Origin of the sequence: Nocardioides insulae DSM 17944 (assembly GCF_000422825.1) — a bacterium.
In the GTDB taxonomy this organism is placed as follows: domain Bacteria; phylum Actinomycetota; class Actinomycetes; order Propionibacteriales; family Nocardioidaceae; genus Nocardioides; species Nocardioides insulae.
In genome coordinates this window covers 459455-516034 of the sequence record NZ_AUGU01000013.1, presented here as the reverse complement: position 1 = coordinate 516034, position 56580 = coordinate 459455, and the positions used below count along the sequence as shown (strand labels likewise).

The following is a 56580-nucleotide window of genomic DNA, read 5'->3' as shown; positions in this document are numbered from 1 at the left end:
AGCCCGGCATGACGATCGTGTGCGGCGACTCGCACACCTCCACCCACGGCGCGTTCGGTGCGATCGCGTTCGGCATCGGCACCTCCGAGGTGGAGCACGTGCTCGCCACCCAGACGCTGCCGCAGTCGCCGCTGAAGACGATGGCGGTCACGGTCAACGGCTCCCTCCCCGAAGGGGTCTCGGCCAAGGATCTCATCCTCACCATCATCGCCAAGACCGGCACCGGCGGCGGCCAGGGCTACATCGTCGAGTACCGCGGTCAGGCGATCCGCGAGCTGTCCATGGAAGCCCGGATGACCGTGTGCAACATGAGCATCGAATGGGGCGCCAAGGCCGGGATGATCGCCCCCGACCAGACCACCTTCGACTACATCCAGGGCCGGCCGAACGCGCCGCAGGGGGCCGACTGGGACGCCGCCGTCGCGCACTGGAAGACCCTGGTCACCGACGACGACGCCGTCTTCGACCGGGAGATCGAGGTGGACGCCTCGGAGATCACCCCGTTCGTCACCTGGGGCACCAACCCGGGTCAGGGTGTGCAGTTGGGTGCGTCGGTGCCCTCGCCGTCCGACTTCGCGGACGAGTCCGCGCGGGCCGCGGCCGAGAAGGCGCTCACCTACATGGGCCTCGAGGCCGGCACCCCGATGCGCGACATCAAGGTCGACACGGTCTTCCTGGGCTCGTGCACCAACGGCCGGATCGAGGACCTCCGCGCGGCGGCGGAGGTGATCCGTGGCCACCACGTCGCCGCGGACACCCGCCTGCTCGTGGTGCCCGGCTCGGCCCGGGTCAGGCTCCAGGCCGAGGACGAGGGCCTCGACGTCGTCTTCAAGGACGCCGGCGCAGAATGGCGCGGCGCCGGGTGCTCGATGTGCCTGGGCATGAACCCCGACATCCTGGGTCCGGGCGAGCGTTCGGCCTCCACCTCCAACCGGAACTTCGAGGGCCGGCAGGGCAAGGGGGCGCGCACCCATCTGGTGTCGCCCCAGGTGGCCGCCGCGACCGCCGTACGCGGCACCCTGTCCTCCCCGGCCGACCTCGTCCCCGCCGCCGTCTGACACTCCCCGGACGCGCCGGCGCGCGACCGAGCCTGCGAAAGGTTCCCTGATGGACAAGTTCACCACCCACACCGGCATCGGCGTACCGCTGAAGCGGAGCAACGTCGACACCGACCAGATCATCCCCGCCGTCTACCTCAAGCGGGTGACCCGCTCGGGGTTCGAGGACGGCCTGTTCGCCGCCTGGCGCAACGACCCGGAGTTCGTCCTCAACCAGCCTCGGTACGACGGCGGCTCGGTGCTCGTCACCGGCCCCGACTTCGGCACCGGCTCCTCCCGCGAGCACGCGGTCTGGGCACTGCAGAACTACGGGTTCAAGGTCGTCATCAGTTCCCGCTTCGGCGACATCTTCCGTGGCAACTCCGGCAAGGCCGGCCTGCTCGCGGCCCAGGTCGACGAGAAGGTCGTCCAGGCCCTGTGGACCTACCTCGAGGACAACCCGGGCGGGCGGATCACCGTCGACCTGGAACAGCGCACCATCGCCACCGACGACGGTTCGGTCGAGGACTCCTTCGACATCGACGACTACACCCGCTGGCGCCTGCTCGAGGGGCTCGACGACATCGGCATCACGCTGAGCCACGACGACGACATCGCCACCTACGAGGCGACCCGTCCGAGCTGGAAGCCCGCCACTCTCTGACGCGCTCTCGGCTGGGGTGCGGCCCACGTCGCCGCGGCCGCGTCGGCGCACCCCGGCTGACCGACCCCGACGGGTTCGGCCGACGTCACCCCAACACCAGACCGGCACGCAGCGCGGCCAGCAGGGTGCGGGGACCGAGGCCGAGTGGGGCGGCGGCGCGGAGGGCGTCCAGATCGTCGACGTCGCGGCGCAACGATGCCAGTTCGCCCGGGATGGGGCGGGCGCCGGCGCGCTGGTGAGCGGCGGCGGAGCCCGCGCCGAACCGGGGGACGAACCGGTCCAATGGCGCGGTGAAGAGCGTGGTGCCGAGCCCCTCGGCGTCGGCGACGTACGCCGCGGAGGGGCCTGCTCCGGCGAGGGCGAGGTCCAGGTCGGCGGGACGGAGCGCGGGCAGGTCGGCGCAGAGTGCGACCGGTGACCAATGTGGCCAGCGTCGGGCCGCCTCCGCGGCTCCCTGGGCCAGCGAGGCGTTGAGGTCACCGCTCACTCCGTCGGGGATCGCCGCGCACCCGAGAGCGGCGAGCTCGCCGGAGAAGAAGGCGTCGTCGGTGATCACCAGGACGGCCCCGACGTGCCGGCTCTCCAGTGCGGCCGCTGCGGTGTCCAGGGCGAACGCGGCGGCCAGGTCCCGCCTGGTCTGCTCCCCGAGCCCGCGGAGGCGGGACTTGCCGACCGCCGGGGGCTTGACCGGCAGCACCACCGCGTGGGTCGCCTCGCCATCGGTGACCATCGGGTCGCTCGCCACCCGCGGACCCGATGCGGTCTCGGCGGTGGGGGTGTGGGCCCGGTGGCTCCGGGTGGGCTGGTCGGACATCCCCGCGATCCTCTCAGGCGGAGGGGTCGCGGGACAGGTAGCCTCCTGCTCCGTGGGCAAGTACCGGAAGCTGCAGGAGCGACGGGGGTGGGCGTTCGGGCTCGCCGTGGCCATCGTGAAGCCAGTCCTGCTCGGCACCACCAAGCAGGACTGGACCGACGGGGCCAAGATCCCGGCCACCGGCGGCGGACTGCTGGTGCTCAATCACGTGTCCCACATCGACCCGCTGACCGCCGCCCACATCGTGTGGGAGCACGGTCGGATCCCGCGCTACCTCGCCAAGGCGGGACTGTTCAAGAACCGCGCGCTCGGCCGCTTCCTGCGCGCCGCCGGCCAGATCCCGGTCGAGCGCTCCTCGGCGGGCGCCCGGGCGTTCGACGACGCGGTCCGGGCGGTGCGAGCCGGCGAACTGGTCGTGGTCTACGTCGAGGGCTCGATCACCAAGGACCCCGCCGGCTGGCCGATGGTCGGCAAGTCCGGCGCGGCCCGGATCGCCCTGACCACAGGCTGCCCGGTGATCCCGATCGGACAGTGGGGCGCGCAGCAGTTGCTGCCGGCGTACACCGCCAAGCCCAAGCCGTTCCCACGCAAGACGATCCACATGAAGGTGGGAGACCCCGTCGAGCTCGAGGATCTGGTCGGCCACACCGACGTCGCCGCGGTGCGTGAGGCGACCGGCCGGATCATGCACCGGATCCTCGACCTGGTGGGCGAGGTCCGTGGGGAGCAACCTCCCGCCGAACTCTATGATCCGCGCAAGCACGGGGTGAGCTCGACCGGCAATCCCAACAAGTCCACGAAGCGGCAGCCGCCGAAGACCGGACCCGACACCGAGGAGGACCATTCGTGAGCAAGAGGATCGCGGTCTTCGGGGCAGGCTCGTGGGGTACGGCGTTCTCCATCGTGCTCGCCGACGGCGGCAACGACGTCACCATCTGGGCCAGGCGGGAGGAACTCGCCACCGCGATCACCCAGACGCACGAGAACCCCGACTATCTCCCCGGCATCGAGCTGCCGCCGGGCATCGCGGCCACGACCGACGTCGAGCGGGCGCTCGCCGGAGCCGACACGGTGGTGCTGGCCGTGCCGTCCCAGTCGCTGCGCACCAACCTCACCGAGTGGGCGCCGTACCTCCCGGCCGATGTCACCCTCGTCTCCCTGATGAAGGGCATCGAACTCGGCACGCTCGACCGGATGAGTCAGGTGATCGCCGAGGTCACCGATGCCGACCCGCGCCGGATCGCGGTGGTCAGCGGCCCCAACCTCGCCAAGGAGATCGCCCGCCGAGAGCCGGCGGCGTCGGTGGTCGCCTGTGCGGACGAGGAGGTCGCCAAGACCCTGCAGAGCCGGATCCACTCGCCCTCCTTCCGTCCCTACACCAGCACCGACGTCCTCGGCTGCGAACTCGGTGGTGCCTACAAGAACGTCGTCGCGATCAGCGTCGGCATGGCCGTCGGCCTCGGCTTCGGCGACAACTCCACCGCCTCGGTGATCACCCGCGGATTGGCCGAGACCGCCCGCCTGGCCATCGCGATGGAGGCCAACCCGATGACCCTGATGGGCCTGGCCGGGCTCGGCGACCTGGTGGCCACGTGCTCCTCGCCGCTCTCGCGCAACCGCACCTTCGGCGAGAACCTCGGCCGCGGCAAGTCCGCCGCCGATCTGTTCGCCAGTGGCCGCCAGGTGGCCGAGGGGGCCAAGTCGTGCGCCTCGATCCGCGCCCTCGCCGAGCGACACGGCGTCGACGCCCCGGTGGCGCAGTACGTCGACGACGTGATCGCCGGCCGTCGGACGGTCCAGGAGACGATGGACGACATGCTCGCGCGCGAGACCAAGGCCGAGACCGAGTGACCCGCCCCGGACCGGGTTGAACTGCGCGAGCGCGGCGTGCTCACCGGTGCGCGCGGCAGTCGGGGTGCATCGGTTGGCGCGCGCGACACGCTGCCGCGGGATTCAACCGGACAGAAGCTGACCGATGAGTGTCTCGACACGGCGCCGGATCTCGTCGCGGATGGGGCGCACCGCGTCGATGCCCCGCCCGGCAGGGTCGTCGAGGACCCAGTCCTCGTAGCGTTTGCCCGGGAAGTAGGGACACTCGTCACCGCAGCCCATCGTGATCACGACGTCTGAGTCCGCGACGGCCTCGCCGGTGAGCACGGTGGGCTGTTCGGCGGCGATGTCGATCCCTTCCTCGAGCATCGCTCGGACGGCGACCGGATTGATCCGGTCGGCGGGCTGGGAGCCGGCCGAGAGGACCCGGACACGGTCTGCGGCGAGGTACTGGAGATATCCGGCGGCCATCTGGGACCGGCCTGCGTTGTGGACGCACACGAACAGGACGGTGGGTTTGGTGCACTCGGCCGCGTCGGCGGTCATCGGTTCGCCTCGTTGAGCGGGCCCGGGGAGGTCGTGGGCGGGGAGTAGCGACGGCGCAGCCACAGCGCGACGTAGACGAGGGCGACGAGGACGGGGACCTCGATGAGCGGACCGACGACGCCCGCGAGGGCCTGTCCGGAGGTGACTCCGAAGACGCCGATCGAGACGGCGATGGCCAACTCGAAGTTGTTGCCGGCGGCGGTGAAGGCAAGGGCGGTGGTGCGCTCGTAGGTCATCCCGAGTCGCTTGCCGAGGAAGAACGAGCCGAACCACATCAAAGCGAAGTACGCCAGCAGCGGTAGCGCGATCCGGGCGACATCGAGGGGCTGGTTGGTGATCGTGTCACCCTGGAGGGCGAACAGCACCACGATGGTGAAGAGCAGTCCGTAGAGCGCGGCGGGACCGATGCGGGGAAGCACGGTGGTCTCGTACCAGTCGCGGCCCTTTGCCCGCTCGCCGAGGGTGCGGGTGAGGAACCCGGCGAGGAGAGGGATGCCGAGGAAGATCAGCACCGACTTCGCGATACCCCACACGGACACGTCCAGCCCCACCGTCCGAGGGAGACCGAGCCAACCGGGGAGCACCTGGAGATAGAAATAGCCGAGCCCGGCGAAGGCGATGATCTGGAAGACCGAGTTGATCGCCACCAGGATCGCGGCCGCCTCGCGGTCGCCGCAGGCGAGATCGTTCCAGATCAACACCATGGCGATGCAGCGCGCGAGACCGACGATGATCAACCCGGTGCGGTAGGCGGGCAGATCGGGCAGCAACAGCCAGGCGAGGGCGAACATGAGCGCCGGCCCGAGGATCCAGTTGAGCAGGACCGAGGTGATCAGCATCGGCTTGTCGGTGGTGACCTGACCGAGTTCGTCGTAACGGACCTTGGCCAGGACCGGGTACATCATCACCAGCAGGCCGATCGCGATCGGTAGGGAAACAGAGCCGACCTCGACCTTCGCCAATCCGTCGTCCAGGCCCGGGATGAGTCGGCCCAGCAGGAGGCCCAGTGCCATCGCGCCGATGATCCACACCGGCAGGAACCGGTCGAGCGTGGAGAGCCGCTGGAGGACCGGTGCGTCGGGCGAGGCGCCGTGGAGTTCGCGCACGGAGCCGCTCATTCAGCGGGCTCCGGCCGGGGCCGACGCCTCGCCGGCCGCGCGGACGACGCCGAAGAGGTTGGCGACCGCCGCGACCGCGTCGGGGTTGACGCGGTAGTACACCCAGGTGCCCCGCTTGGTGCGGTCCAGTAGTCCGACCTCGTGCAGCACCTTGAGATGGTGGCTGATGGTGGGCTGGGAGAGATCGAAGGCGTCGTTGAGGTCGCAGACGCACGCCTCCGCGTTCTCGTGGGCGGCGACGAGCGACATCAGTCGCAGCCGCACCGGGTCCGCGAGCGCCTTCAGTAGTGGCGCGATCCCTTCCGCGGCCTCCTTGGACAGCGGCGTGGACATCAGCGGTGAGCAGCAGGCGACCGCTTCGACGGGCGTGAGGTCAAGCATCGACATACCTCTATGTTGACGGATATCTATGTCCGTGGCAATGTGGCATATCGACATACATCAATGTACTGGAGGCGCATGATGTCCCGGATCCAGCTTGCTCTCAACGTCGAGGACCTCGATGAATCGATCGCGTTCTACTCGACCCTGTTCGGCACCGAGCCCGCCAAGATCAGGCCCGGGTACGCCAACTTCGCCGTGGCCGAGCCGCCGCTGAAACTGGTCCTCATCGAGAGTCCCGGGCAGGGCGGCAGCATCAACCACCTCGGGGTCGAGGTCGCCGACACGGACACCGTCGACACCGAGCAGACCCGCCTGCACGAGGCCGGGTTCGCCTCGGTCGACGAACGCGACACCGTCTGCTGCTACGCCAAGCAGGACAAGTTCTGGGTCGAGAACGCGCCCAACGGCGAGCGCTGGGAGATCTACACCGTCCTCGCCGACAGCGCCACCTTCAACGCGGTCAGCGAGACCGGCGACGGGTGTTGCGGCGCCGACGCGGAGGCCGTCCAGGAGCTCCCGCAACCGACCGCCGGAGCCTGCTGCTGAGGCCAGCTGCTGAGGCCATCTGTTGGTGGCCGCTCAGGGTGGGGTCGAGACCTCCCGCCGGAGCGGGTCAGCCGAGCCGGTCGAAGGCGGAGGACAGGTCGGCCCAGATGTCCTCGATGTCCTCGATGCCCACGCTGAGCCGGATCAGGCCCTCGGGGATCGTGGTCGGCTCGGCCTTCCAGCGCCGCCGCCGCTCGAAGGTGGACTCCACGCCGCCCAGTGAGGTGGCGTGGAGCCACAGCTGGGTCTTGTGCACCAGCAGGTCCGCAGCCAGCGCGCCACGGGTCATGACGATGGAGACCATCGCACCGAAACCGGGGTAGCGGACCTCCGCGACCTCGGGGTGCCCGTCCAGACGCCGGACGAGCTCGACGGCGTTGGCGGCCGCCCGCTCCATCCGCAGCGGCAGCGTGCGCAGACCGCGCAGCGCCAGGTAGGCCTCGAACGGGCCCGGGATGGCTCCCTGGAGGTCCCGGCGGCCCTTGAGCACGCCGTAGAGCTCGTCGGATCCGACCACCACCGCGCCCATCAGCACGTCGGAGTGTCCGGAGATGTACTTCGTCGCGGAGTGCACCACGATGTCGGCGCCCAGTTCGAGCGGCCGCTGGTAGACCGGCGTGGCGAAGGTGTTGTCGACCACCACGTAGGCCCCCGAATCGTGGGCGGCGGCGACGATCGCGGCGAGGTCGGCGATCTCCAGCGCAGGATTGGTGGGGGACTCCAGCCAGACCAGTGCGGCGTCCTCGCAGGCCGCGACGACGGCCTCGGTGTCGGTGATGTCGACCAGCTTCGAACGGAGCCGGCCGCGCGCCTCGAGATCGCCCAGGGCCAGCTGGGTGCCGGTGTAGGAGTGCTGGGGTGCCACCACGAGGGCGTCGTTGCCGACCAGGTCGAGCACCGTGGTGATCGCGGCCATGCCGGAGGCGAAGCTGAGTGCCCGGCCCCCCTCCAGCTCGCCGAGGGCCTCCTCGAAGGCGGCCCAGCTCGGGTTGCCGTAGCGGCCGTACTCGAGCTCACCTCCGGCGACGTAGGTCGAGGTCATCGTGATCGGCACGTTCACCGGCTGGTCGGCGGCCCGGTCGGGGCGACCGGCGTGGACGGCGATGGTGGCGGGCTTTCGGCTATCGACCATGGGTCACAGACTATGGTCTGGCGCATGATCGCTCTGACACTGGCCGAGGTAGCCGAGATCGTCGGAGGCGAGGTCGTGGGGGGCAGCGGCTCCGCCACCACGGTCACCGGGCCGGTCGTCATCGACGGCCGGGAATGCGGGCCCGGCGGCCTGTTCGTCGCCTTCGTGGGGGAGCACACCGACGGGCACGAGCATGTCGGCCAGGCCGCGGAGAACGGCGCCGTCGCCGTTCTCGGCTCGCGCCCCACCCCACTGCCCACGGTCGTGGTGAGCGACGTACGACGGGCGTTGCAGGAGCTCGCGTCCTACGTCGTCGGGCGGCTGCGCCGGGAGGGGGAGCTGACCGTCATCGGTATCACCGGCTCGCAGGGCAAGACCTCGACCAAGGACCTCCTCGGTGCGGTGCTCGGCCAGGTGGCCCCGACGGTCGCCACCCGCGGCTCGTTCAACAACGAGCTCGGGATGCCGCTGACCGCGCTGCGCAGCGACCGAACCACCCGCTTCCTGGTGCTGGAGCTCGGGGCCAGGGGCAAGGGGCACATCGCGGAGCTGACCGGGTTGGTCCGACCCGACATCGGCATCGTGCTCAATGTCGGGTTGGCCCACGTCGGTGAGTTCGGCTCGCAGGAGGCGATCGCCGAGGCGAAGGGGGAACTCGTGGAGTGCCTGCCGTCGAACGGCACCGCGGTGCTCAACGCCGACGACGAGCGGGTCGATGCGATGGCGACCCGCACTGGGGCGCGGATCCTCCGCTTCGGCCAGGGCCACGGCCAGGACCACGGCCAGGGGCAACAGGATCAGCGTCCCGGCCAGGGCACGGCCGCCGACGTACGCGTCGAGGGACTCAGCCTGGACCGGCTGGGCCGGCCTTCCTTCGACCTGGTCACCTCGGCGGCGCGGGTGCCGGTGACCATGCGGTTGGTGGGCGCCCACCAGGCCGGCAATGCCGCCGCGGCCGCCGCGGCGGCCCTCGCGGCCGGACTCACGCCGGCCCAGATCGGTGCTGCGCTCGCCTCGGTGACCTCGCTCTCCCCGTGGCGGATGGAACTCCACGAACTCCCCAGCGGGGTGATCGTGCTCAACGACTCCTACAACGCCAACCCCGACTCGATGCGGGCCGCGCTGGACGCGCTGGCATCGATCGGCAGCGACGCCTCGGTAGGCCGTACCGTCGCGGTGCTCGGCGAGATGCGCGAACTCGGCGCGGGGAGTGAGGGCGAGCACCTGGCGGTGGGCGCCTACGCCGCGCAGGTGGGCATCGACCGGCTGCTGGTGATCGGCGAGCCGGCCCGCGGCATCCATTCCGGGGCAGGGGAGTCACGCAGCACCTTCGTCGCCGACAACGCCGCGGCGATCGCCTGGCTGCACGAGGCGGTCGGCCCGGGTGACGCGGTTCTCTTCAAGGCCTCCCGGGGAGCGAGCCTCGACGAGGTGGCGGCGGCCCTTCAGTAGGGTCCGGTGTCATGGCTTCCCCCGACCTCACCCGATCCAGCGCGGACACCACCAAGATCCGGGTCGCCCTGCTCTTCGGGGGGCGCTCGGGTGAGCATGCGATCTCGGCGGCCACTGCGGCCGGGGTGATGAAGGCCATCGACCGCGACAAGTACGACGTGCTGCCGGTCGGCATCACCCGCGAGGGCACCTGGGTGCTCTCCTCGGCCGACGCCTCCCGGTGGGAGCTCTCCGGCGGCCACCTGCCCGAGGTGACCCACGACTCCGGCAGGGAGATCAGCAACCTCGGCGACCTCGGCGGCGTGGACGTGGTGTTCCCGCTCCTGCACGGCCCTTTCGGTGAGGACGGCACCATCCAGGGCCTCCTCGAACTCGCGGACATCCGCTACGTCGGCGCGGGCGTGCTCGCCTCCGCGGTGGGCATGGACAAGCACTACATGAAGCTGGTCTTCGCCGGGCACGGGCTACGCGTCGGCCCCTACGTCGTGGCCTCGCCGCGCGATTGGGAGCAGCGTCAGGCCGAGGTGGTCGCCAGGGTCGCCCAGGAACTGCAGTTCCCGGTCTTCGTCAAGCCCGCGCGTGCCGGCTCCTCGCTCGGGGTGACCCGCGTCGACGACCTCGCCGACCTGGTCGAAGCGGTCGAGGCCGCCCGGTTCCACGACCCCAAGGTGCTCATCGAGCAGGGTATCGAGGGTCGCGAGATCGAGTGCGCGGTGCTCGGTGGACGGGGTGGGTCCGCCCCGCGCGCGTCGGTGCCCGGTGAGATCGTCGTCGACCACGACGCGGCCGACTTCTACGACTTCGAGGCCAAGTACCTCTCCGACTCCGAGGCCCGCACCGAGGCCCCCGCCGACCTGCCCGCCGAGGTGAGCGAGACGGTGCGTGATGTGGCCGTGCGGGCCTTCGAGGCGATCGGGGCTGAGGGGATCTCCCGGGTCGACGTCTTCGTCACCCCCGAAGGCGCGGTGGTGGTCAACGAGATCAACACCATGCCCGGCTTCACGCCGATCTCGATGTACCCCAAGATGTGGGAGGCCTCCGGGCTGTCCTACCCCGACCTGATCGACGAGCTCATCCAGCTCGCCCTCGAGCGCCCCACCGGTCTCCGCTGAGCCTGCCCCCCCCGACAGCAAGACGCTCGCCCGGCTCCCGGAGGAGGGGGGCGAGCGTCCTGCTGGGTCAGCGGTCGAGGGCGCGGTGCAGCAGGCCGGCGGTGACCTCGCCCAAACTGGTGCCGGACGCCGCGCAGGCGAACGGGAACACCGAGGTCTCCGTGGTGCCCGGCGTGATCGCGGTTTCGAGTACGACGAACGAACCGTCGGCGGCGACGATGAAGTCGGAGCGTGACACGTCCCGCAGGCCCAGCACCTGGTGCGCCTCGACGGCGACCCGGCCCAGTCGCTCGATGACCTCTTCGTCCATGTCGAGGCGGCTGAGGCCGACGTACTCGGCGGTGTAGCGGGCCGAGAAGTCGAACTCGTGGCCCTTGTCGAAGTCGATCGCGACCGGCACCAGGGGGGCGGGGCCGTCCTCGCCGTCGATCACCACGACCGAGACATCGGTGCCCTCGTGATAGCGCTCGATGATCGCCTCGTCGTAGTAGGCGTAGGTGCCGACCAGCGCCGAGGGCAGTTCGACCAGGCCGTCGACGCCGGTGACGCCGAGGGCGGAGCCGCCGCGGGAGGGCTTGACCACGACCCGGGTGCCGAGCCGGTCCATCACGTGCTCCATCAGCGCGGGGGCACCGATGTCGCGGAAGGTCTGCGCGGACAGTGCGACGCTGTCGGGCACGGGGATCTGGGCGCGACGCAGGAGCTCGCGCGAGATGCTCTTGTCGTAGGCGACCCGGCAGGCCCGGCTCTCCGAGCCGACGAAGGGCAGCCCGATGAGCTCGAGGAGGGTCTGGATCTCGCCGTCCTCCCCGAACTGGCCGTGCAGCGCCGGCACGGCGGCGACGATCTTGTCCTGCTCGAGGTTGTGCAGCAGCTGTCGGTCGAAGTCGTACCCGGTGACCTCGACGCCCTGGGCCCTCAGCTCGCGCGCGATCGTGCGACCGCTGGCCAGGGAGACGTCGCGCTCATGGCTGAGGCCGCCGGCGATGACCGCGACCGGACCGTTGAATCCACTCATCGTGACCCGCGTCAGATGTGGACGACGGGGCAGGTGAGCGTGCGGGTGATGCCGTCGAGGTTCTGCACGTTGGCGACCACCAGCTTGCCGAGCTCGTCGACGTTGCGCGCCTCGGCCCGCACGATGACGTCGTAGGGACCGGTGACGTCCTCCGCAACGGTGACACCCTTGAGCTGCGCGATCGTCGCGGCGACCTCGGCGGCCTTGCCGACGTCGGTCTGGATGAGGATGTAGGCCTGAACGACCATCGTGAGCTCCTTGTGGTGCGGAGGAAACGGACCGGAGATACCTCCGTCAACCTACCGCGCGCGCCCGACTCTCTCCTAGGCCGCATCGATGGAGTGCCCGCCCGACGCCCCCGCCCTGGAGGCACGCCGATCGGCGTTGCCGTCGTCCGGAGGACGAACGGGTGGGGCCGGCGGTCCGGCGCCTGTCATCGCACGCCCATCGCGCCCCCGTCTCGGCGTTCACGCGGTCAGCACGAGCCGGGCGAATGCGGCACGAGGGCACGGTGGCGCCCGGCGTGTGCGGAGGTCGGGCCGCCGAGGACGGATACGCCGGGCCGCGGGCGACGGGGCGGGGCGCTCGGGACCCGGTGGGTGGCATCGGGTTGGATGGAGGCATGTCACTCTCCCCGCACGCGACCCTGGCCGACGTGGGCGAGTTCGGGCTCATCGACGAGCTCGTCCAGCTCTTCCCAACCCACGAGCGGGTGCTCGTCGGTCCGGGTGACGACGCGGCGCTGCTGCGGATCCGCAACGGACACGTCGTGGTCTCCACCGACCTCCTCATCGAGGGGCGGCACTTCAAGCGCGACTGGGTGGAGGCCGGCGACGTCGGCCACCGGGCCGCCGCGCAGAACCTCTCCGACATCAACGCCATGGGCGGCACCGGTCACTCGCTCACCCTCGGCTTCGCCGGTCCGCCCGACCTGCCGGTGCAGTGGGTGCGGGACTTCGCCGGTGGGTTCGCCGAGGAGTGCCAGCTCGTCGGGGCCACGGTCATCGGGGGAGACGTGAGCACCGCCTCCCAGATCGTCATCAGCGTCACCGTGATCGGGGCTCTCACCCAGGCGCCGGTGCTCCGCTCCGGCGCGCGACCCGGCGACGTGCTGGCGTTGGCGGGACGGCAGGGCTGGGCGGCCGGCGGGCTGGCCGTCCTCGGCCGCGGGTTCCGCTCGCCGCGCAAACTGGTGCAGGCCTACGCGCGCCCGGAACCGCCGTACGCCGCCGGTCCGGCCGCAGCCGAGGCGGGCGCGACCAGCATGGTGGACATCAGCGACGGGCTGCTCGCCGAGGCCGGTCACCTGGCCGTCCACTCGGGTGTCGCCATCGACGTCCGCACCGAACTGCTCGAGCTCCCCGAACCCCTGCACGCGGTCGGCGCGGCGACCAACACCGACCCGGTCCGCTACGTCCTGGGTGGCGGCGACGACCACAGCCTGCTGGCCACCTTCCCCGCCGACGTCGAACCCCCTGAGGGTTGGTCGATCATCGGGTCGGTCGGCGTGGGCAGCGGCGTCACCGTCGACGGTGAGGAGTACGACGGCCCCACCGGCTGGACCCACTTCTGACGTCGGCGGGCCCTGCTGGGTAGACATTCCGTCGTACAGCTGTGTCGACTCACCTGCCAGGACGACGTGAGTCGGCGCAGCTGTACGCACGAAGGCCGCCCTCCGAACGGGAGGGCGGCCTTCGTGAGGGAGTCTGTCAGCGCTGGGTCAGCGGGAGACCTTGCCGGCCTTGAGACAGCTGGTGCACACGTTGAGGCGCTTGGGGGTGCCGCCGACGGTGGCACGGACGCGCTGGATGTTGGGGTTGAAGCGACGCTTCGTGATCTTGCGCGACCAAGGCCGGTTGTTGCCGAAGCCGGGCTTCTTGTCGCAGATGTCGCAAACGGCAGCCACCGTGAACTCCTGAAAGAATCGAATGTAAAGGTCTTCGGCGTCCAAGCGGAACCGCGCACGAGGGGTCACACGGGGACGCAACCGAACCAGAGTATCGGACGGGCGGGCCGGCCACGAAATCGGAGGAGGCCACTACTGTGTGACCTCACCGCGTGGAGTCGCTGACGCGGAAGCCGCCTCGACACGGTACAACCGAGGTTGTGGCGGGCAGGCGCGGAGGAAGGGGCGAGATGGGGACGAGCGCCATCGACGTTCGGGTCGTGCTCCGCTTCGCCGACATCGCGACCGACGCCCTGGGTTCCGCCCGCGAGGAGATCGACGCGCTCAACGTGTTCCCGGTCCCCGACGGAGACACCGGCACCAACCTGTATCTCACCGTCAGCGGAGCCCGCGACGCGCTGCGGGAGGCGTTGGAGACCTCGCCCGGCCGGCACGAGGCACTGGTGGCCTTCGCGCGGGGCGGGCTGCTCAGCGCCCGCGGCAACTCCGGCGTGATCCTCAGCGAGATGCTCGGGATGCTGGCCCACATCATCGATACCGCGCCTCCCGACGAACCCCGGGCCAGCGTGGTCGCCCGCGGGCTGGAGGCGGCCAGCGAGGCGGCGTACGCGGCTGTGGGTACGCCGGTGGAGGGCACCATGCTCACGGTCGCGCGGGCGGCCTCGGTGGCTGCCCGGGAGCGGGCCGACCGATCCACGGCTCGCTCCGGGGACGTCTTCGAAGCGGCCGCGGAGGCCGCCCGCGAGGCCCTGGAGCGTACGCCGGAGCAGTTGCCCGCCCTGCGTGATGCCGGCGTGGTCGACGCCGGCGGTCGAGGGGTGGTGGTGCTGCTGGAGGCGGTCGACCTGCTGCTCAATGGCCGGCGCCCGGTCGCCCCGCCGGCGCACACCCCGCCGCACAACATCCCGACCCCACACCTGCATGGCGACCTGTCCGCTGACGGACCGTCGTATGAGGTGATGTACCTGCTCGATGCGCCGGACGAGGCGGTGCCGCGGCTCCGCGAGCAGTTGAGCGGGCTCGGGGACTCGCTGGTCGTGGTCGGCGGTGAAGGGCTGTGGAACGTCCACGTCCATGTCGACGACGTCGGCCGGGCGGTCGAGGCCGGGATCGAGGCCGGGCGGCCGTACCGGATCCAGGTGACTCACTTCGCCGAGCAGATCAACCGCCAGCAGGCCCGGGCGGCGGCCGGGCGGTGCGTGGTGGCGGTCTCGGCCGGTCCGGGGCTGAGCACATTGTTCCGGGAGGCCGGCGCCACCGTGATCGAGGCCGGGCCGGGCAGGCGCCCGTCGACCGGGGAGGTGCTGGGGGCGATCCGGGCCTGCGGTGCGGCCGAGGTGATCGTGCTGCCCAACGACCACGACTCGGTGCGCGTCTCCGAGGCCGCCGCTCGGACCGCCGAGCAGGACGACGACGTGCGGGTGGCGGTGATCCACACCGCCGCGCAGGTGCAGGGGCTGGCGGCGATGGCGGTGCACGAGCCAGGGCGTTCCTTCGACCGCGACGTCCTGGAGATGACCGCGACCGCGCGCCATGCCCGCCACGGTGCGGTCACCATCGCCGCCAAGCGGGCGATGACGATGGCGGGGCCGTGCGAGGTCGGCGACGTGCTGGGCGTGATCGACGGCGACTTCATCCGGGTCGGTGAAGACCTCGCCGACGTGGCGGCCGACGTCCTGGGGCGGTTGATCGGCGGTGGCGGTGAACTGGTCACCATCGTCTCGGGCCGCGAGGACGCCGACGGCGAGCTCGCCCAACGCAGCGCGATGTGGGTCGAGGAGCATCACCCGACGGTCGAGGTGCTGGTCTACGACGGCGGCCAGGAGCGCTATCCGCTGCTTGTCTCGGTCGAGTAGACCGCGGGACCGCAGGGCACCTGCCCAGACATCACCCCAAGGCACCAACGCAGCACGACCGCACCAGCACCTGAGCAGCGAGGAGGACGGAGCGAATGGCGATCACCCTCGACTCCCCGGTCGAGACCGTGCTCGGCGACACCAAGAAGAGCGCCAAGGTGGTCAAGAACCTCGGCCTGCGCACGGTCGGCGACCTGCTCCATCACTTCCCTCGGCGCTATCTGCCCACCGGTGAGCTGACCAGCCTCGAGGGCCTCCACGAGGGCGAGATGCTCACCGTGGTCGGGGATCTCGCCGACACCCAGGTGCGCAGCTACACCGATCGGCGCACCGGGCGGCCGGCGTACCGCGTCGAGACGGTGCTCCAGACCGACGGTCCCCGATTGAGGATGACCTTCTTCGCCAAGCGCCAGCACATCGCGGAGTGGAACGCCCGGCGGCTCGCGCCCGGCACACGCGGCGTCTTCCTCGGCAAGGTGGGGCGGTTCCGGCAGGAGTGGCAGCTCACCAACCCGCAGATGGTGCTCTTCGGGGACCGGGCCGAGGAGGCCGAGCACGCCGACGCGCTGATGGTCGTGGAACAACTCACCGCGCTGTTCCCGATCTACCCCCTCACCGCCGGGGTGGAGTCGTGGGACCTGATGCGGGCGGTGCGGTTCGCCCGTGCGATGGTGGAGGACCTGCACGACCCGGTGCCCGACGACCTGCGCGGACGCTACGACGTCGCCGACCTGTCCACCGCGATGGACTGGATCCACGCCCCGGAGGACTTCGAGCAGGTGCAGGGTGCGCGCCACCGGTTCCGCTTCGAGGAGGCCCTGACGCTCCAGTTGGTGCTGGCGCGACGGCGCCGGACCCTCGCCGAGCAGCAGACCCGTCGGCGCGACGGAGGCGGCGGACTGCTGGCCGCCTTCGACGCCGGGCTGCCCTTCTCCCTCACCGAGGGCCAGCAGGCAGTGGGGGAGCAGCTCTTCACCGATCTGGCCAGCTCCACGCCGATGAATCGGCTGCTCCAGGGCGAGGTCGGCTCCGGCAAGACCCTGGTCGCCCTCCGCGCGATGCTGCGGGTGGTCGATTCCGGGGGCCAGGCCGCGCTGCTCGCCCCGACCGAGGTGCTGGCCCAACAGCACTTCAGGTCGATCACCGCGCTGCTCGGCGATCTCGCCAGGGCAGGGGAGTTCGGCGCCGCCGAGGAGGCCACCCGGTTGGAACTTCTCACCGGGTCGATGACCAAGACCCAGCGCCGGGAGCCGCTGTCGCGGATCACCACCGGGGAGGCCGGACTCGTGATCGGTACACATGCGCTGCTCCAGGACCAGGTGGAGTTCTACGACCTCGGCCTGGTGGTGGTCGACGAGCAGCATCGCTTCGGGGTCGAGCAGCGGGCCGCCCTCACCGACAAGGCGGGTGCACCGCCCCATCTGTTGGTGATGACCGCGACCCCGATCCCGCGCACGGTCGCGATGACCGTCTTCGGTGATCTGGAGGTCTCCACCCTCACCGAGCTCCCCGCCGGGCGGGCGCCGATCCAGTCGACCGTCGTGCCCCTCGCGGAGCAACCGCAGTGGCTCGACCGGGCCTGGCAGCGCGTGCGTGAGGAGGTCGAGAAGGGACATCAGGCCTACGTCGTGTGCCCCCGGATCAGCGCCGACCAGCCCGAACAGGGCGAGACCGACCAGGTCGACCTGGACGAGGAGGGCAACGAACTGGCCCTCTCCGACCGGCCGCTGGCCGCGGTGGAGGACACCGCGGCGATGCTGGCCGGCGGACCGCTGGCCGGTGTCCGGGTCGGCGTCCTCCACGGACAGCTGCCAGCGGAGGAGAAGGAGCGCACCATGCGGGCCTTCGCCGCGGGTGAGGTGGACGTCCTGGTCTCGACCACCGTGATCGAGGTCGGCGTCGACGTCGCCAACGCCACCACGATGGTGCTGCTCGACGCCGACCGGTTCGGCGTCTCGCAGCTGCACCAGTTGCGCGGCCGGGTCGGCCGGGGCGGGCTGCCCGGACTGTGCCTGCTCGTGAGTGCGGCCGAGCAGGGCACGCCCGCGCGCACGCGGGTCGAGGCGGTGGCGGCCACCAGCGACGGGTTCGAGCTGTCCCGGGTCGACCTGGACCAGCGCCGCGAGGGCGACGTGCTCGGGGCCTCCCAATCGGGCCGCCGCTCCAGCCTGGAGAATCTCCGGGTGCTGCGCGACGAGGACACCATCGTGGCCGCCCGACGGGCTGCCGGCGAACTGCTCGACACCGATCCCGCCCTCGCCTCGGCGCCCCTGCTCGCCGACAGGGTCGCCGCGCTCGAGGGATCGGATCGCTCCGAATTCCTGGAGCGGTCATGATCGGCCGGCGCGCCCAGCGATGCCCGGGCCCACCACCCACCGGCCGCGAGCTGCTGCCCGGCGAGAACAGCGATGAGAGGGTGTGGAGATGACCCGGATCATCGGCGGCGAGGTGGGTGGCCGGCGGATCAGCACGCCGAAGGGTGCCCAGACCCGCCCCACGACCGACCGGGTGCGGGAGGCCCTGTTCTCCGCGATCGAGTCATGGTGCGGTTCGCTGTCCGGGCTCCGGTTCCTCGACCTGTACGCCGGGTCGGGGGCGATCGGGCTGGAGGCATGGTCGCGAGGCGCCGGCATCGTGACCATGGTCGAGTCGGACCGTCGTACCGCCGGCCTGGTCAAGGACAACGCGCGGAGCCTGGGCTTCCACCGCGCCAACGTGGTGGTGGGCACCGTCCGGAGCGTCCTGACGCACCCGCCGGCGGCGCCGTACGACGTGGCCTTCCTCGATCCGCCGTACCCGCTCGGCGAGGAGGAGGTCTCCGCCGACCTCGCCGCGCTGGCGGCCTACGGCTGGCTGGTGCCGGGGGCCCTGGTCGTGGTGGAGCGGGGTTCTCGCAGTCCGGAGCCGGACTGGCCGGAGGGCTTCACGGACATTCGCGGGCGCAAGTACGGCGAGACCCGGCTCTGGTACGGTCACGCGCCGTGACCCAGGAATCGCGCCGCCCCGCCGCCCCCCGTCCCGAGGCGACCCGGGCGGTGTGCCCGGGCTCCTTCGACCCGGTGACCCTCGGGCACGTCGACATCTTCGAGCGATCGGCCAGGCTCTTCGACGAGGTGGTCGTGGCGATCGGCGTCAACCGGGCCAAGCCGTCCTCCTCGCGGCTCTTCGGCCCCGACGAGCGGCTGGACCTGCTCCGGACGGCCACCGAGCACCTGCCCAACGTGCGGGTGGAAGAGTTCGACGGTCTGATCGTCGACTACGCGCGCAGCCTGGACGCGGTGGCGATCGTCAAGGGCATCCGCGGGGTCACCGACTACGAGTACGAGATGCCGATGGCCGGGATGAACCGTCACCTCACCGGCATCGACACGGTCTTCCTGACCACCGACCCGGCGTACCAGTTCGTCTCCTCGAGCCTGGTCAAGGAGGTCGTCTCGATGGGCGGCGACGTCTCCGCCCTGGTGCCGCCGCACGTGCTGAGGGCGCTGGGCGCCAAGCTGGGCAGGTGAGCTTTTGCTCCCGCGTTCGCGGGGCGGTTAGGATTCTTGCCGATCTGTTTGTGCCGACACCGGAAGTGATCTCCTGACCCGCTTGGACCCGAGAGCGCCGCTCGTGCTCGACACTCGCGAGCTCGGCCGCCGCCCGGGGTCCCAGCATGAGGTGACGCGGACGGTTCCGGCACCCGCAGATCTTGGCATCGAAGTCCTTCGTGTCCCCGAGGGTTCGCCGGTCACACTCGACCTGCGGCTCGAGGCGGTCATGGAAGGGGTGCTGCTCACGGGCTCGGCGCAGGCCGGGCTCGCGGGGGAGTGCGTGCGGTGCCTGGAGCCGATCGAGGACGAGACCGAGGTCCGGTTCCAGGAGCTGTTCGTCTACGACGACACGCGCGACTCCGAGCAGAACTCCGAGGACGACGAGGTCAGCATGCTCCAGGGCGACCTGCTCGACCTGGAGCCCCTGCTGCGGGATGCGGTGGTGCTCGCACTACCCTTCCAGCCGGTGTGCCAGGATGACTGTCCCGGCCTCTGCACCGAGTGCGGAGCCAGGTTGGCAGACGACCCGGACCACTCGCACGAGGCCGCGATCGACCCGCGGTGGGCCAAGCTGGCCCACCTCGAGCCGGAGCAGGACTCACCGCGGGACCCAGACTGACCGAGCCGGCGCCGCCGGCACGGATGTGGAAGATAGACGTGGCCGGTCATGAGACCGGTCCTGGTTAGAGGAGAGAATCGTGGCTGTCCCGAAGCGGAAGATGTCGCGCAGCAACACCCGTCACCGCCGTTCGGCGTGGAAGGCCGTGGCCCCCTCGCTGGTGACCTGCGCGAACCCCGCCTGCGGTGCCAAGCACCTCCCGCACCGCGCGTGCGGCGAGTGCGGCCAGTACGGCGCCAAGTCGGACCGCCGTCAGGTCATCTGAGGCGACCCGCACGATCAGGCTCAAGGCCCTGACGAACTACATCGAGCTACGCTCCCAGCTCGGGGATCCCATCCTGGACCCCGAGCTGTTGGAGCTCGCGCTCACGCACCGGTCCTACGCCTATGAGCACGGCGGACTGCCGACCAACGAGCGCCTGGAGTTCCTGGGCGACTCGGTCCTCGGCGTCGTCGTGACCGAGACGCTCTACCTGGCGCACCCGGATCTCTCCGAGGGGCGTCTGGCGAAACTGCGCGCCGCCGTGGTCAACGCGCGTGCGCTCGCCCAGGTCGGCCGCGGTATCGATCTCGGGTCCTACATCAAGCTCGGCCGCGGTGAAGAGGCCACCGGAGGCAGGCAGAAGGCCTCGATCCTCTCCGACACCGTCGAGGCGGTCATCGGCGCGGTGCATCTCTCCGGCGGGATCGAGACCTCGACGGTCCTGGTCCACCGGCTCTTCGACCCGCTGATCGAGGCGGCCTCCGCGCTCGGCGCCGGGCTGGACTGGAAGACCTCGCTGCAGGAGATCGCCGCCGAGCGTGGCCTCGGTGTCCCCGAATACGTCATCGCCGACGAGGGACCCGACCACATGAAGACCTTCACCGCGCAGGTGCGGGTCGGTGGCGCCCTGCACGGCAACGGCGTGGGCCGCTCCAAGAAGGAGGCCGAGCAGGCCGCCGCGGAGACGGCGTACGGCGAGATCGTCGAGCAGTACGGCGCTCCGGGCAGCGCCGCCGGCGGGCACTGACCCGGCCGCACCCAGATGCCCGAACTCCCCGAGGTCGAGGTCGTCCGCGCAGGCCTGGAACGGCACGTGGTCGGTGCCACCGTCACCGCCGTCGAGGTGCTCCACGATCGGCCGGTACGCCGGCACCCCAGCGGATCCTCCGGCTTCGCCGCCGAACTGACCGGCCGCACCCTGCTCGGTGCCCGACGCCGCGGCAAGTACCTCTGGCTGCCGCTCGACTCCGGCGACGCCCTGATGGCCCACCTCGGGATGAGCGGCCAACTGCTCGTCCAGCCCGTCGGCCACCCCGATGAGCGACACCTTCGCGTCCGCCTGACCCTGGCTCCGACGGTCTCGGCCGGCGTACCCGGCGTACCCGTCCCGGCCGCGGAGTCCGGTGCGGCCTCGGTCGCGCCGGACCCGACGCCCGCGTTGGAGCTGCGCTTCGTCGATCAGCGGATGTTCGGCGGGCTGGCGCTGAGTCCCGGGGGAGCGGAGTTGCCGCCGGAGATCGCCCACATCGCGCGGGACCCGCTCGACCCGGAGTTCGACGAGGTGGCCTTCAGCCGGCGAGTACGCCGTAGCGGGTCCGGCATCAAGCGACTCCTCCTCACCCAGACGGTCATCTCCGGCGTCGGCAACATCTACGCCGACGAGGCACTGTGGCGGGCCCGGCTGCACGGCGACCGCGCGGGTCGTCGCCTCACCCACACCCAGGTGCTGGACCTGCTGGGGCAAGCGCGTGCGGTGATGACCGACGCGCTGGACGAAGGGGGCACGTCCTTCGACGCGCTCTACGTCAACGTCAACGGCGAGTCCGGATACTTCGACCGCTCCCTGCACGCCTACGGCCGGGTCGACGAACCATGTGACCGGTGCGGTAGTCCGATCCGGCGGGTCGCGTTCATGAACAGGTCGTCCTACTTCTGCCCGGTCTGCCAGCCGGTTCCGCGGCGTACTCCCCGGCGTGGCCAGGCGGTCCGTCAGCGCTCGGATTGACCCCTGCGTCCATCGGTGCGAACCTTGTAGACGGCCCGGTTTCGGGCCGTCGAGCGACTCCCTAAGGACACTTCATGGCCAAGGCGCTTGTCGGCTACCTCCCCAGCGACATTCGCAACCCCCACCTCCTGGTCGTCGAGAACAGTCGTCTGCGTGCGCGGGTGCAGGAGCTGCAGGACCTCATCCTGCAGCTCGAGGAGGAGAAGGACGTCCTCCTCGCGCGCCACCCGGACACCCTCGAGGGCCACCCGGACCTCGAGCACGGTCTCGACGCCGATCTGGATCGCGAGATCCAGCAGGAGATGCAGCCCGTCTGATCCCACCGGTCCTCGGGCCCGGTATGCGCGTGACCTGGCGGACCGCGGTTCGGCCTGCCCTGGTGGCGGGGCGTGACCACGCTCGTCCGCGGGAGACCGCTCCCTCGTGGCACCTGTCGTCGGTTGCGACAGCGCGCCTCCTTCCGCCTCCCGCGAACCGTCGGTGGGCCGGGTTAGGGTGAACGGGCCGAGCTTCCCCCACGCTGCGGGCACCGCCGCGTGTCGGCCGGACAGGTGACCCGGAGGCAAGGGAGAGCGCGTGTATCTGAAGAGCCTGACCCTCAAGGGGTTCAAGTCCTTCGCGTCCTCGACCACGCTCCAACTGGAGCCGGGGATCACCTGCATCGTCGGGCCGAACGGTTCGGGCAAGTCCAACGTCGTCGACGCGCTCGCCTGGGTGATGGGCGAGCAGGGGGCCAAGTCGCTGCGCGGCGGCAAGATGGAGGACGTCATCTTCGCCGGCACCTCGGGCCGGTCCCCACTCGGGCGGGCCGAGGTCAGCCTCACCATCGACAACACCGACGGTGCCCTGCCGATCGAGTACGCCGAGGTGACGATCAGCCGCACCATGTTCCGAAACGGCGGGTCCGAGTACGCCATCAACGGCACCACCTGCCGGCTCCTCGACGTCCAGGAACTCCTCAGCGACTCCGGCATCGGGCGCGAGATGCATGTCATCGTCGGGCAGGGCCAGCTCGACTCGATCCTGCACGCGACCCCCGAGGATCGCCGAGGCTTCATCGAGGAGGCAGCCGGGGTCCTCAAGCACCGCAAGCGCAAGGAGAAGGCGCTGCGCAAGCTCGACTCGACCGAGGCCAACCTGCACCGGCTGACCGATCTGCTGGCCGAGATCCGGCGCCAGCTCAAGCCGCTCGGCCGACAGGCCGAGGTCGCGAGGCGGGCGGCGACCGTGCAGGCCGACGTCCGGGATGCGCGGGCCAGGCTGCTGGCCGACGACCTGGTGCAGGCCCGGGCCTCGCTCGCCCAGGAGCAGGCGGACGAGGCGGCGCTTCTGGAGCGGCGGCGCGGGGTCGAGGAGCGGCTCGAGGCCGCCCGCGGCTCGGAGGCGAGACTCGAGGAGACGCTGCGCGAGGACCTTCCGGCCCTGGCCACTGCCCAGGAGACCTGGTTCGGGCTCAGCGGGCTGCGCGAGCGGCTCAGCGGCACTCGGTCGCTGGCGGCGGAGCGGGTGCGCAACGCGGCCGCCGGCGCCCTCGACGAGGATCGTCAGGGTCGTGACCCCGAGCAGTTGGAGTCCGAGGCGGAGCAGGCGCGCGCTCACGAGCAGGAGATCGAGACCGAGGTCGCCGAGCTGACCGCCACCCTGCAGCGCGCGGTCTCCACGCGTGCCGAGGCCGAGGACGCCGCGGCCACCGAGGAGCACCGACTCGCCGCCCTCCAGCGGGCCGCGGCGGACCGACGCGAGGGGCTCGCCCGGCTGCACGGCCAGGTCGAGACCCGGCGCTCCCGGGCCCGGGCCGCGGACGAGGAGGTCGGACGCCTGGAGGAGGCGCGCGCCGCAGCCCTGGCCCGCGCCGCCCAGGCTCAGCATGAGTTCACCGCGTTGGAGACCCGGGTGGCGGGGCTGGACGCCGGCGAGGAGGGGCTCGACGCCGAGCACGAGGCGGCGGCGGCAGTCCTCGACGACCTCGAGCAGCGGTTGATCAAGGTGCGTGAGGGAGCCGCGGAGGCGGACCGGCGCCGGAGCGCGCTGGCCGCCCGCAAGGAGGCCCTCGAGCTCGGTCTGGAGCGCAAGGACGGCGCCGGAGCGCTGCTGGCTGCCGAGCCGGGGGTGGACGGGCTGCTCGGCTCGGTGGCGGCCCTGGTCAGCGTGCGCACCGGCTTCGAGACCGCGGTGGCCGCTGCCCTGGGGCTGACCGCCGACGCCATCGCGGTGAGCGGCACCGACGCCGCCGTGGACGCGATCGGCCTGCTCAAGAGCGAGGATCTCGGACGTGCGGCCCTGCTGATCGGTGGTTCTGAGGCGCCGGATGCCGATCGGCCCGATCTACCTTCCGGTGCGACGTACGCCGTCGAGGCGGTCTCGTGTGCCGACGAGCTGCGGCCGGCCCTGGTCGGGCTGCTCGACCGGGTGGCGGTCGTGGACGATCTCGACGCGGCGCGCAGCCTGGTGGCTGCCGAGCCGTCCATCACGGCGGTCACCCGCGACGGGGATCTGCTCGGCACCCGCCTCGCGTCCGGTGGGTCCTCGAGCAGGCCCAGCCTGATCGAAGTCCGGGCCGCGATCGAGGAGGCGGAGACGCAACTGGCCGACGCGGGTGCCGCGGCCGAGCGGCTGACCTTCGAGACCTCGGGGCTGGAGGGCGAGCGCCTGGCAGCCCAGCAGCGTGTCGATGTGGCCCTGGCCAAGCTGCACGAGTCCGACGCGCGACTGGCCGCGGTGGCCGAGGAGTTGGCGCAGTACGGCGCGTCCGCCCGGGCCTCGCGTGGTGAGGCGGAGCGACTCGACGAGGCCATCGCCCGCGCCCGAGAGGCGCGCGAGGAGGCGGTGGCCGGGCTCGCCGAGCTGGAGAGCCGACTCGCCACGGCGCAGGAGGCACCCGAGGAGGAGCCCGAGGACGGCGTGCGCGAGGAGCTCGTGGAGGCCGCCCGCGCGGCCCGGCAGCGGGAGATGGAGGCCCGGCTGGCATTGCGCACCGCCGAAGAGCGCGCCCGGGCCCTGCATGGGCGGGCCGAGACCCTGCTGCGCTCGGCACGGGCCGAGCGAGACGCCCGGGCGAGGGCCGCCCGGCGACGCGAGCAGTTGCGTGTGGAGGGGGAGCGCGCCGCAGCGGTGGAGCGGGCGGCGACGTGGGTGCTGTCCCGGTTGGAGCAGTCGGTGCAGCAGGCCGCCGCTGCCCGATCCGAGATCGAAGCGGCCCGCCGGGAGCGGGAGACCGAGCTGATGGACGTGCGTGCCACCCTGCGCGACCTGGGCCGTTCCCACGACGAGCTGGTCAACTCCGCCCACCGGGACGAGCTGGCCCGCGCCCAACGGCAGATGCGGATCGAGCAGCTGGAGGAGAAGGCGCTCGAGGAGGTCGGGCTCGATGCCGACGCCCTCGCCGCCGACTACGGACCGGATCAGGCGGTGCCCCAACCACCCGACGACGAGGGTCGGGAGCGGGAGCCGATCGCCTACGACCGCGCCGAGCAGACCACACGGCTCAAGGCCGCTGAGCGGGCACTGGCCCAGCTGGGCCGGGTCAACCCGCTCGCCCTGGAGGAGTTCGCCGCGATGGAGGAGCGACACAAGTTCCTCACCGAGCAGCTGGAGGACGTGAGGAGCACCCGCAAGGATCTCCTCGACATCGTCAGCCAGGTCGACGCCCGGGTCGAGGAGGTCTTCACCGAGGCCTGGCGCGACGTTCGCGATGCCTTCGACCACGTGTTCCGGCGCCTCTTCCCCGGTGGTGAGGGCAAGCTGGTGCTCACCGACCCGGGCGACATGCTCGGCACCGGCGTGGAGGTGGAGGCCCGGCCACCGGGCAAGAAGGTCAAACGCCTCTCGCTGCTCTCCGGGGGCGAGCGTTCGCTGGTCGCGGTGGCGTTCCTGGTCGCTCTGTTCAAGGCCCGCCCGAGCCCGTTCTACATCCTCGACGAGGTCGAGGCGGCACTGGACGACACCAACCTCGGCCGACTCCTGGAGATCTACGAGGAACTCCGGGAGAACTCCCAGCTCCTGGTCATCACCCATCAGAAGCGCACGATGGAGGTCGGCGACGCGCTCTACGGCGTCACCATGCGCGGCGACGGCGTCTCCACCGTGATCAGCCAGCGGCTGCGGGAGACCGAGCCGGCCTGATCCGACGGGCGCATGCACCGATCGTCCCGGGTGGGCTGCGCTTGGTCGGCGGGTGGGGGCTGCGGGTGGGGGGTGTGGGTGTCAGGCATGTCACTGCTTGTTCACGCTCCTGGTACGGCGGGGACCGCCGTCGGTGTGACAGCGTGGACGGCGTACGATTTTACCGATCTCGCGCCTTCCTCGGCCGCGCTGATCCTGATCCTGGGGAGGACCGCAAGCATGGTGGCCATCATCATCGTGATGTTCGTGATCGTGGCGCTGGCGGGGCTGGTGCTGCTCTACGTCGCGTTCCCGCACCGGGGTGAGGAGACACCGGGCGCGCAGTGGCTGGGCAACGGGATCGTCAGGGTCGTGGACACCGTGAAGTCCGTGCTCCCGCAGGTCGACCAGGAACCTCGCACCGCGGAGCGGCGGGACCACGAAGACGCCGTACGGCGATGAGGTAGGCCTGCTCGGTGCCGGGCGACGGTGGGATCATCGGCCGGCTCTGAGAGGATGTGCCCCATGTCTGGGGTTGAACTGATCGTGCTCATCGCCGTGCTGGCGGTGCTGTTGCTGGGAGTGCTGGGCGTCGGCCTGGTCACCTCGAGCAGGCGCCGTAAGCAGGCGCCGAGGCAGGCGTCCACCGATGTGGCGACGCCGCCGCCCACACCCGCTCCCTCGACCGAGCAGCCCACCGACGAGGTGGTCGAGGGGGAGGCTCCTCCGGTCGCCGAGCCGGAGGTCGCCGAGCCGGAGGTCATCGAGCCGCCCGCGCCGGCCCTGGAGAAGCCGGAAGGCACCGCATCCCGGCTGGTCCGGCTGCGTCAGCGCCTGGCCGGATCGCAGAGCGGGCTGGGGCGCGGCCTGTTGGCGCTGCTGAGCCGTGAACGGCTCGACGAGGACACCTGGGAGGACATCGAGGACACCCTCCTCACCGCCGACGTCGGTGTGGCGCCGACCCAGGAGCTGGTCGAGCAGTTGCGCACCCGCCTCCGGGTGGAGGGCTCCGCAGCGGGCGACGCCCAGCAGGTGCTCCGGGAGGAGCTGGTCAAGCTGGTCGACCCGACCATGGACCGCCGCCTCCAGATCAGCGGCGCCGACGGAGCTCCGGGAGTGGTGCTGGTGGTCGGCGTCAACGGAGCCGGCAAGACCACCACCGTCGGCAAGATCGCGCGCATCCTGGTCGCCGAGGACCGTTCCATCGTGCTCGGCGCGGCCGACACGTTCCGGGCGGCGGCGGTCGAGCAGCTGGCCACCTGGGGTGAGCGCGTCGGCGTCGACGTCGTCCGCGGCCCCGAGGGCAGCGACCCGGCCAGCGTCGCCTTCGACGCGGTCAAGGAGGGTCTCGACACCCAGGCCGACACCGTGGTGGTCGACACCGCCGGCCGGCTGCAGAACAAGGCCGGCCTGATGGACGAGCTCGGCAAGGTCAAGCGGGTGATCGAGAAGCAGGCTCCGGTGACCGAGGTGCTGCTGGTCCTGGACGCCACCACCGGTCAGAACGGCCTCATCCAGGCCCGCGTGTTCAGCGAGATCGTCGATGTCACCGGCATCGTGCTCACCAAGCTGGACGGTTCGGCCAAGGGCGGCATCGTCGTGCAGGTGCAGCGTGAACTCGGCGTACCCGTGAAGTTGGTGGGCATCGGCGAAGGCCCCGACGACCTGGCTCCGTTCAGCGCGGAGGCGTTCGTCGACGCCCTGCTCGGCTGATCGGCTGACCGGCGGGCGGCTCTTGGGGCCCAGGGTGCTGCGCGCAGGCTCGCGCATCGACTGCGGCGTGGAGCGGTTGCGCCCCAGCTCGTCGCCGAGACCACCATCCGACCCGGGCGATGGTGTCGGTGGACCCCCTGCCGGGCCGGTCGGCCACTGGCCTGGGGCGACTGATGGCTGTGGCGCGAAACACATCCGTTACCTGCCGGGCTGACCCGTTACCGGGCCGAAACAAGGCGGGACGAGCACGGAAATCTCCGACGACCAACCTGTGACCACTCGGGGTTGACCGGCTCCAGAGGGAGCCGGTCACGCCACAGTCACGTAGGAAACTCTGGAGGTTCCATGGACATCGGGCTGATCGCCTGGGTGCTCGTCTGCTCTGCATTGGTGCTGCTGATGACGCCCGGGCTGGCACTCTTCTACGGCGGTATGACGCGGTCGAAGTCGGTGCTGAACATGATGATGATGTCGTTCGGCGCGATGGGGGTCGTGGCCGTCGTCTACGTCCTGTGGGGCTATTCGATGAGCTACGGCGGCGACGACGTGGGCCTGCTCTTCGCGAACCCGTTCGACGTCTTCGGGCTGACCGATATCGTCGACTCCGGCACCGCGGACTTCCTCACGGTCGCCTTCCAGATGACGTTCGCGATCATCACCGCGGCGCTGATCAGCGGTGCGATCGCCGACCGGGTGAAGTTCTCCGCCTGGATGCTCTTCCTTCCGTTGTGGGTGACGCTGTCCTACTTCCCGCTGGCCCACATGGTCTGGGGCGGTGGCTTCCTCAGCGACGCCGACGGCGCACTGCCGGGCTTCTTCAGTGACGCGGTGCCGGTCGACTACGCCGGTGGCACCGTCGTCCACATCAACGCCGGTGTGGCCGGTCTGGTCCTCGCGCTGCTCATCGGCCGCCGGCTCGGGTTCGGCCGGGAGCCGATGAAGCCGCACAACCTGACGCTCACCATGCTCGGTGCCGGTCTGCTCTGGTTCGGCTGGTACGGCTTCAACGTCGGCTCCTTCATCGCGCCCGAGGAGGGCATCGCCGAGGCCTTCGCCTACGAGGGCGGCCTGGTCTGGGTCAACACCACCGTCGCCGCCTCCGCGGCCATCCTGGGCTGGCTGATCATCGAGAAGCTGCGCGACGGCACCGCCACCTCGCTGGGTGCCGCCTCGGGTGTGGTCGCCGGTCTGGTCGCCATCACCCCGGCCTGTGGTGCGCTCTCCCCGATCGGATCGATCATCCTCGGCCTGGTCTCCGGCGTGCTCTGCTCGCTGGCGGTCGGCCTGAAGTACCGGTTCCGCTACGACGACTCGCTCGACGTGGTCGGCGTGCACCTGGTCGGCGGCCTGGTCGGCACCGTCGCGATCGGCTTCCTGGCCACCGACGGCGGCCTGTTCTACGGCGACGGCCTCGCGCTGCTGGTCACCCAGGTCGTGGTCGCCCTGTTCGCGGTCCTCTGGTCGGGTGTCGCCACCCTGATCGTCGGCCTGATCGTGAAGTTCACCCTAGGCTGGCGAATCGCCGACGAGGACGAGGTCGCCGGTATCGACTCGACCGAGCACGGCGAGTCGGCGTACGAACTGGGTAGCTCGAAGGGAGTCCTGGCATGAGGCTGGTGACCGCGGTGATCAAGCCGCACAAGTGGGAAGACGTCCGCGAGGCGCTCGAGACCTTCGGCGTGACCGGCATGACGGTCAGCGAGGTCAGCGGCTACGGGCGGCAGAAGGGCCACACCGAGGTCTACCGTGGGGCGGAGTACGACATCGCCCTGGTTCCCAAGATCCGGCTGGAGATCGTGGTCGAGGACGAGGAGGCCATCGATGTGGTGGGCCTGATCGTCAAGGCCGCGCAGACGGGTCGGATCGGGGACGGCAAGGTGTGGGTCTCCTCGGTGGACTCGGTGGTCCGGGTCCGCACCGGCGACCGGGACGAAGCCGCCCTGTGAACCGAGTCCACCCGACCCGACGACCGCACGGATGGGAGCCGACACCATGAAGCTGGTGACCGCGGTGATCAAGCCGCACAAGTGGGAGGACGTCCGTGCCGCGCTCGAGGCGGTCGGCGTGACCGGCATGACGGTCAGTGAGGTCAGCGGCTACGGGCGGCAGAAGGGCCACACCGAGGTCTACCGCGGTGCCGAGTACGACGTAGCGCTGGTGCCCAAGATCCGGCTCGAGGTCGTCCTTCCCGACGACCAGGTGCGCTCGGTCGTGGATGTGATCGGCGAGTCCGCCCACACCGGCCGGATCGGCGACGGCAAGATCTGGGTCTCCACCGTCGAGACGGTGGTCCGGGTCCGCACCGGCGACCGCGACGACGCGGCCCTGTGACGTCCTCGCCGCAGCGACACCTCGATGGGCCCGGTGCGCGGAACACGTGCACCGGGCCCGTCCGGGTCTCCTCGCAGCTGCCGCGACGACGCCCTCGGCCGGGAGCACCGCGGGCACCTCACCGTGACCGAGCCGGTGGGGGCCGAGGATGACCGCGGAGGAGCGGGCCGAGCGGGCCCGGACCGCCGACGAACTGTGCCGGTCGGCCTACGAGTCCGTGGGTGGGCCGGAGGAGGGCGTGGCCCTGGTCGCGGTCGGCGGTTACGGACGGGCCGAGCTGGCGCCGTACTCGGATCTGGACGTCGTGCTGGTCCACGACGAGGGGGTCGACCCGGGCGAGGTAGCGGCCCAGGTCTGGTATCCGCTGTGGGACGCACGGGTGGAGTTGGACCATGCGGTCCGTTCCTTCCCCGAGATGACCGCGGCCGCGGAGGCCGACCTCCGGGTCGCGCTGGGCCTGCTCGACCTGCGGCACCTGGCCGGCGACCCCAACCTCACCCTGCGGCTTCGCAGCACGATGTTGGCGCAGTGGCGCCGACAGGCCCGGGAGCGGCTGCCCGAACTCCGCAACCTGGTGTCCCGGCGGCACGAGCGGTCCGGCGAACTGGCCCATGTCTCGGTCCCCGACGTCAAGGAGACGGCCGGCGGGCTGCGGGATGCGACCGTGCTGCGTGCACTGGTGGCCACCTGGCTGGTGGACGTCTCCCACAGCGACCTCGAGCGGTGTCGTCAGTCGCTGCTCGACGTTCGCGACCATGTCCACGACCTGTCCGGACGAGCCACCGACCGGATCCCTCCCGAGATGTGGGGCGACCTGGCCGACCGGCTCAAGCTCGAGGACGCCTACGCCGCCCAGGTGCACGTGCGCCGGCTCGGCCGGCGGCTCACCCACCTCTCCCACCTGGCCTGGCGACGGGTGGAGGGCGTGCTGCGTCGTCCCAGCGGCGGCCAGGCGCGCCGCCCGCGGCTGGAGGGAGTGGCGCCTGGAGTGGCACTCAGCGGGGGAGAGGTGGTGCTCGACGCCTCTGCGCGTCCGGCCAAGGACCCGTTGCTGCTGCTCCGCGCCGCCGTCGTCGCGGCCGAACGCGACGTCGTCCTCGCCCCGCCGACCGCGGCCCGGCTGGCCAGGGACGGCTGTGTGCTGCCGGACCCGTGGCCGACCGAGGCACGACAGCTGATGGTGCGGCTGCTCGCCTCCGGCGACGGACTGCTCGACGTCTGGGAGACACTCGACGAGACCGGGGCGCTGCGACTGTTGCTGCCGGAGTGGGAGCGCATCCGACTGCTCCCGCACGCCTCGGCGATCCACCGGTTCACCGTCGACAGGCACGTGATCGAGACCTGCATCGAGGCGTCCAGACTGATCCGTCGGGTGCCGCGCCCCGACGTCCTCGTCGTCGCCGCGCTGCTGCACGACATCGGCAAGGGCGGGCTGGGCGACCATGCCGCGGCGGGCGAGCCGCTGGCCAGGGACGTGGCGCGGCGGATGGGCTTCGACGAGGCGGCTGTCGACCTGATCGGCACGCTCGTGCGCGAACACCTGCTGCTCGGCACGGCCGCGACCACCCGCGACCCGGAGGACCCCGCGACGGTGACGCTGCTGACCAAGCGGCTCACCTCACCGCTCGCGGTCGACCTGATGCTGGCACTGGCCGAGGCCGATGCGCGGGCGGCCAGTCCGCAGGCCTGGTCGTCCTGGCGGGCGCAGCTGATCACGGGCCTCGCCTACCGGGCGCGAAGCGCTCTCGATTCCGGGCTACCGCCGCAGACGCCGTCCCGGCAGCAGGTCCCGATCCCCCTCGAGGCCCAGGCGGGCGGCGTGGCGATCGAGGTGGAACGTACCGCCGACGGGGAGCGGGTACGGGCGGTTGCGCCCGACCGGGTCGGGCTGCTCACCGACCTGACGGCGTTGTTCGCCCTGCACCGGATCGAGATCCGGGCCGCCCACGTGTGGAGCCAGGACCAGTACGGCGTCTCGGAGTGGGACGTCGCCGACCAGCACCTTCAGGCGGGGCTGCTGCGCACCCGCTTCGAGGCGCTTCGGGACGGGCGTCTGGACCCGGCGCGTCTCCACCCGGTGCCCCTCCCGGGGCCGGGTTCGGTGCCCGAGCCGGTGGTGGTGATCCGACCCGAGGCGTCCTCCCGAGCCACCGTGCTGGAGGTCCGCACTCGTGACCAGCCGGGTGTCGTGCACCGGGTGTGCGCCGCGCTGGCCGAACTGGACATCTCGATCCGCTCCGCCCACGTGGACACCCTCGGACCCCAGGCGGTCGACGTGTTCTACCTCCAGGAGCCGTTCGCCGGCGCCCTGACGGACCTGCGCGCCGCCGAGGCCGCCCACGCCGTCCGCGCAGCCCTCTCGGGGTGACAGGTCGCCCGGCCGATGTCCGCGCGGACGAGGTCGGGCGGCCGCTGCGCGAGTGCGGCACTCTCAGGACGGTCCGACTAGTCTTGGGGCCGACGTACGTCCGCCCTCGGCGGCCCGAGTGTCCGGCACCTGTCCGGCAACGACCCGCGGCCGCCGATCCGCTCCACCAGACGAGGACCCAGCCGCTTTGTTCGCCACGCTCTCCGATCGGCTCGCAGACACCTTCAAGAACCTGCGGGGGAAGGGTCGCCTCTCCGAGGCCGACATCGACGCCACCGCGCGTGAGATCCGGATCGCGCTGCTGGAGGCCGACGTCGCGCTGCCGGTGGTCAAGCAGTTCGTGGCCGCGGTCAAGGAGCGTGCCCGGGGCGAGGAGGTCAGCCAGGCGCTGAACCCCGCCCAGCAGATCGTCAAGATCGTCAACGACGAGCTGATCGAGATCCTCGGCGGCGACACCCGGCGGCTCCGGTACGCCAAGTCCGGGCCCACCGTGATCATGCTGGCGGGTCTCCAGGGTGCCGGTAAGACCACGCTCGCGGCCAAGCTGGCCCGGTGGCTCAAGGATCAGGGCAAGACCCCGATGCTGGCCGCCTGCGACCTGCAGCGACCCAACGCCGTCACCCAGCTCCAGGTCAACGGTGAGCGCGTCGGCGTCCCCGTCTTCGCCCCCGAGCCGGGCAACGGCGTCGGTGACCCGGTGGCGGTCGCCCGCGCGTCGGTCGAGGAGGCCAAGCGCACCCTGCACGACGTCGTCATCGTCGACACCGCCGGCCGGCTCGGTGTCGACGCCGAGATGATGCAGCAGGCCGCCGACATCCGCGACGCGGTCCGGCCCGACGAGGTGCTCTTCGTCGTCGACGCGATGATCGGCCAGGACGCCGTGACCACGGCGCAGGCGTTCCTCGACGGGGTCGGCTACGACGGCGTCGTCCTCACCAAGCTCGACGGCGACGCCCGCGGTGGCGCGGCGCTCTCGATCGTCTCGATCACCGGCAAGCCGGTCATGTTCGCCTCCAACGGCGAGAAGATGACCGACTTCGACCTGTTCCACCCCGACCGGATGGCCGGGCGGATCCTCGACATGGGCGACATGCTCACCCTGATCGAGCAGGCCGAGAAGGCCTTCGACGCCGAGCAGGCGCAGAAGGCGGCGGAGAAGCTCAGCGGCGGCGATTTCACCCTCGACGACTTCCTCCAGCAGATGCAGCAGCTGCGCAAGCTCGGCTCGATGAGCAAGCTGATGGGGATGCTCCCCGGGATGGGCCAGTTCCGCGAGCAGTTGGACAACTTCGACGAGCGCGAGATCGACCGGATCCAGGCGATCATCCAGTCGATGACCCCCGCCGAGCGGGCCAACCCCAAGATCCTGGACGGCTCCCGGCGCCGGCGTATCGCCAACGGTTCGGGCCGCCAGGTCTCCGACGTCAACCAGTTGGTGGACCGGTTCACCGAGGCCCGCAAGATGATGACCCAGATGGCCAAGGGCGGCGGGATGCCGGGCATGCCCGGGATGCCGGGGATGCCGGGCCTCCCCGGAGCTGGCAAGCGGGCCGGCGCCAAGCAGAAGGCGCAGAGCAAGAAGTCCAAGGGCCGCCGCAAGTCGGGCAACCCCGCCAAGGCGGCGCAGCAGGACGCGGCCAAGGATTCCCAGCAGAAGTCCGGTGCCGGCGCCAACCCGTTCGGTGTGCCCGCGGGCGAGGAAGGTTTCGACTACGAGCAGGCCGCTGCCTCGCTCGACCTCCCCAAGGACTTCTCGAAGTACCTGAAGTGAGCACGCCGGGCACCGTGCTCGTCGTCGACGGCGCGAACGTCGTCGGCGCACGGCCCGATGGCTGGTGGCGGGACCGGGCGGGAGCGGCCCGTCGACTGCACGAGGGGCTGCTGGTCGCCGATCTGCCCCACGACCAGGTCGTCCTGGTGCTCGAGGGCAAGGCCAAGGGCGGTGTGAAGGCCGGCCGGGACGGGCACGTCCGCACCGTCCATGCCCCCCGCGACGGCGACAGCGCGATCGTCGAGGAGGTCCGCGCAGCGGTGTCCTCGGGCGCCCGCACCACGGTGGTCACCGCCGACCGGATGCTCCAGGCGCGCTGCGGAGGAGCCACCCCGGTGTCACCGAACTGGCTGCTCGACCAGCTCTGACCGATCCGGCCAGGTCGCTGAGCCGGCAGCGCGGACGTGGCCGCTCCCGTCGGACCTGCCAGGCACGGCCGATCGCGACGACGCGCTAGGTTCGGGTGCGTGACTTCCTTGAGGTTCTCCGGTCCGGTGCTCCCCGACGGTGAGACGGCGGAGCTGTACGTCGTCGACGGGCGGATCACCCGAGAGAAGCAGGCCGGCGCCGAGACCGCGGCCTCCGGCTGGATCCTGCCCGGTCTGGTGGACGCACACTGCCATCTCGGTCTGGACGAGAACGGCGCGATCTCGGAGGCGGCCACCGAGGCTCAGGCGCTCGCCGATCGGGACGCCGGGGCGCTACTGATCCGCGATGCCGGGTCGGCTGCCGACACCAGTTGGATCCATGAGCGCGAGGATCTGCCGCGACTGATCCGCGCCGGCCGCCACATCGCGCGCACCAAGCGCTACATCCGCAACTACGCGCACGAGGTCGAGCCGGGCGAACTGGCGGCCTACGTCGCCCAGGAGGCGCAGCGCGGTGACGGCTGGGTGAAGCTGGTCGGTGACTGGATCTCGCGCGAGGACGGCGATCTGCGGCCGTCGTTCCCGCAGGAGGTGTTCGCGGAGGCGATCGCGGTGGCCCACCAGCACGGTGCGAAGGTGACCGCCCACTGCTTCGGCAACCAGGTCCTGCCCGGCCTGATCGACGCCGGCATCGATTGCATCGAGCACGGCACCGGGCTGAGCGCGGACCTGGTCGAGGCGATGGCCGGGAGCGGCATCGCTCTGGTGCCGACGGTGATGCAACTGGACAAGTTCCCCGAGTACGCCGAGGCGGGCGCGGCGCGCTTCCCGACGTACGCGGCGACCATGACCGACCTCCACACCCGCCGCCGCGACACGATCATGGCCGCCTACGAGGCCGGGGTGTCGCTCTATGCCGGTTCCGATGGTGGCGGCGCGACGGCACACGGCAACATCGCCGGTGAGATCGTGGCGATGGCAGATCTTGGTCTGCCCCTCGACTACGCCCTGGGTGCCGCCTCCTGGCGGGCCCGGGAGTGGCTGGGCTGGAACCCCGGTCTCGGTGAGGGCGACCCGGCCGACTTCGTGGTCTATGACACGGACCCGCGCACCGACCCGAGCGTGCTGGCCCGACCGGCGCGCGTGGTCCTGCGCGGCCGCGTGGTGGCCTGAGCACGGGCTCGGCCGGGCCGCCGTCGACGACCACTCCGATTTCCCAGCGCAGAGGCGTTCTGGCAGACTTCTCCCTTGAGTCCTGCGCGCCCGGACCCTCTCACCCGAGCGACGCAGAGCCCATCGAAGACTTCTGCCGGTGTCCCCACGTCGGACGAGCGGTCTTCACCCACATCGATTCGTCCAAGGAGACACCACAAACGTGGCCGTCAAGATTCGCCTGAAGCGCCTCGGCAAGGTCCGTGTGCCGCAGTACCGCATCGTCGTCGTCGACTCGCGCAAGAAGCGCGACGGCAGGGTGCTCGAGGAGATCGGCAAGTACCGTCCCAAGGAGGAGCCCTCGTTCATCGAGGTCACCTCCGAGCGGGCCCAGTACTGGCTCAGCGTCGGCGCCCAGCCGAGCGAGGCCGTCGCCCGCATCCTCGAGATCACCGGCGACTGGCAGAAGTTCAAGGGCCTCCCGGGTGCGGAGGGCACGCTGAAGACCGCGCCGCCGAAGCCCGACAAGCTCGAGATCTTCAACAAGGCGCTCGCCGAGGCTCACTCCGAGCCCTCCGGTGCCGCCGTGACCAGCAAGGCCAAGAAGGACGCGGCTCCGGCCGAGCCCGCTGCTGAGGAGGCCGCTCCGGCCGCCGACGCGCCGGCCACCGAGTCCGAGGCCTGAGCCGGATGCTCGCCGACGCACTCGAGCACCTCGTCCGCGGTGTGGTCTCACACCCCGACGATGTGAGTGTGCGTGACAAGCAGCTGCGCCGGGGCTCCATCCTCGAGGTCCGGGTCCACCCCGACGACCTCGGCAAGGTGATCGGGCGAGGCGGACGCACCGCGTCCGCCTTCCGCACCGTGATCAACGCCCTGGCCGGCCGGGGCGGCGCCCGCGTCGACTTCGTCGACGTCGACCGCCGCTGAGCCGTTCAGGCCGAGGCCGCACAGTACGCCGATGACGGGCGCCATCCTTCGGGGTGGCGCCCGTTGTCGTCGTGTTGGTGACGCGCAACTTTCACCGGTTCACCGGGGAAAGTTGCGCTCCCGGGCCGCTTTCGGCCCACACGGTGCGTCACTGTCCAGGAGGTCCCGGCCCCACCCGGGCGACGAGGAGTTCGAGGACGCCGCGCCGCGACACTAGGCTGCGCTGCGTGGAATCCATCGAGGTCCTGGTCGGACGCATCGGCAAGCCCCACGGGCTCCAGGGGCTGGTGACCATCGACGTCCGCACCGACGAGCCGGAGCGCCGGTTCGCGGAGGGGGCCCGGTTGCGAGCCGAGCCGCCCAAGGGATCGGCGTACGCCGCCACCGAACTCACCGTGGAAGGCACCCGCTGGAACAAGCAGGTGCTGCACGTGGCCTTCGAGGAGATCGGCGATCGCAACGACGCCGAGGCCGCCAGGGGAACCCTGCTCTATGCCGCCGTGTCGGCGGCCGACACCCCGGATGACCCCGACGAGTACTACGACCACCAGTTGATCGGGCTGCGCGCCTACGACGAGGACGGCCGCGAACTCGGTGAGGTGACCAGGGTGCTGCACGGGGGAGCGCAGGACCTGCTCAGCATCCGGACGCCGGATCGGCGCGATGCGCTGGTGCCGTTCGTGAAGGTACTGGTGCCGGTGGTCGACCTGGCCGAACGGCGGGTCGTCATCGCCGACCGTCCCGGCCTGGTCACCCCGCTGCCCGACGAGGCCTGAGCGATGCGCCTGGACTACCTCACCATCTTCCCGGACTATCTGGACCCGCTGCAGCTCTCCCTGCCCGGCAAGGCGATCGAGAAGGGGCTGCTGGAACTGCACGTGCACGACCTGCGCCAGTGGACCCACGACCGACACCACACCGTCGACGACACCCCCTACGGCGGCGGGGCAGGCATGGTGATGAAGCCGGAGCCCTTCGGGGAGGCGTTCGAGGCCCTGGCGCTGGGCGAGGGCGAGGGCGAGGCGACGATCCTCTTCACCACCCCCTCCGGCGAGCCGCTGACCCAGTCGCTGGCCCGGGAGCTCTCCACGCGCGAGCGGCTGGTCTTCGCCTGCGGTCGGTACGAGGGAATCGACCAGCGGGTGCTCGATCACGCCGGCACGCTGGGCGAGGTGCGCGAGATCAGCCTGGGCGACTACGTGCTCAATGGCGGTGAGGTGGCCGCGCTGGCGATCACCGAGGCCGTGGTCCGGTTGCTGCCGGGGTTCATGGGCAACGCCGCCTCCCTGGTCGAGGAGTCGCACGAGGACGGCCTGCTCGAGTACCCCGTCTACACCAAGCCGGCGACCTGGCGCGATCGCGAGGTGCCCGCCGTCCTGCTCTCCGGCGACCATGGCCGGATCGCGGCCTGGCGGCACGAGCAGGCGCTCCGTCGTACGGCGGAGCGCCGCCCCGACCTGATCCATGCCAGCCAGGGCGCCTCGGAGTGGGAGATCGTGCCGGCGGTTCGCGCCGACGCCCCCGAACTGCTCACCCTCCAACTGGCCTGTTGGGTCCAGGAGGCGCTGGACAACGACACCCTCGACATCCCCGCCCTGCACGAGTCCCTCGATGACGTCCTCGCCCACCTCGAGGCATGGGACGTGTACGTCGTGCGCGCCGCGGGCCGACTGGTCGGCTCGGTGAGCGGTCACGCGGAGGGTGATCTCTGGTCGATCGGCCGGCTGATGGTCGCCCCCGACCAGCAGGGCCGGGGGATGGGGCGGGCGCTGCTCGCCCACATCGAGTCGGTGGCAGCGCCGGCCACGACGACGTACGGGCTCTTCACCGGTGAGCGCAGCGCTCGCAACCACCGGATCTACAAGAAGGCGGGCTACCGGCTCCGGGGAGACCTCGCCGCGGCGCCCGGCGCGGTGACGCTGACCAAGCGCCGCCGCTGACTCGGCTCGACCGATTCCACGCCCACCGCGGGTGTGTGGCAGAATCTGTCGTCGGCCTCAGTCGGCCGAAGGATCGCTCCGCACCCCGTCATCGACGGAGTGGACGGAGGGTCTGCGTCGGGCTCCTGCCACAGGGGGAACCGTACGCCGCCGGCCTGGCTCCACGAGAGCACGCTGAGACCATCCCGCACCCCATCGCACCGCGGCTGACCTGTGGCACTCGCGAGGAGACATCATGACCAACCTGATCACCGAGATCGACAAGGCCAGCAAGCGCGAGGACCTGCCGGAGTTCCGCGCCGGTGACACCGTCAAGGTGCACGTCAAGGTCGTCGAGGGCAACCGCTCGCGTATCCAGGTCTTCCAGGGCGTGGTCATCCGTCTGCAGGGCTCCGGCGTGAGCCGCTCCTTCACCGTCCGGAAGGTCTCCTTCGGCGTCGGCGTCGAGCGCACCTTCCCGCTGCACTCCCCGATCTTCGAGAGCATCGAGGTCGTGACCCGCGGTGACGTCCGCCGGGCGAAGCTCTACTACCTGCGCAACCTGCGCGGCAAGGCCGCCAAGATCAAGGAGCGTCGCGAGGCCTGATCGACGCCCTCGCAGGAGTCTTTCCTAGACTCATCGCGTGACTTCAAAAGACCGCGGCCTCGCTCCCGACGCCTTCGAGGATGATCCTCGAGATGAGGGAGCGGGGCCGCGGTCTTCGTCGTCTCCCCGTGGCCGTAAGCGGCGGCATCTGCCGGTGTGGCAGGAGACCCTGCTGCTGCTCCTGATCGCCCTGCTGCTCGCGGTCGGGATCAAGGCGTTCGTCGCCCAGGCCTTCTACATCCCCTCGGAGTCGATGGAGCCGGGACTGGTCGAGAACGACCGCATCCTCGTCGAGAAGCCCTCCTACTGGGGCAGCGGTACGCCGCAGCGCGGTGACGTGATCGTGTTCAAGGACCCCGGTGGCTGGCTGGGCCCCGCACCGGATCCCGGCCCGGTGGCCGACGTACTCACCAAGATCGGGCTCTATCCCGAGGGCGGTCACCTGGTGAAGCGGGTGATCGGCGTACCCGGCGACGTCATCCACTGCTGCGACCGGCAGGGCCGTTTGGAGGTCAACGGCGTCGCGGTGGACGAGTCCGACTACGCCCGGCCGGGGGAGTGCTACGGGCCGATGATCGGGTGCGACTGGACGGCCGGCCCGGTGCCGGCGGGCGAGCTGTTCGTGATGGGCGACAACCGTGCCCACTCCGCGGACTCCACCGTGCATCTGTGTCGGGAGACCGAGTCCGACTGCGCCAAGGACCCCTACGTCGGCGAGGACCTGGTGGTGGGCAAGGTGATGGCGGTGATCTGGCCGCTGGGCAAGGCACGATGGGAGAAGGACCCCGACGCCTTCGACGACGTCCCCGCCCGCGACCCGGACACCGACTCATGACCAGGACCACAACCCCGTCGCTGCGCTTCGAACGCACGCTGATGCGCGAGCGCGGCCTGACCCACCTCGCCTGCTGCGACGAGGTCGGGCGCGGCGCCCTGTCCGGGCCGGTCACCATCGGCACCGTGGTCATTTCCCTGGACACTCGCAGCGCCCCCCAGGGGGTCAAGGACAGCAAGCTGCTCACCCCGCAGGCCCGCGAGCGGCTGGCGCCGCGGGTCCGGCGGTGGGCGCTGGACTCCGCGGTCGGGCATGCCAGCGCCGCTGAGATCGACGAGTTCGGGGTCGTCGCGGCACTGCGGCTCGCCGGGCACCGGTCGCTGGCCCAGCTCGGGGTCGACCCCGACGCCGTCCTGCTGGACGGCAACCACGACTACCTGACCCCGCCCGAGCAGGAGGGGCTCTTCGGCCCGTCCGGCCTGCTCGACGAGGTCCCCCCCGTGGTCACCCTGATCAAGGGGGATCTGCGGTGCGCCGCGGTCGCCGCAGCCAGCATCCTGGCCAAGACCGAGCGTGACCGCCTGATGGTCTCCTTGGACGCGGAGCACCCCGGCTACGGCTGGGGCGAGAACAAGGGCTACTCCGCACCCGCCCATCTCGAGGCGCTGGCCCGGGTCGGCCCGTGCGTGCAGCACCGGCGTTCGTGGCGGCTGCCCGGCATCGGCGTACCCGTGCCGGAGGAGTTCATGGAGGCCGTTCTCGATGCGGACGCGACCTCGTCCGAGGTGGGGCTAGTGTCGGGGGCGTGAGGAGCCAACCGTGAGCGCCGAGGAACTCGAGCAGTACGAGACCGAGATGGAGCTGACGCTCTATCGGGAGTATCGCGACGTGGTCGGGATCTTCAAGTACGTCGTCGAGACCGACCGCCGCTTCTACCTGTGCAACCAGGTCGATGTGAAGGCCCGCACCGAGGCCGGCGACGTCTACTTCGAGGTCTCCATGACCGACGCCTGGGTGTGGGACATGTACCGCCCGGCCCGGTTCGCGAAGAACGTCAAGGTGCTCACCTTCAAGGACGTCAACGTCGAAGAGCTCAGCCCCTCCGACCTGGACCTCCCGAAGAGCTGACCCGCCGGCCCCTGGGCCGCTGAGCGTCCACACTGCAAGGACGCGACCCACCTCTCCACAGCCGTCCCCCGACGCTCCGCGCCGGACGACGCGGTCCCCGATGCTGGATCCGCGACATCGGACCATCGGCGACGGAGGGCGCGTTTCATGACCACGACCACGAGCGGGCAGGCCTCGAGACTGAGGGCCCTGGGGGAGTACGGCGAACGGGTGGCCGAGCGGCACCTGTGCGAGCAGGGGCTCATCCCGCTGGATCACAACTGGCGTTGCACGGACGGCGAGATCGATCTGGTCCTGCGGGACGGCGACACGCTCGTGGTGTGCGAGGTGAAGACCCGCAGTAGCGAGCAGGCCGGCACCCCGCACGAGGCGGTCGATGCGGACAAGTTGGACCGACTGCGTCGACTCGCCCAACGTTGGTCCGAGGATCATGACCTCCGGCCGCCCGCCGTCCGGATCGACCTGGTCGCCGTCGTGCGGCCACCACGCGGGCCCGCCCGGGTGGAGCACGTCCGGGGGCTGGTCTGATGGGCCTGGGGCTGGCGCGCACGGTGTCGTTGCGGGGAGCCGTGGGCCATCTGATCGATGTGCAGGCCGACGTCTCCCCGGGGCAGGTCGGCACCACGATGGTCGGCAGTCTCGATGCCTCATTGAGTGAGGCCCGCGACCGGGTGCGGATGGCCGTGATCAACTCCGCGCTGGAGTGGCCCTCCACCCGACGCATCACCGTGCTGCTCTCACCCGCCGACCTGCCGAAGTCCGGCACCCACTACGACCTGGCCATCGCCTGTGCGGTGCTCGCGGCCACCGACGTGGTGCCGGGGGCGTACCTGCGCGACACGCTGCTCATCGGCGAGCTGGCCCTCGACGGGGGGTTGCGCTGCACCCACGGAGTCCTGCCGATGGTGCTGGCCGCGTCCCAGCGCGGCCTGACCCGGGTGATCGTGCCCGAGCCGCAGGTCCCGGAGGCGGCACTGGTTCCGGGAGTCGACGTGCTCGGTATGCGCTCCCTGGGGCAGGTGGTGGCCGAGCTGGGCGGCGAGGAAGTCCCCGAGGCCCCTGCGGTGCCGGCCCTCTCCGGTCGATCGCTGCTCACCTGGCGCGGCGATGCCCGGCTCGACGACGTGGACCTCGCCGACCTGATCGGCATGGAGGACACCCGCTACTCGCTCGAGGTGGCTGCGGCCGGCGGCCACCACCTGCTACTCAAGGGGCCGCAGGGCTGCGGCAAGACCTCGATCGCCGAACGCCTGCCCACGATCCTCCCGGATCTCGAGCCGGAGGCTTCGCTGGAGCTCACCGCGGTGCGCTCGATCGCCGGCGTCCTCGATCCCGAGGAGGGGCTGGTGCGACGGCCCCCGTTCGTGGCACCCCACCACGACGCCAGCCGTGCCAGCCTGGTCGGCGGAGGCAGCGGTCGGGTGCGACCGGGGCAGGTGAGCCTGGCCCACTCCGGGGTGGTCTTCCTCGATGAGTTCCCCCTCTTCCGCACCGACGTCATCGAGGCCCTCCGCGAGCCGTTGGAGAGCGGTGACATCACGATCGCCCGGGGCGATGAGACGATCACCCTGCCCGCCGGCGGGTTGTTCGTCCTGGCCGCCAATCCGTGTCCCTGCGGCAATTTCGGGAGCGGTAGGTGCGAGTGCCGGCCGATGGAGCTGCGGGACTACCACCGCAAGCTGCGTGGCCCGGTCGCCGACCGGGTGGACCTGACCCGCACCCTCTCCCCGCTCGGCACCCACGAGGGCGACCGGTTGGCATGCCGCGAGTCCAGCGCCGAGGTCAAGGAGCGGGTCACCCTCGCGCGCGAGCGACAACAATCCAGGTTCGCAGGGTGCGGGTGGCGGCTCAACGGCCAGGTGCCCGGGCCGGTGCTCCGCCAGCGCTGGCCGCTCGACACGCGTGGGCAGCGACTGCTGGATCAGGCCGTGGCGACGGGACGGCTCACCCGGCGCGGCGTCGTACGCACCCATCGGCTGGCGCTCACCGTCGCCGACCTCCTCGGACTCGAGCGACCCGGCGCCGCCGAGGTCGATGTCGCGCTGCGCCTGCGCCTGGGCGAAGACCTTCGACACGAGACCGTCGTGCGCCGCGGCAGGTCCTCGGAGCGAGCCCGTGCAGCCCGGCGGGGGCCGGGCTCGGTCGGTTCCGCGGACGCCGGGAGTGCGGCCTGGTCCGTCTCAGGGGCGGCGGGTTCGGCACCGCCGGGTTCGGCACCGCCGGTTCGGCCGCAGCAGGGGCTCCTCCGCGATCAGGAATCGCAGTCGGGGAGAGATCGCCGGGCGAGACGGCCCGGGACGAGAGGAGCGCGGGATGAGTGCGAGCCGGTCTGTCCTCCCCGTCGGAGGCGGTGACGGACCCGGCAGCGACCGGGATCGCTTGGCCAGAGTGGTGTTGGGACGGGTCTTCGAACCGGGCCAACTCCGAGTGAGCGCCCTGGTGGGCGAGTACGGCGCCCCGGTGGTCCTCGAGCGGATCTGCGAGCAGCGGACCGGAGGACACCTCACCGACGACGCGTTCTCGCGCCTCGACGCGGTCGATCCGGAGCGCGACCTGGAGCGTGCGGCCCGGCGGGGGATCAGGTTCGTGGTCCCCGGCGACGAGGAGTGGCCTGCCTCGCTCGACGATCTCGCCGGGGTCGAACCGCTGCAGCGCTGCTCCGGTGCGCCGCTGGGGCTGTGGGTCCGCGGCCCGCGTCGCCTCGCGGACCACGCCCGAGCATTGTCGCTGGTTGGTTCGCGGGCGGCCACGACCTACGGGATCGACGTCACGCTGCGTCTCTCCGCCGAGGTAGCGGCTCGGGGATGGACCGTGGTCTCCGGGCTCGCCGACGGGATCGACCAGGCAGCACACCGAGGCGCGCTGTCGGTGGGCGGGTGCACCATCGCGGTCCTCGCCAACGGCGTCGATCGTGCCTACCCGGCGGGCAGCGCCGACCTGCTCGACGTCATCGCCCAGGAGGGGCTGGTGATCTCCGAACTGGCGCCCGGCTGCGCGCCCTCCCGGATCCGGTTCCTGTCCCGTAACCGGGTGATCGCGGCACTCGGACGCGGAAGCGTGATCGTGGAGGCAGCGCTGCGCAGCGGCGCCCTCAACACCGCCAATTGGGCGGGTCGGTTGCACCGCTGCGTCATGGGAGTCCCCGGCCCGGTCACCAGCGGGTCCTCCCAGGGGGTGCATCAGTTGTTGCGGATGGGCGGCGCGACGGTCGTCACCTCGGGCGCCGAGGCGCTGGAGCTGGTCGGGGCCAGTGGCGAGAACCTGCCTCCGGAGACGCGCGGCGAGAGCCGACCGCGCGACCGACTGACCCGCCGCCAGCAACAGGTGCTGGAAGCGGTGCCGATGGTGCGACCGGCCACGGTGGAGTCCATCGCGCGCACCGCCGGGATCGCGGTCCCCGAGGTGACCGGAGTGCTCGACTGGTTGAGACGACACGGATTCGTGGAGCGGATGCCACGGGGCTGGCGCGTCGGCGAAGCAGCCCAGGAGACGGCGGCGCCGACCGGCGGAGTGGCGAGTTGAAGAGCGCGGTGCGACCCGCTCATGGCGATCAGATGAAGGCTCGGCAAAGCTGGGGGTGACGTGGCCGGGACGGCATTAGCGTCCGATGACATGAAGATAGCGGTCGTGGGCATCGGCTACGTGGGTCTCTCCAACGCCGTGATCCTGGCTCAGCACCACGAGGTCGTGGCGGTCGATGTCGACCCGGCCAAGGTCTCGGCGCTCAACCGGCGTGAATCGCCCATCGCCGACCCCGAGCTCAGCGAACGGCTACGGTCGGCGTCGCTCGCGCTGGTCGCCACCCACGACACCGAGCAGGCGTTCCACGGTGCCGACTTCGTGGTGGTGGCCACCCCCACCGATTACGACCCGGAGACCAACTACTTCGACACCTCCTCGGTGGAGACCGTGATCGCGGCGGCCCTGCGGCTGTCTCCGCGGGCCGCGGTCGTGATCAAGTCCACGGTGCCGGTCGGCTTCACCGAGCAGATGCGTGCGCGGCACCCCGGCGCCACCATCCTCTTCTCACCGGAGTTCCTGCGGGAGGGCCGGGCGCTCCACGACAACCTCCATCCCTCGCGGATCATCGTCGGTGACCGGGGGGAGTACGGCAAGCACTTCGCCGACCTGCTCTTCGAGGGTGCCCAGGACGACGACGTCCCGATCCTGCTCACCGACCCCACCGAGGCGGAGGCGATCAAGCTGTTCGCCAACACCTACCTGGCGCTGCGGGTCGCCTTCTTCAACGAACTCGACACCTACGCCCACAGCCGGGGCCTGGACACCGCCCAGGTCATCGAGGGAGTCGGCCTCGACCCCCGCATCGGCCTGCACTACAACAACCCGAGCTTCGGGTACGGCGGCTACTGCCTGCCGAAGGACACCAGGCAACTCCAGGCCAACTACCGCGACGTGCCGCAGAACCTCATCAATGCCGTGGTCGACGCGAACGTCACCCGCAAGGACTTCATCGCTGCCGACGTCCTTGCCCGAGCACCGAAGTGTGTCGGTGTCTACCGGCTGACCATGAAGCACGGCTCCGACAACTTCCGGGCCTCGAGCATCCAGGGCGTGATGAAGCGGATCAAGGCGAAGGGTGTCCCGGTCGTGGTCTTCGAACCCAGCCTGGACCAGGCGGAGTTCTACGGGTCCGAGGTGCTGGGGGACCTCACCGAGTTCAAGAGTCGCGCGGACGTGATCCTCACCAACCGCCTCGCCCCGGAACTCGCCGACGTCGCCGAGAGGGTCTACACCCGTGACATCTACGGTCGCGACTGAGCGAGCCGACCGCATGCGCCGATCGGGTCGGGGACCACGGCGGTCAGCGCACTGTTACTCCACCGAGGACGCCGAATCGAAACCTGTCCTCACGTCTGATCAGAGCTCTGACGCTCCGCAGAGACCGGGCCGAGAGCGGCTAGGCTGAAACGCGTGGTTGATGAGACTGCGGGGGCTGATGAGGCGGAGGTTGCCTTGTCTGAGGCTTTCGCCCGAGTGCTCGGCGACTACGAGCGACATCTGCGGTCCGAGCGTGGTCTCACCGAGCACACCGTGCGGGCCTACCTCACCGATCTGAGTCTGCTGGCCGAGCACGCCCAGCGACTCGGTCACACCGAGGTCGGGAGCCTCGACCTGCGGACCCTGCGCAGCTGGCTGGCCACCCAGCAGAGCGTGGGCAGGTCACGGACGACGCTGGCGCGGCGGGCGACCTCGGCACGCGTGTTCACCGCCTGGCTCGCGCGGACCGGACGCATCGACACCAATGTCGGCGCGAGCCTCGGCTCGCCTCGCGCGCACCGGACCCTCCCGTCCGTGCTGCGCGCCGACGAGGCCGAATCCCTGGTGCGCGCCGCGGCCGACGCGGCTGCTGGCGGTGGACCGGTGGGCCTGCGGGACGTGGCAGTGCTCGAACTCCTCTATGCAAGTGGCATCCGTGTCGGTGAGCTGTGCGGTCTCGACGTGGACGACCTCGACCGCCAGCGAAACGTGGTGCGCGTGCTGGGCAAGGGACGCAAGGAACGGGTGGTCCCGTTCGGAGTGCCGGCGGCCCGTGCACTCGACGATTGGCTGGTGCGGGGAAGACCCGCCCTGGTGGGGGAGGGGGCGTCGGGCGCGCTGTTCGTCGGCGTACGCGGCGGCCGGATCGATCCTCGCGCCGTGCGGACGATGGTCCATCGGCGGATCGCGGCTGTGCCCGGGGCCCCCGACATCGGGCCGCATGGGCTGCGGCACACCGCCGCCACGCATCTCCTCGAGGGCGGGGCCGATCTGCGCTCGGTGCAGGAGATGCTCGGCCATGCCTCGCTCGCGACCACGCAGCTCTACACACACGTGACCACCGACCGACTGCGTCGCGCCTACCAGCAGGCTCACCCTCGCGCCTGATCCAGCGGCGCGAGAGTGCGGCCACGCACAGGTGACGACCGACCGACTGCGTCGCGCCTACCCGCAGGTTCACTCCCGCCTGATTCGGCAACGCTCGAGTGCGGCCACACAGGTGACCACCGACCGGCTCCGTCGCGCCCCCGCTCGCACACCTGATCCGGCTGCGTAGCCAGCGAGCGTCCATCGGTGCACCCTCATCCCACCGGCTGGTCGCGCCACAGCGGCAGGAGCCTGACCGGCCCCGCGCCGACGAGTTGGAGGGGGTCGAGGTAGGCGTCGTCGCTGTTGCGGATCCAGCCCCAGTGCAAACAGGTGGCCGGTGCGCAATGTGAGGAGGCCGGGGCAAGAATGCCGAGGAGACCCCCTGCTCCCACCCTCTCGCCGGGACGGAGCGGGCTGCTGACGGGCTCGTAGGTCGTACGCGTGCTCCCGTGATCCACCACCACGACGCCCTTGCCCGCGATCAGGCCGACGAAGGTCACCGTGCCGGCGAGCGCGCTCCGCACCGGTTGACCCACCCGGCCGGCCAGATCCACGCCCCGGTGACCGGCTCCCCAATCCTCCTCTGGAGGGTCGAAGCCGTGCACGACGGGCGGCACCGGTCGTAGCGGCCACACGCCGGTGGCCGGGGGCGAGGGATCGCGGGACAGGACGTCCGCGAGGGATTGGGACGGCGGCGGCGCGGGTGGGGCGTCCCGCGCGGCCGCCGCTGCGGCTGGCCCCGCCCAGAGCATGAGGATCAGCAGCGAGATGACCGACCAAGCCACGACGGGCCGGGCGCGGATGCCCTCCGACCGGGATCCCGACCCGGATCCCGACCTGGATCCCGACCTGGGCCGGGGCGGGGACGCGGTCAGGCGTGCTGCCGAACAGCAGGGCCGGCGGAATGTCGAGGAGGGGGTAGGCATGGTTCGATCCTGCGTTCGGGTGGACGCACCGGCGAGCGCTCGAATTGCACCTGTGTGGAGGCGGATCGCCGCGGTGCGGTGTGGACGACGACCGGCCCGCCGGGCAGGCCCGAACTGATCCAGGCAGGGATTGGGCGTGCTGAGCGGGAGTCGACTACTCTAGTGCGGCAGCCCACCATGGGTTGACTACGCACGTCCGCAGACCACGACGCCCCCGGCCTCCCCGAGGGCGACCAACCGTGGGCGAGGATCCTCAGTCCGGCACCGCCGGTCGGATCACGCGCAGACGTCAGGGCGTCCCGCCTCGGCGATCCGAGATGAGACGCAAGGAACTGAAAACCGACCGGAGACAGCTCCCGGCCCTCCTCGCATGCAAGGACGGGCACCACGGGAAGTCTCCATCACAAGGAGAAATCATGGCAGTCGTGACCATGCGCCAGCTCCTCGAGAGCGGCGTCCACTTCGGACACCAGACCCGTCGCTGGAACCCGAAGATGAAGCGCTTCATCATGACCGAGCGCAACGGTATCTACATCATCGACCTGCAGCAGTCGCTGGCCTACATCGACCGCAGCTACGCCTTCATCAAGGAGACCGTGGCCAAGGGCGGGACGATCATGTTCGTCGGCACCAAGAAGCAGGCCCAGGAGGCGATCGCCGAGCAGGCGACCCGCGTCGGGATGCCCTACGTCAACCAGCGCTGGCTCGGCGGCATGCTGACCAACTTCCAGACCGTGCACCAGCGGATCAACCGCCTCAAGGAGCTCGACGAGATCGACTTCGACGATGTGGCCGGCTCCGGTCGCACCAAGAAGGAGCTCCTGCAGATGAAGCGGGAGCGCGACAAGCTCGACAAGACCCTCGGTGGTATCCGCGAGATGGGTCGCACCCCCTCCGCCGTGTGGATCGTGGACACCAAGAAGGAGCACCTGGCCGTCGAGGAGGCGCGCAAGCTCCGCATCCCGATCATCGGCATCCTCGACACCAACTGTGACCCCGACGAGGTCGACTTCCCGATCCCGGGCAACGACGACGCCATCCGTGCGGTCGGCCTGCTCACCCGGGTCATCGCCGACGCCGTCGCCGAGGGCCTGATCGCCCGCTCCGGCGGCAAGCAGGGCGAGGCGGCCACCACGGCCGAGGAGCCGCTGGCCGAGTGGGAGCGCGAGCTGCTCGAGACCTCCACCGAGACCACCGAGGCGCCCGCCGAGGCGACCGAGGCCCCGGCCGCCGAGTCCACCGAGGCGACCGAGGCTCCGGCCACCGAGTCCGCCGAGGCCCCGGCCACCGAGTCCACCGAGGCCTGATCCTCACTTCCCTGCGATCGAGAAGGAACACGCATGGCTTTCACCGCTGCTGACGTGAAGAAGCTCCGGGAGCTCACCGGCGCCGGCATGATGGACTGCAAGAAGGCGCTCACCGAGGCCGAGGGCGACTTCGACAAGGCGGTCGACCTCCTGCGCACCAAGGGTGCCGCCAAGGCCGCCGCCCGTGGCGCTGAGCGCGAGACCTCCGCCGGGCTGGTCGCCCACTCCGGTGGTGCGCTGGTCGAGCTCAGGTCGGAGACCGACTTCGTCGCGAAGAACAACGAGTTCATCAGGGTCGCCCAGCAGCTCGCCGACGCGGCCAACGAGGCCAAGGCCGAGAACGTCGAGGCGCTCAACGCCGTCACCATCGGCGAGAAGACGGTTGCTGGCATCGTCCAGGAGCTCGCCATCTCCATCGGCGAGAAGATCGAGCTCGGCAAGGTCGCCTACTTCGGCGGCGAGACGGCGGTCTACCTGCACAAGCGGTCCGCCGACCTGCCGCCGGCGATCGGCGTGCTGGTGGAGTTCGAGGGCAACGAGGACGGCGCCGTCGCGGTCACCAAGCAGATCGCCGCGATGCGTCCCCAGTACCTCGCCCGCGAGGAGGTGCCGGCCGACATCGTCGCTCACGAGCGCGAGATCGGTGAGGCCACCGCCCGCGAGGAGGGCAAGCCGGAGAACATCATCTCCAAGATCGCCGAGGGTCGTCTCAACGGCTTCTACAAGGAGGTCGTCCTGCTGGAGCAGGCCTCCGTGCTGGAGAACAAGAAGTCCGTCAAGGCCGTGCTCGACGAGGCCGGCACCACCCTCAAGCGGTTCGTCCGCATCGAGGTCGGGGCCTGACGCAGGTCCGCAGAGGAGGCCGGTCCGGGGGAGCACACGCTCCCTTCGGACCGGCCTCCTCGCACGTCCGTAGCGCGCCGATCCGCGACGGCGTACCCCACCACCTCGGTTGGTGGCATCATCGATCTCGGCTCGACCGAGCTCGACCCTCTGAAATACAAGGAGTCCCGTGACCGGTTACAAGCGTGTCCTGCTCAAGCTCTCCGGCGAGGTGTTCGGCGGCGGTCAGGTCGGGGTGGATCCGGACGTCGTCTCGAAGATCGCCAGGGAGATCGCCTCGCTCGCCGACGCGGGCGTCCAGGTCGCCGTCGTCACCGGCGGAGGCAACTTCTTCCGCGGGGCCGAGCTGCAACAGCGTGGGATGGACCGCGCGCGGGCCGACTACATGGGCATGCTCGGCATCGTGATGAACTGCCTGGCGCTGCAGGACTTCCTGGAGAAGATCGGCGTCGAGACGCGGGTCCAGACCGCGATCACGATGGCCCAGGTGGCCGAGCCCTATATCCCCAGGCGGGCGATCCGGCACATGGAGAAGGGGCGCGTGGTCATCTTCGCGGCGGGCATGGGGATGCCGTTCTTCTCCACGGACACCGTCGCCGTCCAGCGCGCGCTGGAGAGCAAGTGTGACGTCGTGCTGGTCGCCAAGAGCGGGGTGGACGGCGTCTACTCCGCGGATCCCAAGCTCGACCCGCAGGCCACCAAGTACGACGCGCTGACCTACGACGAGGCGCTCACCAACGGCCTGCGGATCATGGATCAGACCGCCTTCGCGCTATGCGGCGAGAACAAGCTGCCGATGATCGTGTTCGGCATGGAGCCGGAGGGCAACATCCTCCGCGTCGTGCAGGGTGAGAGGATTGGCACGCTGGTCACGGCAGACTGACCCCGCCACTTCCCGGGGTCACCCCGAGACCAACCAAGCAGCGAGCGCCGGCCGGCGTGCAAGGGCCCGATCGGGCCGACGAGGCGAGAAGGAGCCACCGTGATCAACGACATCCTCAACGAGGCCGAAGCCAAGATGGCCAAGTCGGTCGACTCCACACGCGAGGAGTTCGCGACGATCCGTGCCGGCCGGGCCCACCCCAGCATGTTCAACAAGATCATGGTCGACTACTACGGCAGCCCGACCCCGATCCAGCAGCTGGCGACCTTCACCTCGCCGGAGCCCCGGATCATCCTGATCTCGCCCTTCGACGTCGGTGCGATGGGCAACATCGAGAAGGCCATCCGCGACTCCGACCTGGGGATCAACCCCTCCAACGACGGCAAGCTGCTGCGCTGCGTGTTCCCGGAGCTGACCGAGGAGCGCCGCAAGGAGTTCACCAAGCTCGCCAAGGCCAAGGCCGAGGACGGCCGAGTGGCGGTCCGTAACCTGCGCCGTACCGCCAAGCAGGGCGTGGAGAAGCTGGAGAAGGACGGCGAGATCGGCAAGGACGACCTCGCCGGCGCGGAGAAGAAGCTCGACGCCCAGACCAAGAAGCACACCGAGGCGATCGACGAGATGTTGAAGAACAAGGAAGCCGAGCTGCTGGAGGTCTGAGACCCTGTCTCGGATCCCCCGCGAGCGAGCAGCGATGACGCCTGCCCCCACTTCTCCGTCCGACCAGGGCCCGACGGAGCCACCCGTCCAGAAGGATCACGGCCGCGCCGGGCGTAATCTCCCGGCGGCGATCGCCTCCGCCGTGGTGCTGCTCGGCGCCGTGACCGCGTCCCTGGCGTTCTGGAAGCCGGCGTTCATGGTGATCGTGGCGATCGCCGTCGTCGTGGCCGTCTGGGAGATGCGGAAGGGCATGCTCAGCCAGGACATCGACCTTCCGGAGCAGCCGCTGATGGTGGGCGGCGTCGTGATGGTGGTGGTGGCCTACGCCTGGGGCGCCGAGGCACTGGTGACGGCCACCGCGGTCACGGCGCTGGTGATCATGCTCTGGCTGCTCCGCCGCGGTGTGGAGGGTTACGTGCGTACGGCGACTGCGGCGGTGTTCACCGTGGTCTATGTCCCGTTCCTGGGGTCGTTCGTGGCGCTGATGCTGGCCGAGGGCGGCCGGACCGGCGGTGGGTTCAGCGACGCCGGGGTGAAGGGGATCGTCACCTTCGTGCTGGTCACGATCGCCTCCGACACCGGGGGCTACATCGCCGGCGTCCTGTTCGGCAAGCATCCAATGGCCCCGGTGATCTCGCCGAAGAAGTCCTGGGAGGGTTTCGCCGGTTCCATCGTGCTCTGCGTCGCGGCCGGGGTCGGCTGTGTCGTCTTCCTGCTCGACGGCGACTGGTGGATCGGCGTCGCCGCCGGCCTGATCGGCGTGGTGATGGCCACCCTGGGCGATCTGTGCGAATCGGTTATCAAGCGTGACCTGGGCATCAAGGACATGAGCCAGGTCATCCCGGGACACGGTGGGCTGATGGACCGACTGGATTCGCTGCTGGCGACCATCGCGCCGCTGTGGCTGCTGCTCCACTACGCCGTGTTCTAGTCGGTACGTCGCAGCACCGGCTGGCCTACGCGCGGCGCGCGCCCAGATGGACCGCCCGGCCGCTGCCGAGCCGTTACCGTGGTCGCGATGAGCGAGGAGGAGCGCGTGAGCAGTCCCGAGGCCGTAGTCCAGCAGCCCGACTGGTGGCACCGCGACCACCCGGTGTTCACCCCGCTGGCCGGGTTCTTCACCGGTCTGGCGGTCGTCGTGGTGGTGCCGAGCATCTCCGCGGCGGTGCTCTCCGCGCTGCTCGGCACCGACGACGCCACCCGGCTCATCCCGTTCGTGGCGGTGCTGCTCGCCCTCCCCCTGGCGCTGATGGTGGTCCCGCGCAGCCGCAGGTTCGGGCTCTACATGCTGCTCGGGATGGTGTTGACCGCGGTCGTCGCTGTCGGAGTGGCGGCCGCCACCCTATGGATCCTCGTGCGCCTCGAGGGCTGAGAACCGCCTACGACGAGGCTCACGTCACCCGGAAATGTGCAGGTACGCGTCCCCTGCGCGACACTGGAGGGGATGACCGAGGATCTTCCCACACCGCACTCTGCCGAGGCCGAGGCGGCCGCCATGGCTGGACGGGCGCTGCCGTTGGTGCTGACGCCGCCGAAGGGGCGGAAGAAGCCACCGCGGCACCTCGCCGACCTGAGCCTTGCGGAGCGGCAGGACGAGGCGAAGCGCATGGGGCTGCCCGGGTTCCGCGCCAAGCAGTTGTCGGTCCACTACTTCGGCCACCTGGTCGACGACCCCGAGCAGATGACCGATCTGCCCGCCGCTCAGCGCGCGGATCTCGTCGACGGTTTCCTGCCCTCCTTGATGACGCCGATGCGCACTCTGGAGGCCGATCGCGGCACCACCCGGAAGACGCTGTGGAAGCTCTTCGACGGCGCCCTGGTCGAGTCGGTGCTGATGCGCTACCCCGACCGAGTCACCATGTGCGTCTCCAGCCAGGCGGGGTGCGGCATGGCCTGCCCGTTCTGCGCGACGGGTCAGGGAGGGCTGCAGCGCAACATGTCGACCGCCGAGATCGTCGAGCAGGTCGTGGCCGGTGCTCGTTCGCTCCAGCGTGGTGAGGTGCCCGGCGGTCCGGGGCGTGTGTCCAACGTCGTGTTCATGGGCATGGGCGAGCCGATGGCCAACTACGCCGCCGTGATCGGCGCCGTCCGCCGGCTCACCGACCCCGCGCCCGAGGGCCTCGGGATGAGCGCCCGGGGGATCACGGTCTCCACCGTCGGTCTCGTGCCCCGGATCAAGCAGCTGACCGAGGAGGGGATCCCGGTCACGCTCGCGTTGTCCCTGCATGCCCCCGACGACGAGCTCCGGAACGAACTGGTGCCGATCAACACCAGGTTCTCGGTCGCGGAGACCGTCGAGGCGGCCTGGAACTACGCCCGGGTCACCAAGCGGCGGGTCTCCATCGAGTACGCCATGATGCGCGGCATCAACGATCAGGCGTGGCGTGCGGACCTGCTCGGCGACGTACTCAACTCCTATGGTGACTGGGGCTGGGTGCACGTCAACCTGATCCCGCTCAATCCGACCCCCGGCTCGAAGTGGACCGCTTCCGACCCCGCCGACGAGCGTGAGTTCGTCCGCCGGCTCGAGGCGAAGGGCATTCCCACCACGGTGCGCGACACCCGCGGCCAGGAGATCGACGGCGCCTGCGGGCAGCTCGCCGCCCTCGAGGCCTGACCCACCGCTCACGCGACATTCACTCCCTGGTCAACGGGGGAGACCCGTTCGGACAGGCGCCCGGCCCAGCATCGGGAGCATGAGCAGTGTCGTCAGGTTCCCCCGCACCACACCCGTCGGGACCACAGCAGATCGCGCCGAGCCGCTCCGCGTCCTGGTCGTCACCGAGTCCTTCCTGCCTCAGGTCAACGGGGTCACCAACTCGGTACGCCGGGTCCTGGAGCATCTGTCCGCGGCCGGGCATGTCGCGGAACTGGTCGCTCCCACCGGCCCGGCGACCTATGCCGGGTTCCCGGTGGTCCACGCCCGTGGCGCCACCCTGCCCTTCTACCGGGAGTTCCGGATCGGGCTGGAGACGCGCGGCTGGTTGCGGGCCGTGATGACCCGATTCCGGCCGGACGTTGTGCACGTGGCCTCGCCGGTACTGCTCGGCCACCAGGCGATCCGGGCCGCCGGCGACCTGGGGGTCCCGTCGGTCGCGATCTACCAGACCGACCTGGTCGGTTTCGCCGCTCGCTACGGGGTGGTCGGTGGGCCACAGGCGGCGGCGGCGCTGATCCGCCGGATCCACCATCGTTGTGACCTGACCCTGGCGCCGTCCTCGGCCAGCCTCGCCCAGCTCGACCGGCTCGGCGTCCCGCGGACGGCGTTGTGGCCGCGCGGTGTCGATCTGCTCGGCTTCCACCCGTCCCGGGTGGACCACGACCTGCGCCGGCGGCTGGCCCCGGACGGTCGGCTGCTGGTGGGGTACGTCGGCCGGCTGGCCGCCGAGAAGGAGTTGGACCTGCTGACCGGGCTGGCCCGCGACGACCGCTACGCGCTCGTCCTGGTGGGTGAGGGACCGGAGGGGGCCGCCCTTCGCCGCAGGCTGCCGGGTGCGCATTTCCTGGGCACGCTGCATGGCGAGGCGCTCGGGGCGGCGTACGCCTCCTTCGACGCCTTCGTCCACACGGGTCGGCACGAGACCTTCTGCCAGGCCGCACAGGAGGCGCTGGCCTCCGGCGTACCCGTCGTCGCACCGCGGGCCGGGGGGCCGCTGGACCTGGTGCGGGAGGGGGAGAACGGATTCCTCTACACCCCTGGCGACGCCCGGGCGCTGGGGTCCGCGGTCGGCCGTCTCCGGGACGACCCGGTCCTCCGTCGACGGCTCGGCCTGGCCGCCCGCCGAGGGGTGGCCGCCCGCTCGTGGGGGGCGGTCAACGACCGCCTGGTGCAGCACTATCGGGAGGTGATCGCCGTCGGCCGTCGGGGTGAGCGCCTCGCTGCCTGAGCACCTCCTCGCCGGGTGCCGTCCCCATGGCTCAACGGTGGAGGAGGGCGGTGATGGCGAAGATCGCCGGCACCGAGCCGATCGTGGTGATGAAGACGGTGTCCCGGGCGAGCAGGGACTGCCGGTCGAACCGGGTGGCGATGATGAACACGTTCTGAGCGGTCGGGAGCGCGGCGGTGACCGCCAGCGCCAGCAGCGCGGCGTCATCGAGGCCCAGAGCCCGGCCGGCGAGGTAGGCGCCCAGGGGCTGGGCGACCAGCTTGAGCCCGGTGACCAGGCCGAGTTCGCTGACCGGCACGCCTCGGCCCGGCAGCGGGCCGAGCCGCAGTGAGACCCCGTAGGCGAGGAGCATGCCGGGCACCGCCATCCCGCCGATCAGTTCGATCGGGTCGTTCACGACGGTGGGGAGCGTCCAGTCGCCCGCGGCCAGGGCGAGGCCGATCAGAGTGCCGAGGGTCAGTGGGTTGGTCAACGGGGTGAGGATCGCCCGTCGTGCCGAGACCCGCCCGGTGCGGTCGGCGTCGAGCAGGGTCAGGGCGAGCGGCTGCATCACGACGAGTTGGAGGAGCAACATCGGCGCGATCGCGGCCGCGTCGCCGAGCACATAGGCGGCGATCGGCAGGCCCAGGTTGCCGGCATTGCAGTACGCCGAGCACATCGTGCCGATGCTCACCTCGGCCGCGCTCCGGTGCAGTACGAGCCGGCCGATCAGCAGGTAGGGCAGACCCGCAGCCAGCACCCCCACCGCGGTCGCGACCAGGTTGCCCGAGAACGCGCCGGCCAGGTCGGTGCCGGACATCACCGTGAGCAGCAGGCAGGGGCTGGCCACGAGGAAGGCGAGCCTGGCCAGCATCTGCTGGGCCTGCGCGTCGAGCACGCGGACCGCGGCCAGCAGATACCCGACGGCGATGACGGCGATGATCGTCCCGAATCCCGCCACCACGCCCTGCACCCGGCCACCCTAGGCAGCGGTCCTCCTCCGGCCGGCCCCGGACCAGCACCTGGACCTCGCCCGGCCGCGCTCGCGGGCTCAGCCCCGGCTCAGGACCGGCTCAGGACCGGCTCAGGACCGGCGGGCCTCGAGGATCGCGGTCTGGTCCTCGCCGACCGGAGGCGCGGTGACGACGTAGCCGGCTGCGGCGGCCGCGGCTGCGGCAGCTTCCCACTGGCCGGCGCCGAGTTCGCACAGGACGTGCCCGCCGCGGGCCAGCCACGGGGGTGCCTCGGCGAGCAGCGTGCGGACGTGATCCAGTCCGTCGCGGCCACCGAGGAGGGCTTGCGGGTCCTCGTGCTCGCGGGCCTCGCGCGGCATCAGGTCGAGCGCCGCGTCCGGCACGTACGGCGGCACCGCGGTGATCACCGCGACCGCCCCCTGCAGGGTCCTCGGGAGCGGGGTGAGACCTCGCCCCCGGTGCACGCCGGCGCCCGGGCCGAGGTTGGTGGCGGCGTACCCGAGCGCCACCGGGTCGAGGTCGACCGCGTGCACCCGGA

Annotated in this window: 59 protein-coding genes and 1 pseudogene (2 of these 60 only partly in view); 49 read left to right on the top strand and 11 right to left on the bottom strand. The window is 70.8% G+C overall.

Annotated features, from left to right (window positions below):
* Positions 1-1058, top strand: the 3' portion of a protein-coding gene (gene leuC / locus G515_RS0103085; RefSeq protein WP_028658959.1) for a 3-isopropylmalate dehydratase large subunit. Its footprint begins 355 nt before the window's first position; only the last 1058 of its 1413 coding nucleotides appear in the window; its start codon lies off the left edge, out of view; it ends in the stop codon at positions 1056-1058.
* Between the two features lie 49 nt (positions 1059-1107).
* Positions 1108-1701 carry a 3-isopropylmalate dehydratase small subunit gene (leuD, locus tag G515_RS0103080; RefSeq protein ID WP_028658958.1) on the top strand — a complete coding sequence of 198 codons (594 nt, stop codon included), beginning with the start codon at positions 1108-1110 and terminating at the stop codon, positions 1699-1701.
* An 85-nt stretch (positions 1702-1786) separates the two neighbouring features.
* Here the strand turns inward: leuD and cofC are convergent, their stop codons facing one another.
* Positions 1787-2515, bottom strand: coding sequence for a 2-phospho-L-lactate guanylyltransferase (gene cofC, locus G515_RS0103075; protein WP_245565175.1), 729 nt, complete (start codon positions 2513-2515; stop codon positions 1787-1789).
* Between the two features lie 52 nt (positions 2516-2567).
* Here cofC and G515_RS0103070 point away from each other — a divergent pair, with 52 nt between their 5' ends.
* Both G515_RS0103070 and G515_RS0103065 read left to right on the top strand, forming a co-directional pair.
* The gene (locus tag G515_RS0103070) at positions 2568-3365 is read left to right on the top strand and encodes a lysophospholipid acyltransferase family protein (RefSeq protein WP_028658956.1); all 798 of its coding nucleotides are present in this window, start codon (positions 2568-2570) and stop codon (positions 3363-3365) included.
* A complete protein-coding gene (locus G515_RS0103065) occupies positions 3362-4366 on the top strand; it encodes an NAD(P)H-dependent glycerol-3-phosphate dehydrogenase (protein ID WP_028658955.1) in 1005 nt (334 codons plus the stop codon). The genes G515_RS0103070 and G515_RS0103065 overlap by 4 nt, the downstream gene beginning before the upstream one ends.
* Positions 4367-4468: 102 nt before the next feature.
* On the opposite strand, the gene G515_RS0103060 is transcribed toward G515_RS0103065, so the two are convergent.
* The 3 genes from G515_RS0103060 to G515_RS0103050 are packed head-to-tail and all read right to left on the bottom strand — an operon-like array spanning position 4469 to position 6396.
* Positions 4469-4891, bottom strand: a complete 423-nt coding sequence (locus tag G515_RS0103060) for an arsenate reductase ArsC (protein WP_028658954.1) — start codon at positions 4889-4891, stop codon at positions 4469-4471.
* Positions 4888-6009, bottom strand: coding sequence for an ACR3 family arsenite efflux transporter (arsB, locus tag G515_RS0103055; RefSeq protein ID WP_028658953.1), 1122 nt, complete (start codon positions 6007-6009; stop codon positions 4888-4890). The genes G515_RS0103060 and arsB overlap by 4 nt, the downstream gene beginning before the upstream one ends.
* A complete protein-coding gene (locus tag G515_RS0103050; protein ID WP_028658952.1) occupies positions 6010-6396 on the bottom strand; it encodes an ArsR/SmtB family transcription factor in 387 nt (128 codons plus the stop codon). It lies immediately after the preceding gene.
* A gap of 72 nt (positions 6397-6468) precedes the next feature.
* Here G515_RS0103050 and G515_RS19260 point away from each other — a divergent pair, with 72 nt between their 5' ends.
* On the top strand, positions 6469-6939 hold the full coding sequence (locus G515_RS19260) for an ArsI/CadI family heavy metal resistance metalloenzyme (RefSeq protein WP_245565172.1): 471 nt from the start codon (positions 6469-6471) through the stop codon (positions 6937-6939).
* Between the two features lie 67 nt (positions 6940-7006).
* On the opposite strand, the gene G515_RS0103040 is transcribed toward G515_RS19260, so the two are convergent.
* A complete protein-coding gene (locus tag G515_RS0103040; protein WP_028658951.1) occupies positions 7007-8071 on the bottom strand; it encodes a trans-sulfuration enzyme family protein in 1065 nt (354 codons plus the stop codon).
* Positions 8072-8095: 24 nt separating this feature from the next.
* Between G515_RS0103040 and G515_RS0103035 the strand changes: the two genes are divergently transcribed.
* Positions 8096-9523 (top strand): UDP-N-acetylmuramoyl-tripeptide--D-alanyl-D-alanine ligase, encoded by a 1428-nt coding sequence (locus tag G515_RS0103035; protein WP_028658950.1) that lies wholly within the window; start codon positions 8096-8098, stop codon positions 9521-9523.
* An 11-nt stretch (positions 9524-9534) separates the two neighbouring features.
* Positions 9535-10635 (top strand): D-alanine--D-alanine ligase family protein, encoded by a 1101-nt coding sequence (locus G515_RS0103030; protein ID WP_028658949.1) that lies wholly within the window; start codon positions 9535-9537, stop codon positions 10633-10635.
* 67 nt (positions 10636-10702) lie between these two features.
* Here G515_RS0103030 and G515_RS0103025 read toward each other — a convergent pair whose 3' ends face one another.
* Positions 10703-11653 carry a D-alanine--D-alanine ligase family protein gene (locus G515_RS0103025; protein ID WP_028658948.1) on the bottom strand — a complete coding sequence of 317 codons (951 nt, stop codon included), beginning with the start codon at positions 11651-11653 and terminating at the stop codon, positions 10703-10705.
* An 11-nt stretch (positions 11654-11664) separates the two neighbouring features.
* Positions 11665-11901, bottom strand: a complete 237-nt coding sequence (locus tag G515_RS0103020) for an Lrp/AsnC family transcriptional regulator (protein ID WP_028658947.1) — start codon at positions 11899-11901, stop codon at positions 11665-11667.
* Between the two features lie 374 nt (positions 11902-12275).
* Between G515_RS0103020 and G515_RS0103015 the strand changes: the two genes are divergently transcribed.
* A complete protein-coding gene (locus tag G515_RS0103015; protein ID WP_028658946.1) occupies positions 12276-13226 on the top strand; it encodes a thiamine-phosphate kinase in 951 nt (316 codons plus the stop codon).
* A 147-nt stretch (positions 13227-13373) separates the two neighbouring features.
* On the opposite strand, the gene rpmB is transcribed toward G515_RS0103015, so the two are convergent.
* The gene (rpmB, locus tag G515_RS0103010) at positions 13374-13559 is read right to left on the bottom strand and encodes a 50S ribosomal protein L28 (protein ID WP_028658945.1); all 186 of its coding nucleotides are present in this window, start codon (positions 13557-13559) and stop codon (positions 13374-13376) included.
* A gap of 230 nt (positions 13560-13789) precedes the next feature.
* Here rpmB and G515_RS0103005 point away from each other — a divergent pair, with 230 nt between their 5' ends.
* From G515_RS0103005 to G515_RS0102850, 33 genes and pseudogenes are all read left to right on the top strand, one after another.
* Positions 13790-15415 carry a DAK2 domain-containing protein gene (locus G515_RS0103005; protein WP_036553823.1) on the top strand — a complete coding sequence of 542 codons (1626 nt, stop codon included), beginning with the start codon at positions 13790-13792 and terminating at the stop codon, positions 15413-15415.
* 95 nt (positions 15416-15510) lie between these two features.
* Complete coding sequence (locus tag G515_RS0103000; RefSeq protein WP_028658943.1) at positions 15511-17751, top strand: ATP-dependent DNA helicase RecG; 2241 nt, start codon at positions 15511-15513, stop codon at positions 17749-17751.
* Positions 17752-17839: 88 nt separating this feature from the next.
* The gene (rsmD, locus tag G515_RS0102995; RefSeq protein ID WP_028658942.1) at positions 17840-18400 is read left to right on the top strand and encodes a 16S rRNA (guanine(966)-N(2))-methyltransferase RsmD; all 561 of its coding nucleotides are present in this window, start codon (positions 17840-17842) and stop codon (positions 18398-18400) included.
* The gene (coaD, locus tag G515_RS0102990) at positions 18397-18924 is read left to right on the top strand and encodes a pantetheine-phosphate adenylyltransferase (protein WP_051217783.1); all 528 of its coding nucleotides are present in this window, start codon (positions 18397-18399) and stop codon (positions 18922-18924) included. The genes rsmD and coaD overlap by 4 nt, the downstream gene beginning before the upstream one ends.
* A gap of 73 nt (positions 18925-18997) precedes the next feature.
* Positions 18998-19567, top strand: coding sequence for a YceD family protein (locus G515_RS0102985; protein ID WP_036553821.1), 570 nt, complete (start codon positions 18998-19000; stop codon positions 19565-19567).
* Positions 19568-19646: 79 nt separating this feature from the next.
* Positions 19647-19832 (top strand): 50S ribosomal protein L32, encoded by a 186-nt coding sequence (rpmF, locus tag G515_RS0102980; RefSeq protein ID WP_028658939.1) that lies wholly within the window; start codon positions 19647-19649, stop codon positions 19830-19832.
* A gap of 88 nt (positions 19833-19920) precedes the next feature.
* Positions 19921-20577 carry a ribonuclease III gene (gene rnc / locus G515_RS19255; RefSeq protein ID WP_425411225.1) on the top strand — a complete coding sequence of 219 codons (657 nt, stop codon included), beginning with the start codon at positions 19921-19923 and terminating at the stop codon, positions 20575-20577.
* A 15-nt stretch (positions 20578-20592) separates the two neighbouring features.
* Positions 20593-21555 carry a bifunctional DNA-formamidopyrimidine glycosylase/DNA-(apurinic or apyrimidinic site) lyase gene (gene mutM, locus G515_RS0102970; RefSeq protein WP_028658938.1) on the top strand — a complete coding sequence of 321 codons (963 nt, stop codon included), beginning with the start codon at positions 20593-20595 and terminating at the stop codon, positions 21553-21555.
* Positions 21556-21629: 74 nt separating this feature from the next.
* Entirely contained in the window at positions 21630-21872 is a 243-nt protein-coding gene (locus G515_RS19250) for a hypothetical protein (RefSeq protein WP_036553819.1), read from the top strand.
* Between the two features lie 259 nt (positions 21873-22131).
* Positions 22132-25677 (top strand): chromosome segregation protein SMC, encoded by a 3546-nt coding sequence (smc, locus tag G515_RS0102960; RefSeq protein ID WP_028658937.1) that lies wholly within the window; start codon positions 22132-22134, stop codon positions 25675-25677.
* Between the two features lie 219 nt (positions 25678-25896).
* Positions 25897-26118 (top strand): hypothetical protein, encoded by a 222-nt coding sequence (locus tag G515_RS0102955; protein ID WP_028658936.1) that lies wholly within the window; start codon positions 25897-25899, stop codon positions 26116-26118.
* A gap of 63 nt (positions 26119-26181) precedes the next feature.
* A complete protein-coding gene (gene ftsY, locus G515_RS0102950) occupies positions 26182-27369 on the top strand; it encodes a signal recognition particle-docking protein FtsY (RefSeq protein ID WP_028658935.1) in 1188 nt (395 codons plus the stop codon).
* 345 nt (positions 27370-27714) lie between these two features.
* Entirely contained in the window at positions 27715-28980 is a 1266-nt protein-coding gene (locus G515_RS0102945; protein ID WP_028658934.1) for an ammonium transporter, read from the top strand.
* Positions 28977-29315, top strand: a complete 339-nt coding sequence (locus G515_RS0102940) for a P-II family nitrogen regulator (RefSeq protein ID WP_028658933.1) — start codon at positions 28977-28979, stop codon at positions 29313-29315. The genes G515_RS0102945 and G515_RS0102940 overlap by 4 nt, the downstream gene beginning before the upstream one ends.
* Before the next feature lie 46 nt (positions 29316-29361).
* A complete protein-coding gene (locus tag G515_RS0102935) occupies positions 29362-29700 on the top strand; it encodes a P-II family nitrogen regulator (protein ID WP_028658932.1) in 339 nt (112 codons plus the stop codon).
* Between the two features lie 148 nt (positions 29701-29848).
* On the top strand, positions 29849-32068 hold the full coding sequence (locus G515_RS19245) for a [protein-PII] uridylyltransferase (protein ID WP_051217777.1): 2220 nt from the start codon (positions 29849-29851) through the stop codon (positions 32066-32068).
* A 187-nt stretch (positions 32069-32255) separates the two neighbouring features.
* Positions 32256-33839: a signal recognition particle protein gene (ffh, locus tag G515_RS0102925; protein WP_028658931.1), complete on the top strand. Its 1584-nt coding sequence runs from the start codon at positions 32256-32258 to the stop codon at positions 33837-33839.
* The gene (locus tag G515_RS0102920) at positions 33836-34207 is read left to right on the top strand and encodes a hypothetical protein (protein WP_028658930.1); all 372 of its coding nucleotides are present in this window, start codon (positions 33836-33838) and stop codon (positions 34205-34207) included. Before ffh ends, G515_RS0102920 begins: the two co-directional genes overlap by 4 nt.
* 99 nt (positions 34208-34306) lie before the next feature.
* Complete coding sequence (locus G515_RS0102915) at positions 34307-35380, top strand: amidohydrolase family protein (RefSeq protein ID WP_028658929.1); 1074 nt, start codon at positions 34307-34309, stop codon at positions 35378-35380.
* Positions 35381-35582: 202 nt separating this feature from the next.
* Positions 35583-36044 (top strand): 30S ribosomal protein S16, encoded by a 462-nt coding sequence (rpsP, locus tag G515_RS0102910; RefSeq protein ID WP_028658928.1) that lies wholly within the window; start codon positions 35583-35585, stop codon positions 36042-36044.
* 5 nt (positions 36045-36049) lie between these two features.
* Positions 36050-36289 (top strand): RNA-binding protein, encoded by a 240-nt coding sequence (locus tag G515_RS0102905; protein ID WP_028658927.1) that lies wholly within the window; start codon positions 36050-36052, stop codon positions 36287-36289.
* A 227-nt stretch (positions 36290-36516) separates the two neighbouring features.
* Positions 36517-37065: a ribosome maturation factor RimM gene (gene rimM / locus G515_RS0102900; protein ID WP_211220923.1), complete on the top strand. Its 549-nt coding sequence runs from the start codon at positions 36517-36519 to the stop codon at positions 37063-37065.
* A gap of 3 nt (positions 37066-37068) precedes the next feature.
* Positions 37069-37767 (top strand): annotated as a pseudogene (gene trmD, locus G515_RS23715) (tRNA (guanosine(37)-N1)-methyltransferase TrmD); the annotation flags it as partial.
* An 18-nt stretch (positions 37768-37785) separates the two neighbouring features.
* Positions 37786-38229 carry a GNAT family N-acetyltransferase gene (locus G515_RS23710; protein WP_245565205.1) on the top strand — a complete coding sequence of 148 codons (444 nt, stop codon included), beginning with the start codon at positions 37786-37788 and terminating at the stop codon, positions 38227-38229.
* A gap of 235 nt (positions 38230-38464) precedes the next feature.
* On the top strand, positions 38465-38815 hold the full coding sequence (gene rplS / locus G515_RS0102890; protein ID WP_028658924.1) for a 50S ribosomal protein L19: 351 nt from the start codon (positions 38465-38467) through the stop codon (positions 38813-38815).
* Between the two features lie 37 nt (positions 38816-38852).
* Positions 38853-39650: a signal peptidase I gene (gene lepB, locus G515_RS0102885; RefSeq protein ID WP_028658923.1), complete on the top strand. Its 798-nt coding sequence runs from the start codon at positions 38853-38855 to the stop codon at positions 39648-39650.
* On the top strand, positions 39647-40399 hold the full coding sequence (locus G515_RS0102880) for a ribonuclease HII (RefSeq protein ID WP_028658922.1): 753 nt from the start codon (positions 39647-39649) through the stop codon (positions 40397-40399). Before lepB ends, G515_RS0102880 begins: the two co-directional genes overlap by 4 nt.
* Before the next feature lie 10 nt (positions 40400-40409).
* On the top strand, positions 40410-40718 hold the full coding sequence (locus tag G515_RS0102875; protein WP_028658921.1) for a DUF2469 domain-containing protein: 309 nt from the start codon (positions 40410-40412) through the stop codon (positions 40716-40718).
* 147 nt (positions 40719-40865) lie between these two features.
* Positions 40866-41246, top strand: coding sequence for a YraN family protein (locus G515_RS0102870; RefSeq protein WP_036553815.1), 381 nt, complete (start codon positions 40866-40868; stop codon positions 41244-41246).
* Complete coding sequence (locus G515_RS19240; RefSeq protein WP_157570972.1) at positions 41246-43072, top strand: YifB family Mg chelatase-like AAA ATPase; 1827 nt, start codon at positions 41246-41248, stop codon at positions 43070-43072. The genes G515_RS0102870 and G515_RS19240 overlap by 1 nt, the downstream gene beginning before the upstream one ends.
* Positions 43032-44240, top strand: coding sequence for a DNA-processing protein DprA (dprA, locus tag G515_RS19235; protein ID WP_036553813.1), 1209 nt, complete (start codon positions 43032-43034; stop codon positions 44238-44240). The genes G515_RS19240 and dprA overlap by 41 nt, the downstream gene beginning before the upstream one ends.
* 90 nt (positions 44241-44330) lie before the next feature.
* The gene (locus tag G515_RS0102855) at positions 44331-45497 is read left to right on the top strand and encodes a nucleotide sugar dehydrogenase (protein ID WP_028658919.1); all 1167 of its coding nucleotides are present in this window, start codon (positions 44331-44333) and stop codon (positions 45495-45497) included.
* 195 nt (positions 45498-45692) lie between these two features.
* Positions 45693-46604 (top strand): tyrosine recombinase XerC, encoded by a 912-nt coding sequence (locus G515_RS0102850; RefSeq protein ID WP_028658918.1) that lies wholly within the window; start codon positions 45693-45695, stop codon positions 46602-46604.
* 194 nt (positions 46605-46798) lie between these two features.
* Here the strand turns inward: G515_RS0102850 and G515_RS23880 are convergent, their stop codons facing one another.
* Entirely contained in the window at positions 46799-47338 is a 540-nt protein-coding gene (locus G515_RS23880; protein WP_084652991.1) for a M23 family metallopeptidase, read from the bottom strand.
* Positions 47339-47928: 590 nt separating this feature from the next.
* Between G515_RS23880 and rpsB the strand changes: the two genes are divergently transcribed.
* The 8 genes from rpsB (at position 47929) to G515_RS19230 (ending at position 55089) form a co-directional block, all read left to right on the top strand.
* Positions 47929-48819, top strand: coding sequence for a 30S ribosomal protein S2 (gene rpsB / locus G515_RS0102840; RefSeq protein ID WP_028658916.1), 891 nt, complete (start codon positions 47929-47931; stop codon positions 48817-48819).
* Between the two features lie 33 nt (positions 48820-48852).
* Positions 48853-49662 carry a translation elongation factor Ts gene (gene tsf, locus G515_RS0102835; RefSeq protein WP_028658915.1) on the top strand — a complete coding sequence of 270 codons (810 nt, stop codon included), beginning with the start codon at positions 48853-48855 and terminating at the stop codon, positions 49660-49662.
* 169 nt (positions 49663-49831) lie between these two features.
* Entirely contained in the window at positions 49832-50545 is a 714-nt protein-coding gene (pyrH, locus tag G515_RS0102830; protein WP_028658914.1) for a UMP kinase, read from the top strand.
* 102 nt (positions 50546-50647) lie between these two features.
* The gene (gene frr, locus G515_RS0102825; RefSeq protein ID WP_028658913.1) at positions 50648-51202 is read left to right on the top strand and encodes a ribosome recycling factor; all 555 of its coding nucleotides are present in this window, start codon (positions 50648-50650) and stop codon (positions 51200-51202) included.
* A gap of 34 nt (positions 51203-51236) precedes the next feature.
* A complete protein-coding gene (locus tag G515_RS0102820; RefSeq protein ID WP_051217775.1) occupies positions 51237-52133 on the top strand; it encodes a phosphatidate cytidylyltransferase in 897 nt (298 codons plus the stop codon).
* Positions 52134-52220: 87 nt separating this feature from the next.
* Positions 52221-52574 carry a hypothetical protein gene (locus G515_RS0102815; RefSeq protein ID WP_028658911.1) on the top strand — a complete coding sequence of 118 codons (354 nt, stop codon included), beginning with the start codon at positions 52221-52223 and terminating at the stop codon, positions 52572-52574.
* A gap of 123 nt (positions 52575-52697) precedes the next feature.
* Entirely contained in the window at positions 52698-53819 is a 1122-nt protein-coding gene (gene rlmN / locus G515_RS0102810; RefSeq protein ID WP_036554115.1) for a dual-specificity RNA methyltransferase RlmN, read from the top strand.
* Positions 53820-53898: 79 nt separating this feature from the next.
* Entirely contained in the window at positions 53899-55089 is a 1191-nt protein-coding gene (locus G515_RS19230; RefSeq protein ID WP_036553811.1) for a glycosyltransferase family 4 protein, read from the top strand.
* Positions 55090-55120: 31 nt separating this feature from the next.
* Here the strand turns inward: G515_RS19230 and G515_RS0102800 are convergent, their stop codons facing one another.
* Positions 55121-56041, bottom strand: coding sequence for an AEC family transporter (locus G515_RS0102800; RefSeq protein WP_028658909.1), 921 nt, complete (start codon positions 56039-56041; stop codon positions 55121-55123).
* A gap of 111 nt (positions 56042-56152) precedes the next feature.
* Positions 56153-56580: the 3' portion of a class I SAM-dependent methyltransferase gene (locus G515_RS19225; RefSeq protein WP_036553809.1), read on the bottom strand. Its footprint extends 355 nt past the window's final position; only the last 428 of its 783 coding nucleotides appear in the window; its start codon lies off the right edge, out of view; its stop codon occupies positions 56153-56155.

Coding starts and splice junctions, on each gene's coding strand:
- leuD (WP_028658958.1), top strand. CDS start 1,108: ATGGACAAGTTCACCACCCACACCGGCATCGGCGTACCGCTGAAGCGG.
- cofC (WP_245565175.1), bottom strand. CDS start 2,515: ATGTCCGACCAGCCCACCCGGAGCCACCGGGCCCACACCCCCACCGCC.
- G515_RS0103060 (WP_028658954.1), bottom strand. CDS start 4,891: ATGACCGCCGACGCGGCCGAGTGCACCAAACCCACCGTCCTGTTCGTG.
- arsB (WP_028658953.1), bottom strand. CDS start 6,009: ATGAGCGGCTCCGTGCGCGAACTCCACGGCGCCTCGCCCGACGCACCG.
- G515_RS0103050 (WP_028658952.1), bottom strand. CDS start 6,396: ATGTCGATGCTTGACCTCACGCCCGTCGAAGCGGTCGCCTGCTGCTCA.
- G515_RS19260 (WP_245565172.1), top strand. CDS start 6,469: ATGATGTCCCGGATCCAGCTTGCTCTCAACGTCGAGGACCTCGATGAA.
- G515_RS0103040 (WP_028658951.1), bottom strand. CDS start 8,071: ATGGTCGATAGCCGAAAGCCCGCCACCATCGCCGTCCACGCCGGTCGC.
- G515_RS0103035 (WP_028658950.1), top strand. CDS start 8,096: ATGATCGCTCTGACACTGGCCGAGGTAGCCGAGATCGTCGGAGGCGAG.
- G515_RS0103030 (WP_028658949.1), top strand. CDS start 9,535: ATGGCTTCCCCCGACCTCACCCGATCCAGCGCGGACACCACCAAGATC.
- G515_RS0103025 (WP_028658948.1), bottom strand. CDS start 11,653: ATGAGTGGATTCAACGGTCCGGTCGCGGTCATCGCCGGCGGCCTCAGC.
- G515_RS0103020 (WP_028658947.1), bottom strand. CDS start 11,901: ATGGTCGTTCAGGCCTACATCCTCATCCAGACCGACGTCGGCAAGGCC.
- G515_RS0103015 (WP_028658946.1), top strand. CDS start 12,276: ATGTCACTCTCCCCGCACGCGACCCTGGCCGACGTGGGCGAGTTCGGG.
- G515_RS0103005 (WP_036553823.1), top strand. CDS start 13,790: ATGGGGACGAGCGCCATCGACGTTCGGGTCGTGCTCCGCTTCGCCGAC.
- G515_RS0103000 (WP_028658943.1), top strand. CDS start 15,511: ATGGCGATCACCCTCGACTCCCCGGTCGAGACCGTGCTCGGCGACACC.
- rsmD (WP_028658942.1), top strand. CDS start 17,840: ATGACCCGGATCATCGGCGGCGAGGTGGGTGGCCGGCGGATCAGCACG.
- mutM (WP_028658938.1), top strand. CDS start 20,593: ATGCCCGAACTCCCCGAGGTCGAGGTCGTCCGCGCAGGCCTGGAACGG.
- G515_RS19250 (WP_036553819.1), top strand. CDS start 21,630: ATGGCCAAGGCGCTTGTCGGCTACCTCCCCAGCGACATTCGCAACCCC.
- G515_RS0102955 (WP_028658936.1), top strand. CDS start 25,897: ATGGTGGCCATCATCATCGTGATGTTCGTGATCGTGGCGCTGGCGGGG.
- ftsY (WP_028658935.1), top strand. CDS start 26,182: ATGTCTGGGGTTGAACTGATCGTGCTCATCGCCGTGCTGGCGGTGCTG.
- G515_RS0102945 (WP_028658934.1), top strand. CDS start 27,715: ATGGACATCGGGCTGATCGCCTGGGTGCTCGTCTGCTCTGCATTGGTG.
- G515_RS0102940 (WP_028658933.1), top strand. CDS start 28,977: ATGAGGCTGGTGACCGCGGTGATCAAGCCGCACAAGTGGGAAGACGTC.
- G515_RS0102935 (WP_028658932.1), top strand. CDS start 29,362: ATGAAGCTGGTGACCGCGGTGATCAAGCCGCACAAGTGGGAGGACGTC.
- G515_RS19245 (WP_051217777.1), top strand. CDS start 29,849: ATGACCGCGGAGGAGCGGGCCGAGCGGGCCCGGACCGCCGACGAACTG.
- G515_RS0102905 (WP_028658927.1), top strand. CDS start 36,050: ATGCTCGCCGACGCACTCGAGCACCTCGTCCGCGGTGTGGTCTCACAC.
- rplS (WP_028658924.1), top strand. CDS start 38,465: ATGACCAACCTGATCACCGAGATCGACAAGGCCAGCAAGCGCGAGGAC.
- G515_RS0102880 (WP_028658922.1), top strand. CDS start 39,647: ATGACCAGGACCACAACCCCGTCGCTGCGCTTCGAACGCACGCTGATG.
- G515_RS0102870 (WP_036553815.1), top strand. CDS start 40,866: ATGACCACGACCACGAGCGGGCAGGCCTCGAGACTGAGGGCCCTGGGG.
- G515_RS19240 (WP_157570972.1), top strand. CDS start 41,246: ATGGGCCTGGGGCTGGCGCGCACGGTGTCGTTGCGGGGAGCCGTGGGC.
- dprA (WP_036553813.1), top strand. CDS start 43,032: ATGAGTGCGAGCCGGTCTGTCCTCCCCGTCGGAGGCGGTGACGGACCC.
- G515_RS0102855 (WP_028658919.1), top strand. CDS start 44,331: ATGAAGATAGCGGTCGTGGGCATCGGCTACGTGGGTCTCTCCAACGCC.
- G515_RS23880 (WP_084652991.1), bottom strand. CDS start 47,338: ATGCTCTGGGCGGGGCCAGCCGCAGCGGCGGCCGCGCGGGACGCCCCA.
- rpsB (WP_028658916.1), top strand. CDS start 47,929: ATGGCAGTCGTGACCATGCGCCAGCTCCTCGAGAGCGGCGTCCACTTC.
- tsf (WP_028658915.1), top strand. CDS start 48,853: ATGGCTTTCACCGCTGCTGACGTGAAGAAGCTCCGGGAGCTCACCGGC.
- G515_RS0102820 (WP_051217775.1), top strand. CDS start 51,237: ATGACGCCTGCCCCCACTTCTCCGTCCGACCAGGGCCCGACGGAGCCA.
- G515_RS0102815 (WP_028658911.1), top strand. CDS start 52,221: ATGAGCGAGGAGGAGCGCGTGAGCAGTCCCGAGGCCGTAGTCCAGCAG.
- rlmN (WP_036554115.1), top strand. CDS start 52,698: ATGGCTGGACGGGCGCTGCCGTTGGTGCTGACGCCGCCGAAGGGGCGG.
- G515_RS19230 (WP_036553811.1), top strand. CDS start 53,899: ATGAGCAGTGTCGTCAGGTTCCCCCGCACCACACCCGTCGGGACCACA.